The organism is Amphritea sp. GJ51-11 (assembly GCF_055808735.1).
The window spans coordinates 2,678,242-2,735,912 of sequence record NZ_CM147881.1; the positions used below are offsets into that span (position 1 = coordinate 2,678,242).

Here is a 57,671-nt window from a genome sequence, read left to right on the forward strand (position 1 = left end):
CCATCAGTATCCACAGTTGAGTATCGATTTAGAACTCCTAGATCGCCCTGTTGATTTGATTTCAGAGGGCTTCGATATTGAATTACAGGTAGGAGGCGAGCTGCCACAACAGATGATTGCCAAACGGCTTGCCACTAACCAACGGATCCTCTGCGCCTCCCCGGCCTATCTGCAATCACAGGGCACACCTACACAACTCGCTGAACTCAATCATCACCGCTGCATCGGCATCCGCGAACGCGATCAAACCGATGGTCTGTGGCACCTAAATAGCGGGACGAAACAAACAAGTATTCAATTAACTGCGCCACTCACCACCAATAACGGCAGCGTAGCAAAGCAGTGGTGCCTTGATGGACAGGGCATCATGTTGCGATCGATTTGGAATGTGCAACAGGAGATTAATGCCGGACAACTGGTCAGGGTTCTCCCCCAATACGCACAGCCCGCCGATGTTTACGCACTCTACCCCTCAAGACTAGAAACATCCGCCAAGCTAAAAGTAGTGGTGAGTAAGCTAGAACAAGCCTTGAATCAAAGCGCCGTAACCATTTAGCCGCCTCGAGCAACAGGAATTATGCTCCATAAAACAAGTCATGACCGTTCTCAAACGCATTCAATGACCGCTTAGAAACGCCTATAAAACAAGCGTTTGATTTTGCCGCAATAACCCCCCATAAAAAATCGAGACTTTGTTACATTACTTTACATAACTTTACATATGCGCCAATAACATTAGTCTCTCCTCATATAGCTGAGAGTGATACCATTATGCAGATTTATAAATACGACTAGGAGTGTCGAGCAATGAAGATGTTTGTTAAAGCAGTACTGTGCGCAAGCGTATTAGCGACAGCAGCTACACCGGCGGTAGCAGAAGATTTCGCGTTTAAAGACCAAATTGAAGCCCGTCAAGGCTACTTCCAAATGGTTAAATTCAATATGGGTGTGCTCGGCGAAATGGCTAAAGGCAAACGCGATTACGATGCCGACCTAGCTCAAGCAATCGCAAACAACCTGAAAAGTGCAGCATCAATGGATAACCAAATGATGTGGCCACAGGGTTCTGATATGGATGCGGAAGGACTGTCCGACAAAACCAAAGCGAAAGCCGCCATTTGGCAAGCAGACTCCGAAATCGGTGCTAAATTTAAGAATTTTGCCGACGCAACTGAAACCATGGCAGCCAATGCTGGACAAGGCCTTGACGCGCTTCGCAGTGCTATCGGTCCTTTAGGTAAATCATGCAAGTCTTGCCACACAGACTACCGCGCTAAATAAAACACCAACGGCAGCTTTATACCCCTGTTATAAAGCTGCCCCTACCCCTCTTCAACAGCATAAGGAGTATCGAATTGATGGTTAAAATTTGGGACATTCCAACTCGAATTTTTCACTGGGTACTTGTTGCGCTTTTCCTGTTTATGATTTACAGCGGCAGTTGGGATGACAGCCTGATGGAGTGGCACTTTTATAGTGGCTACCTTCTTTCTGGCTTGATTATGTTTCGTGTTTTTTGGGGACTGGTCGGGACCCGCTATGCTCGTTTCTGCTCGTTCATTACCTCGCCAGTGAAGGGCTTAAGCTACTTAAAAGCAATGATCAAAGGTGACCCTGAACACTTTTACGGACATAACCCCGCCGGGGGCATTATGGTCGTGATGTTGATTCTACTATTGATATTACAAGTCGCGTCAGGCTTGGTGACTTCGGATGAAATCCTATGGGAAGGACCATTTTACGCCAGCGTGAGTGATGAGCTCGCCAGCTTAGGGGCCGAAATTCATCATACGGTTCAATTAATACTGCAGTACCTCGTTGGCTTTCATATTCTTGGCGTACTCGCCCACAGTGTTCTGTTTAAAGAGAAACTGGTTGCCTCAATGGTGACAGGCTCGAAGAAGGATCTAGGTGGTGCGACACCAAGAGAACCAATCAATCCGATTGCATTAGTACTCTGCCTAGGTCTTAGTGCCGGTTGGGTTTATTACCTGTTTAGTTTGCCGATCTAACGATTAACACAACCTCCGCACACGATTAAAGGGGCAATTCCGATCAATTGACCATTACTTAACAGCCTTAAATAATGGTCGACTTTCCCCAAGTCTTTTACTAAATCTAAAGCACATACCAAAGCAGTGCCGGTAGCGAAACAAACCCCATAAAAGTTGACACAATAACCAATCCGGCAACCTCTTCTGGTCGCTGATCATATAGCTGTGCGAACAGATAACAGAACACCGCGGCGGGCATGGCACATTGGAGAATAATAACGCCAGCGGCAGGACCTGAAAGATCCAACCCCCAAACTATCGCCAATCCAACACAAAACCCCATCACCAACCGCAGAGCCGACAAACCAAAAGCCACCTTTAAACGCCCTATTTTTAAACTCGCTAACGATACCCCCAAGGTAAACAGCATCAAGGGCACCGTCAGATCTCCAATCAGTTTTGTGGTGTTAAACAACCAATCTGGCACCGTCAGATCACTCAATAAAAATACCGCAGCCAGCGCTGTCGCCGGAATAATAGGCATCTTCAACAGAGATTTAAGTGAAAAACTACCGGAGACAAATGCGACCCCTAAGGTCATCTGCACTACCACATAAACAGTAAAAAAAGCGACCGCTAAGGCTAACCCTTCCTCACCAAAAGCTAACATACACAGTGGCAAACCGATATTCCCCACATTCGGCCAGGTTAACGCCTGCAGAAATGCCCGTTGCGGTAGTTTAAAAATAGCGAGAACTGCGCCACCAATCAGCGCAAACGCCAGAATAGCAACCAAAGCCGCCAGCCCCATATTCCATAGATACGATGGCGCTAACTCCACCTTCGCCAAGGCATAAAAAACTAAACAGGGAGTCGCAAAATAGGTGACGATCGCGGTCACCAGCGAGGTATCAAAATCTTTTCCGCTTTTAGACCAACCGTAACCAATCCCAACACAGACAAAAATGGGCATCAAAATAGAAAAAATCACTAAAAACATACTAGCGCCTTCGGGTTGGATAGGTTATTAAATCGACATTCACCGTTGAAGGTGAGGTTGTCAGCCGATCATCTAATTTACCCTATAAAGCCAACGACTTCACAGTAGCACGTCATTTTTTCTTTATAATCAACAGGCTGACCTATCGGCTCCTACCTGTCGTCCACGACAGTTACCCCTAAGCAATAACTTATATAGATTAGAAACCATAACGTTAATAAACCGACAAAATGGAATTTAATCATGAAAAAGTATCTACTTTTCCTAGGCATCACAGCAATGGGGATTGCCAGCCCTACATTAGTGAATGCTCAAAGCGTCTCCTATACTTCAACGCAGAACTCAGGCCCACTCAGCATTACGAATAGCGAGTTCCCTCCCGGTGTTTATGATTATCCAACTCAGATAAGTGATCGCTGGCCTGCCACGTTTAACGAGACCAGCACTGATAGAATGTTTATGCACACCTTTAATATTAAGGTCGGCAAAGGATGCAGCGTATCGGCAGCATCCTTAAACATGAAAGTGACAGCACTGGGAAAATCGGAGGTACCGGTTAATGATAAATTAGGTTTTTTGAATAATGCCCAAGGTATTTTTAGCACTTCCATCTGGAATCAAAATGAAGCCCCCGGTACATCAAAAAATCTATCCTACAACTTAGCCTCCGTGCCGGGCGTGGGCTCTATTTTGAATACACTCAATGACGGCACCTTCAGCATATACCTACAAGATGATACTGCCGTGAATAGCGTAACGTTACGCACCACGGTTACCTGCCCTGATCCTAACCCCTACGGTGGCCCGGTCGATGTAAAAGGTGAGCATTTCCAATGTTACGACGTGAAACCTGCAGAAAAATCGAAGCCGGTTGAAATTACCATTCAGGACCAGTTTGGTCGCGATAAAGTGGTATTAGGACAACCCGTTATGCTGTGTAACCCGTCAGCTAAAATTCACGGTAAAAAAAGCTACCGCATACAAAATAAAGAGCGTCATCTGGTTTGCTATCACATCATCAAGCAGCGCTCGCCTAAAAGCCTGAAAGTACAGATTAACAACCAGTTCGAAGGTAATGGATTACAAACCGGAGAGCGTCAAATATTCTGTGCTCCATCATTGAAAAAGCACATCACGGATGCTCGTCCACAATCCCACGAAGCCGCGATGAAACCTATAAAGAAAACGCTGAATTAAACGCTAGGCTCGAGCTGAGCAGCTCTTTATTAACTTGATCCAGATAGCAAAAAACCTCGCAATTGCGAGGTTTTCTATGTTTGGTAGGACTAGGCAGATTCGAACTGCCGACCTCTACCATGTCAAGGTAGCGCTCTAACCAACTGAGCTATAGTCCTAAAGTGTTTGATCCCTGTTGGGAAACAACGCTGGCTATTATACGCAGCGATTAAACGGGTTCAAGCCTTAATTTGCATTTTTATGACGATTTTAAACAACCCACCGAAAAACAGGCAATGGATCAGCAAAGGAGCCGATATTAGACCAAAACAACCTGGCCATTACCAAGCACTACTCGCTGGGATTGATACTGCCAATGCTGCTGAATCCGCGCATCGGATAACACCTCAGCGGGACTATCAATTACGCTAACCTGTCCTTTATCCAATAAACAGCAATTATCGCAATAACGCAGTACTTGATTAAGATCGTGAAGGATGGCGATCACGCCAAAACCGTTCGCCCTAGCCAGCTGCTGAACCAATCCGAGTAGATTATGTTGTTGGCCTAAATCCTGTGCTGACGTTGGTTCATCAAGCAATAACAATGGTGCCCGGCTAGCCTGACTTAGCTGTAACAATACTCGGGCTAGCTGCACCCGCTGTCGCTCTCCGCCAGACAATGAAGGATAGGGCCGATCGGCAAAACGAGTGCAGTCAGTGAGTTGCATTTTCTCATCGATCAATCGGCTCGCTTGCCCTCGTGAGAGTGATAACGGGGTTAAACCTAACGCAACAACTTCTCTAGCACTGAAGGGAAACGCCAGCTGACTCGCTTGAGGAAGCACCGCTAAATGCTGAGCTAAGTCTCGCCGGTTCCAGTCGTTTAATGTTTTATCGTACAACCGAATAGAACCCAGGGTCTTAATATCACCGCTGATGGCTTTCAATAAGGTGGTTTTACCTGCACCGTTAGGCCCAAGCAAGCCGTACACCTCCCCCGCCACGACCTCTATAGAGACATCATCTAGCAGCCGTTTACCTTGAGGGGCGAAAGTCACGTTATCAAGTTGTAACATGCTCAACTCCAATTTTTTCGCTGCTGAACTAATAAAACCAAAAAGAACGGCGCGCCAAGTAATACCGTAACTAATCCCACGGGCAACTCGGCAGGTTGCACAACCACACGTGCCAAGAGATCGGAACACATCAACAACACGGCCCCCAGTAACGCAGACAGCGGCAGTAGATAGTGATGATTTGATCCGGTGGCCAAACGGACTAAGTGGGGAACAACCAAACCGATAAAACCGATAATGCCGGCACAAGATACCGCCACGCCGACACCCACCGCGGTGAGAATAATCATTTGCAGTTTGAGTTGTTCAACATCGATGCCTAGATGACGCGCTTCCGACTCACCGAGCAGTACAGCATTCAATGCTTGTGCGCGACGCTGAAATGCGATCATTAAGACCACCATCGTGGTGAAGGCTAACCATAAATTAGCGCTGCTCGCAGAGGTTAATGATCCCATCTGCCAAACGCTCAACTCCCGTAAACTGCTGTCATCAGCGAAGTAACTTAAAAAACCAATGGCCGCCCCAGCAAACGCCGATATCGCCACACCGGCTAATAGTAATACCAATACCGAGGTGCCATTTTTTGATTGCGCAAAACCATAGACAAGCAGCGTTGTGAGTAAGCCCCCTAAAAAAGCACTCACCGGTATCGTCCAGCTGCCCCAAGCAGACGGAAATAAAACAATGGCAACAATCGCTCCCACCGCCGCCCCAGACGATACTCCGATGATGCCTGGATCGGCCAAGGGGTTACGGAATAAACCCTGCACAACGGCGCCGCACTGGGCCAAGATAGCGCCCACAAAAATAGCCAATAACAAACGCGGTAGTCGCAGTTCTAACACCACCACTTCTTGATAATCGTGTAACTGGCTGAAATTTGCATCAAAAGCTTTGTCGACAACAATGAGTAAGCTATCAAGTACCGGCAGACTCATAGCACCGACCACCAGTGATAATAATCCACAAACCAGTAACAGACCGATCAATGCAAAAGTGTAAAGTGGGACCGACCGCGGCATCAATGATCACCCTGTTCAGCAAGCGCGCGGATTGTGGATAACTGCTGCGTTAAGCGGATCGCTTCATCGATGGCTGATACACTCAAGCCAACCACCAAGGAAGCGCCGTCAACGGCCACAATACGCTGCTGTTTTCCGGCGGGGGTATGCGCCAATACGGCATTAGCTGCAAGTAGGTTAGGCACCGCCGTGTCAGCGGTACGCCCCGCGACAATAATGATGCTCGGTTGCATCTCTAGCAAAGACTCAGCGGATATATTGCGATAGTTATCAAACCCAGCGACATTCTCGGCTTTCATTAGGTGAATAAACGCATCACCACTGGTGCCTCTACCCGCCAAATGTAACTTGGTTTCATCCATCGCCAGCAGAAAAGCGACCCGCTCCCCAGCTAAATGATGTTGTTCAATCTTAGCCAATTTATCGTTAACGCTGACGAGTAAGGCCTGCCCCTTATCTACTTGATTCAATGCCGTCGACAATTGCAGAATATTGTCCTCTAAATGCTGGCCCGTGTTAGCACTCTTCAATGGCACAAATTTAACGTTGGCCTGCTTGAGTGCCATCAACACATTCTCTGGGCCCGTATGTTCACTACCGATGACAACCGTTGGATTCAAACTCAATAAACCTTCAGCAGATAAGGTACGGTGATAGCCAATATTAGCTAGCTTGGGATAATCAGGCGGTAATTGACTGGTGACATCGACGGCTACCAACTGTTTATCGAGCCCGAGGGCGAACATCAATTCGGTCACGCCAGCATCCGTACTAATCACCCGCACCGGCTGCTCGGCATAAACCGATAAGGGGACGGCCGTTAGCAACATCAATTTAATGCAGATAAAAGTGACAAGTTTTACAGACTTGCGTCTAATCGATCGAAACAGTACTGAACTCATGGCTGTGCATCTTCCATTAAAATGTGGGTATTGGTTACCTGCTGCTCATTCAGCAGCGCCAGAAGTTTTAATAACGGCTCAACCTCCACATCGCGGGCGGCCGCTATCGATAACTCCGGTGTTGGGGCTGCGGCGATATTCAGCATCAGCGACGCCTTAAACTCTGGCCAGGTATCGAAACGTTCCTCACCGATGGCATAAGCTGGCGATGCATTGAATAAACTCACGACGATGGGCTTGGTTGTCGTTTCTTGTTGGCTGATCTCACGATCACTACTGGGTATATCCACCGGCAGGGAAAGCAGCCGAGCATTGGTGGTTAGCAGCAAAAATACCACCACAATAAAAATGATATCGATCAGCGATGTGAGTTCTAAGCTGCTGTGAAGCTGCGTTTTATGTTGCACGCGGATCATTTCAATCCACCGCGACCATCGCCCGTCATCTTGACGCCTTCAAGGCGAAGGTTGGCGACATTCAAACCCTGTTCGGTCATGCTAATCAGTTTATCCACCCATAGCTGAAAGCCATGCGCACCCAACACTGCCGGTATGGCGATAATTAAACCTGCCGCCGTGGTTTTCATCGCGATACCCAACCCCTCGGCCATCATTGAAGGGTCGATCGGACCTTGATGCCCACCTAAGGAATCAAACACTTGAATCAAGCCGATCACCGTCCCCAACAATCCCAGCAATGGCGCAATTAAAGCAATAATATGTAACAAACGAACACCATGATTGAGTGTCCGTTGACGACTCTGTAACCAGATCGCCGCAATTTCTGACCGCATGCTGCGTGGTTGATCTGCGTGTTGATCAAGCAATAACATGCCCGCAGCAGGCAAACTACGCTTGATACTGTGATAACAGAGCACCGCAACCCGTTCGAGTAGAATCAACAGCGTCAGCACAAAACAGATTAACAAGGGCACACCTAACGGCCCGAGATACTGCAGGGATAAGATAAAGATATTCATAATGTCCGTTTATAACCTTCAACAAAGATCAATTAAGTGAAAAAATAACCGGAATACGTACCCGTGAAGCAGTGCGAATGCCGTTTTCTTCATAGGGTTTAAATTGCCAACCAGAAACCGCTTTTAACGCAGAGGCATCTAACAGAGCTAAGCCAGAGCTCTGGGTTACTTCCAACTTCGATTTTTGACCTTTCTCATCCAGCCAAATATCAAGCCAAACAGTGCCTTCTTGGCCCCGTTTGCGGGCAACCGTGGGATAACGTGGAGGCTTAGGCTGTGCAGCAAAAACCGGTTCGGTAATAATCGTTTCATGGTTACCGGCTTGCCCTGCGTTGTGTTCTGTGGGGCTGAGATTGAAATTAGGATTGGCTTCGGTATTTGAATCCGCCGATGACACTGCGGGTCGGTTATTCACCGGCGCGGTTTTGGGCCGAGGCTCACCGCTAACAGCTAAGACAACAGGCTGCTTAGACGATAGCTCGACCGGTTTAGCTTGTGCTGCCTTTGCGGATGGTGGAGAAGCTTTAGTGACCGCCAGCGTTGCCTTCGTTGACGCTACAACCTTCGCCTCGGGCTGGGTGAATGCTGCTGCCGATTCGGACACAGAGCGCTGCGATGTCTTCGCTGGAACCACTTTCGCAGTAGGTTTCTGAACGGACTCAAGCGTCTCGGTACTACCATCAATCACCGTCTTTGCCGGAGTGCTGTTAACCTTCAGCGATGTGGCAAATGAAATCGCCACGGCTAGGTTACTGCTCTCAGCGGTATGCCCCGCCATAACATGAGGTTTACCGAGTGCCGCTACCGCCCAGTTTTGTAATAAAAACAGCCCCCCAAGAAATAATATACGCCAACTGAGTAAGCCTTTTTTTATAACGAACTGAGCCATCAATTCAAACCTTCGCCCTAGCGTTTGCCTAATAAAATTCTAAATTTGCCTTTCAAAATCAGTCCTTCGAGCAGCAAAGCATAATCATCTTAGAACACTTTCCACATAGATGTAAATACAAATCGTTATCATTTACATTCGCTTTCACGTCGAGTACCATGCTGTCAATCTCGATCAGCGAGCGATGAAAAAACACGGGATTAAGTGCGTACAAGGGTTCTCCGTTAGCAGCAATAACAAGGCTTGGTATGACCTTTTCACCTGAATCTTTCGATTAAATCGCTGGTTTTTTATTAACTCAATTCACATCAACTCAACAGGATGATTCATGAAACCTAATCCTTTAGCGGTGCTGATTAGCAGTATCATTGCGATGCCAGCGGTCGCAGCATCAACAGCTGAAAACCCGGTCTTTAATGTGGGCAAAGTCGTTGTTAATGCAACACGGATGGAGCAAGACGCTGACGACGTTTCACGCCAAGTCATCGTTATTGATAAAGAGAGTATCGACTCCATTCAGCCGCAATCGGTCGCTGAAGTATTAGCCAATGAACCCAATATTCTAATTGAAGGTGGTTCCCGTCCAGGTTATCAAAGCGTCAACATTCGCGGCCTCGGTGGTAATCAGGTATTACAAACGGTCGATGGCGTACGCCAAGATTTTGAATCTGGCCACCGCCCAAGCTACTTTTTAGATCCTGTACTACTGAAATCAGTGGAAGTAATTAAAGGGCCTGCGAGTAACCTCTGGGGTTCAGGTGCTTTGGGTGGTGTTGTGGCGCAATCCACCATTGATGCGGCGGATATTTTAGCGCCGGGGGATGATTTCGGAGGGCTAATTAAAAACGGCTTTAATTTTAATAACAACCAGAGCACCACCACGGCGGTGATCGCTGGCCGTACCGAGACCGTTGATTGGCTGTTGAGTGGTTACTATCGTGATTCTGATGATATTGAAATGGGTAATGGGGATGCGCTGGAAAACTCAGCATCTCAGGATCAAGGTGCTTTAGCAAAGCTAGACTGGCAGATCGATGAAGACCAATCGGTTGCCTTTAACCTTCGCCACGCAGCCGCTGAAGGAGGAGTCCCCTCGAATGGCACCTCTCAAGTCAATGGCAGCAGTGTTTTTCTGTTAGACAAAGATCAAGTCAATGATGGCGCCTCTATCGACTATAAAATTAACACCCAGTCTCCACTGGTTAATGCACAGATCATGGCCTATTGGGACAAGGTGGGCATTGATGAAACCCGAGTCAGTGATGATCGTGCAGACAGCACAGAGAAAACCACTTACGGCCTAAACATCAATAACCTGTCACAGCTTGACAAGATCACGCTGCTCTATGGGGTTGATGGTTCTCATAGTACTTTTTCGACTGAGCGTGGCGGAACTGACCGCCCCACACCACCTAAAGCCGATATTGATATGTGGGGCGCGTTTACCCAAGCGAATATCCCCCTATCATCCACTTGGTCGGTAGAACTGGGAGCTCGTTATGATGACTTCGCTGTCAATGCGAAAAATTTAGATGAAAGTCGTTCGGACAGTGCTTTATCGCCTTCTGCTGCGCTAATCTGGCAAACCACTGACAATTTACAACTGACCCTGCGCCATGACCGAGCCTTTAGAGCCCCAACGGCGGAAGAACTCTACAGTACCGGCACCCACTTCTGCATGGGACCGGGAATGTGTAACACCTTTCTGCCCAATCCTGATTTAGACGCAGAAAAAGCAGAAAACACCGAGTTAATTGCTAAATGGAACGTTAGCCCCGCATGGTCGATCACCACAGCATTATTTGAAAACCATGTCGATAACTTTATAGAACAAACCGTTTCCTTCTCGCCTTTCCCGGGTAATACCTATTGGGAAAACGTCGATGATGCCAAACTCTATGGCTTTGAAATCAGCGCCCACTATAGCCAAGACAACCTGAACTTAGCCCTTGGTTATGGTCAGACCCGAGGCAAAGATGAATCAACTGGCGATCCGCTCAATAATATCCCCGCCGATACTTGGACTGCAGATCTAAACCGCGCCTTCTTTAATCAACAGTTTAAAGCCGGTATCCGTCTGCTACATGCAGAAGAACAGACCTTATCTACCGGTGATAGCTACGATGATTACACCCTCACCGATCTATATGCGGCATGGGAGCCTGCAGCGATTAAGCACTTAACACTCAACCTAACGGTCAACAATGTGACTGATGAATACTACCGCCGGGCATGGGCTGAGCTCTATGAAGCCGGACGAGAAGTGTCTCTAGCCGCCACCTATAAGTTCTAATAATTACACCGCATTAACGGGCTACCTACCCTTCAAGTAGCCTTGTTAATGTCTGTTGGAGCAATGTCATTAATGAAAACTGAAAACAGCATCAGAGAGTGCCTTCCTGGGGATAAGGCCGAAGCGCTGCTTCGAGAACTCGCCAACTGGGGGCATACCACCACCATTATTTTGCATGGCGGTTGTGTATTTGAGTTTAAAGGCTGCTTTCCCGAAGGCAGTAATGGCCATGGTTACTACAACCTGAGCGGTCCGGTGCCGGGCCTGCATGGGCACATCAACCTAAGCGCCATCGATCATATTGATTTCCAAGATAAACCCCATCGAAGCCGAACCAGTTACGCCTTTAATTTTCAAGACAAAGACAACCACAATATCTTCAAAGTTTTTTTAGGACGACAGGCAGATGGCGAACTGATCGCCGAGCAAGTCACTCGTTTTAAAGCGATTAAACAACAGCTTAATTTAAACAAAGATTAGGAAACCCCATGAGCAAAGAATCACTACAAGCCCGTGTACAAGCCGAGGTTTTAACCTTTATCAACAGCCGCCAAAGTTTACAGCTGGCAACCATTGGCGACGATAACCAACCGTATGCGTCATATTCACCCTTCGCCATTGGGGATGACTGCCTGTATGTCTTGCTCAGCGAAATGGCGGTACATGCCAGCAACCTTCGAACCAATCCGAAGGCGGCAGTGATGATCATTCAAGATGAAGACAGTTCAAAAGAGTTATTTGCTCGGGTGCGCGTCAACTATTCGATAGACGCTGAATGGCTCGATTATGCCGATGAGCAATGGGCACGAGGCATTAATGCGCTAGCCGATCGGCATGGCGACAGAATCGATAAGTTAAGCCAACTGTCCGACTTTAAGCTGTTCAAACTGAAGCCAACCGGTGGCCGTTATGTCAAAGGTTTTGGCAGAGCCTACACTCTGGCAGGCAATGGGCTAACCGGCCATGAAGTGCAACATATCACCGGTGGACACGTCAAAAGAACAGCGGCATAAATCGACGCTCTAACGCCCCTAAAGCAAGCCAACAGAGGCTCGCTTTAGGGCGACTCTATCAGCACCGTCCAATCCCATCATCAAGTCACTACCCATGAGGACTAGCCAGCATTCATGACGCCCATCAAAGGGGCAGAATCACAGTAAAACAGCTGCCCTGTCCTAGCTCACTCACCACCTGAATATCACCGCCATGCTTCTGCACAATACCGTGACTAATGGACAACCCTAGCCCCGTACCTTGATCAACACTTTTAGTAGTAAAGAACGGATCAAACAGCTGACTAACGACCTCGGCCGGCATACCACAGCCTGTATCACGTATCTCAATCTGCACCTGCTCCTCAACACAGCGGGTTTTAATATAGATATCCCCCTGCCCCTCAATTGCGTGGGATGCGTTGACCAGCAAATTCATCACCACTTGATTTATCTGCGCCAAATTACAGTTAACGAGGGGCAGCTCGCCATAGTCTTCATGAACGCTGCAATGATATTTCAACTGATTACTCACCAGCTTAAGCGTGCTGGAAATCCCTTGATTAATATCCGCCGGTTTTACCTCATCACTGTCTAACCGTGAAAAGCTTTTTAAACCCGCTACGATCTCTTCAACGCGGGTAATGCCTTCGAGAGATTCATTCAACAGCATGGGCAAGTCCTCAATAAGATAAGCGATATCTTGCTCCTCTTTGAGCGCGGCGAGCCTAAGTGGCGTTGTGTATCCATCCTCGGATTCAATCAGTAGTTCAATGGATTCAGCATAGCGCAGCAGGTCATCTGTATATCGTTGTAACGAACCAAGATTGCTTTTTATATAGCTCACCGGGTTGTTTATTTCATGAGCGACGCCTGCAGCCATGGTGCCTAAGCCCGCCATTTTTTCAGCCTGAATCAATTTTTGCTGGGTGCTCTTGAGGGTTTCCAGCGTCTCTTCTAATTGCCTATTTTGCGCTTGTAGCTGCTCTGTCCGTTTGGCAACCCTTTGCTCCAACGACTGGTTCAAGGCCTGTAATTCCGCTTTATAGCATTGCTCTGATTCACTGGCTTTTTTAAGATTGCTGGCCATCAGGTTAAACGATCGTCCCACCACCGCAACCTCATCACGCCCACTCACCGGCACTTCAATATCAAAAACACCTTGGGCGACAGCTGTGGCAGCTTCTCTTAATTTTTGTAACTGGCCGGTCAAATACCCACCGAGTAAAAACGAGAACAGTGCCACCAGCAGCATTTCACCGGACGCTAATACCAAGCCCCAGGTATAAACTTGATCAATGGATTCATTAATCGAGCCGATACCAATACCCAACTCAACCGTGCCATACACATGCCCACCTTCGACAATCTGCGCGGTGGCATCAAAGACACCATCAGCAATCTCTCCGGCGCCATGATCGATAACAAACAGGTCGTTTAACTGGTGCGATGTATCACCGGCCTGCGCAAACAAAGTGCCATCAGCAGCTAAAACACGGGCATAAATCAGATCAGGGTTTTGCATCACTTCGTGGACAAACGACTCCAACAGAAGCAAGGTCAAACGACAGCACCGCATCTTTCGTTGTGGTGGCGAATAAAGTCGCGGTGGTCGTCGCCCGTTTATTCAGAGCCTCGTAGCTGGATTCACGGATAAATTCCATAATGGTCAGCAGCAAAACCAACAATAAAACCCCTTCAATCAATGCCACGCCAATAATGGTTTTTAAGCGGATAGACATATCAGTTAGCCTCGGCTTAGTCAGCCAGTAGATGGTCTAGCAAGGTAATATTGAGTGAGCGAACATCATCCCAATCGGCATTTTCTGCAGCCGTAAATTCATTAAAACGAATGCTGTTTAGCAATTTAATCCCCTGCGGATCATCCACCATACCCAACAAAGCCTCGCGAATACGCTGTTGCTGCTTGGTGCTGATACTCGGCGCGACGGCAACCGCATGGGGTGTATACCCCTCACTGGTCCAAAGTATTCTCAGCTGTTCCCGGATAGCAGGGGTGGTGTTATTAAAAGTACGCAGTACCCCGCCGCCGGCTTGAAAAAAACCCCGCGCCACCCCGAGGTAGACCGAATCATGGGATGATACATAGCTCGGTGAAAACTCAATATGGTCCTGCTTTAGTCGGCTCTGGGGGATCACACTGGCCGCAAAAGCAGCGGGTGATGGAAACGCCATTTTTGTACCGTTTAAATCCATAAGGCTGTTAATCAAGCTCTCTTTACGCACCACCACAATGCCTTTAATCCGCTTATCTTTCTGCCGTGCTATCGCCCGATAACCGGGCTTCTGATTAAACACCGTAAAATGGTAAGGGTTCATGTAGGCGATATCGTATAAACCTGCATCGAGGCGTCGCTCAAAGGTGGGGATATCTTTCGCGGTGGTAAAGCGAATCTGATAACCTGTTTTGGCACTTAAGTAATCGGTTATAGGTGTCCACAAATGGGCCAGTTTTTGTGCTGATTGCTGAGGGACAATACCAAAACTCAAGGTTTCAGCCGCTGCGCTCACGCTAGTTGTACAAAAAACACATATCGCCATCAATGTTGAAAATCGCATTACGCTCTCCCGATACCCTAAAGGTGTGTTTCTGCCTTTATTGGTCGATATAAATTTTTAGAATTTCAGCTAGGTTTATTTCCATATCAATAACCCGCTGTATGGTTAAATCATCTAACACCTGACCAGCACTCAACAACAGCACGCCCTGAGCCGAAAGTAGATCCCGACTCAGCGTCATACCCACCGCCATGTCAGAGCTACGAATAACCCGATCATGTAGGGCTTCCCCCTCTTGGCTCAGCGTTTCCAGCGCCACATTAAGCCGTTCAACATCTTCAGCGTTATAGCGCTCATGGGCATAACCTCGCATATAATCCAGCGCCGCCGCAGTACTCATCGCTTGCGCCTGATAGCGCCCATTAGTCAGCTCAACAAAATCATTAACAACACATAACAACTGAGCGGCCGGGGTAATATCATCTTCACTTAAACCATTGGGATAACCACTGCCATCTAAATACTCTTTATGCTGACGAATAATTTCCCCGGCACCATAAAGAGGTCTCACAAGGCTGATCGATGCATGGGCTAACAGCGGGTGCTGATGAAAGCGCCGTTGCTGTATCGGTGTCATATCGGTATAGGCCGGCTTTAACAGCTCATCATCAAAACTCAGCTTACCGAGGTTTCGCAACTGCCAGGCATAATACAGCTGCTTGAGGTCTTTCCTGTCTATCTGGGCTTGATTGACCACGGCTAAAAACAGCTTATTCAGCGACACCCCCTGCTCTGCATTCTGTCCTAAACGGCGTGCAATCAAGGCGGAAAACATTCTCACGGTCGAGCGATAGCTATTGATCAGTTGTTCATGATTTTTCTGTAACTGCAGTGTGCGCTGTTCAATGGTTTTTTCTAATGACTGATTAAGTTGTTCAAGCCGCGCCTGCTTATCCGCATTGTCACGCACTAAACGTTCGTTCATCCGCCGCAGGTTAGTCAGCTCAAAGCTTTTTTGAACCACGTTGATAACATCAGCATCATCCCAGGGCTTGGACATAAAACGGCTAATACGGCCATTATTAATCGCATCGATCGCCGCCTGCGTATCGGCATAACCGGTCATTACAACCCGCTCGGTAGCGGGCCACCGCTCAGCGACTTCGGCCAAAAACTGATCGCCACTGGTTTCCGGCATGCGCATATCACTGATCACTAAATCAATCGGGTGCTGTTCCAGCACCTCAATCCCCAACGCCGCCGATTCAGCCGTGTACAGCGTACACTTTAACGGTCGCATCAGCCGTTTGAGCGAGCTGAGCACTGCTGCTTCATCGTCCACCAGCAGTATTGTAAATTCTGAACAGTCCATGCTTATCCCTCCTCGGGCTCCTTTATGTCACACCTTAACAGCCGCGTGACCCGTTGATGATGACTCGCCTAAGTTACCTATCCCATCGCCATCTCATAATCGTAGCCCCGCAGCAGCGCGCTTGGATGCATCCGCACGGTATTCAACGCCGACCAGTGGCTGACACTCTAATAATTCGCGAAACCGCTCAGCAGAAACCGCTGGGCTATAAAAGAAACCTTGAATTTCGTCACATCCTAGCCCTCGAAGCAGTTCCATCTGCAACTCAGATTCAACCCCTTCAGCCACCACTTTCTTTCCGAGGTCACGGGACATCACGATAATATGTTTAATCAGTTCGAGACTCTCTTTTTGTGTCCCGAGACCGCTCACAAAGGAGCGATCAATTTTCAGAGTGTCGAATGGGATACGATGCAAATATTTTAGTGACGAGTAGCCGATGCCAAAATCATCAATCGCCAGCCGAACCCCCAGCTTCTTGAGTTCTTGTAACAATCCTATACTGTGGCCGATATCCTGCATCAAAAAAGTTTCTGTGATTTCTAGCTCGATCTGATCTGGGGCTAAACCTGACTGCTTGAGAATGTTTTCAACCTGAGAAATCAACGATACATCCTGGAACTGTCGGCCAGATAGGTTGATCGACATGACAAACGGCGGTAAACCTTCAGCCTGCCAGATGCGCCCTTGCGAACTCGCCGTGGCCATAACCCACTCACCGATCGGTTCGATTAAACCGGTTTCTTCGGCGATGGGAATAAACTGTGTTGGCGAGATTAAACCCTGTGTGCCATGCTGCCAACGCAGTAGGGCTTCAGCCCCCTCCACACATCCGGATATCAATGACACTTTGGGTTGGTAAACAACAAACAGCTCTTTGCGCTCTAATGCCCGATAAAGGTCACTGTGTAAGCCGATCGAATCAACATCAGGCCCATTTTTATCCACCTGATATCGTTGCGCGCGAAGCCGGCCTCCTCTTTTACAGTGGTTCGCCGATGCTTGCGCATTACGAATTAACTCAATGGCGCTATCACCATCCTCGGGAGAGGATGCATAGCCCACCCGAAACGACACATGGATCTCCTGATCATTAAAGGCAATCACGCCTTCAAAGGGTACTAGCAATTGAGTCGCTAAAGCCTCGATTTGCTCCGCTGAATAATGACCATTCAGAACCATGGCAAACTCGTCACCGCTCATGCGCCCCCACTGGCTGTCGGCGGGCTTATCTTCTAACAACATGGCGGCAATCTGCGCCAGCAAACAGTCGGCATCCTTAAACCCTAAACTGTCGTTAAAGCGTTTAAAACCGTTCACATCCAGATAGATCACCGTGATTGGATTATCGGTCTCCGCCAACTGATGCTGCAGATAACTCATAAGCTGTTCACGGGTTAATAGCTCACTCACCCCTAAAGCAGTAGTGGCGCGGTATTGTGCCGAGATCACCCAGCGATCTGTCGCTACCGGCTTAACCACCAAGCGTAATGACCGGCTATTCTCGATGTCGGCAAGCTCCAGCACCTCTTGTTGTTCGGTACAAAGATCCATTAGCTGTTGATACCCCAATAAAGGGCACACCAGATCGATCCGCCGACCCACAACGGATTCCTGTTCAGCGTCACACAGAACCACTGCAGCGGGATTAATCAGATGGATAGCACCATGGGCATCAATTTCAAATAGCGCTTCTTCACTTTCGATTAACAAACGTTGATAACTGGCTTTGCGCTGCCGCGCACGTAGCGCCGCAAAGGCTCCATCAAGAACCATCAGTAACTGCTGATCCTGCCAAGGTTTCTCCACGAAGCGATACACCGCCCCGCTGTTCAACGCTTCAACAACGGCGTTGAAATCGGCGTAGCCACTCATAATTAAACCAACGGTTTCGGGGTACTGTTGATGAATGATGGTTAATAATTGTGTGCCACTCATCGTCGGCATTTTATAATCGGAGAGAACCACTGAGATCGACGCTGTCTCCATCAACGCTAAAGCTTCGACACCATTATTTGCCGTTAATACCTCATAACCGTTACGGATTAACAGCCGTGTTAACGCATTGAGAATAGCGGATTCATCGTCGACGAGCAGGATTCTTCTTTTCATGTTTCCCCCTAATGCTCAGGTATCGTATTTACCTGAATAGCGTCGACAGACATCCACATATGAAACATTATGTGCAGCTTCGCTATAATCAATTGTGTTTCACGTTTGTGTTACTGAGCCCAACAGCCCTTCAACAGCATCCAATAGCTCTTTCTCAGTAAAGGGTTTGCTCAGTACTTGATCGGCCCCTAACTGCAGCGCTCGATCGAGGTTGTGCTGGTCGAGTGCTGAGACCACTAAAATTTTAAGTCCACTCAAATTTGGCTGTTGTCGGACAAACTCAAGCACCGCAAAACCATCAAGCCCTGGCATACTCAAATCCAAGGTCATCAATGCCGGCTTCTCCTGCATCAATAAGCTCCCTGCTTGAAAACCATCATGTGCAATAAGCGTTTCAAAACCCGCCGGCCTTAACGCCCGCCGGATAGCCCGAGTAATGGCCTCTTCATCATCGACAATCAATACACGACTATTAACAAAGCTCTGTAACTCTTCTGGCACCGGCATCCCATGACGGTCGAGAAAAGCAATAAAATCCTCAACCAGTACCCGATTGTTGCCACGCCCCGGCAATTTAAACCCTTTTAAATCGCCTTTCTCGATCCAACGAATTACGGTGCGTAGGTTTACATCGCACCATTGGGCTATATCTCCAGTACTTAATGTTTTCATTTTCTGACACCAATGCTCTTACAATTTAGGTCCTTTTAACTTGATGACATTTATAGCATAGTATACTTTTAATACAAAAGCGACATTTGTGACATTTGCACTGTTTGTACATTAGTCTAGGTATTAATATGAGTATTCCTATCGCATCGCTGCGCTCACTGAGTCAATATCGCTAGCAATAGCTTCTTACTGCTCTATAAAGCAAAATGATTTAAACCGGCACACCACCGAGAGGTCGCTAAAATGAAAGGGGTTATTTTTAATATTCTGGAAGAGCTGGTCATTGAAGAAGCCGGTATGCCGACGTGGAATGCCATTCTGGCGTCGCTACAGCTGAAAGGTATTTATACTGCCGGCCACAGCTATCCCGATGAAGAACTGATGGCACTGGTACAAGAGATTTCTATTCGCCTTGCCCTATCGATCCCAAAGGTCATTGGCCACTTTGGCGAATATCTATTTCGTCAATTGAATCAGCGCTATCCAGAATTTACGGCGCAACAACCGGACCTAAAACGGTTTCTGCTGAGCGTACATGACGTGATTCATGTCGAGGTGGATAAGCTTTATGAAAATCCAAGTTTGCCAACCTTTAGTTATCGCCAACCGGCCGACAACATCTTAGTGATGCAATATCGTTCGCCGCGAAAATTATGCATTCTCGCGGAAGGTCTAACCCGCGGAGCCGCGCAACACTACAACACAGAGATTCGCATGACTCATCCGGTGTGTATGCATCAACATGCAGACCATTGCGACTTAATCATCGAGTTTTTGTAATCGAAGGACATAGCATGAGTGAAGCCGAAGCTTACAAAGCCGCTTATCAACGCGAGAAGCAAGCCCGATTGGAAGCAGAACAACTACTTGAGGTAAAAACCCGCAACCTATTTCTTGCCAATCAGCAGTTGCGAGACCAAAATACCCTGCTGAAAAATCAACAAGCGCTGCTTATCCGTACCGAAAAACTGGCAACTTTAGGCACCCTTGCAGCCGGCGTTGCCCATGAGATCAACAACCCACTGGCCTTTGTGCTCAGTAATATGGACAGCCTAAAGCGCTATGTCGAAGCCTATAACGCATTGCTACAACTGGGCCGAAATTGGCTGACCGAGCAACAACTGACAGAGCAACAGGCGATACAATTACAAACACTCATCACGCAACAGGATCTCGACTTTATCTGTGAAGATGTCGCCGAACTGCTCAGCGATACCGATCAAGGTCTAATTCGCCTACGAGATATCGTCCAAGGATTACGTAACTTTTCCCATGGCGGCAACACGGAACGCACTCAGTACAACCTTAATGAAGGTCTCGACAGCACTCTGAAAATACTGCAAAGCGAGCTGAAAAATAATATTAAGGTTAATTGCCAGCTAGCCGACATTCCTGCCACTAAGTGCAATCCCGGAGAGCTCAACCAGGTCTTTCTAAACCTGATTATGAATGCCTGCCATGCACTATCCGAAACCCAGGATGCACAGATAGATATCACCACGGACACTAAAGACGATTGCATTGTGATTCACATAAAAGATAATGGCAGTGGTATACCCGAAACGGTCTTAAAATCTATTTTCGATCCGTTTTTTACCACTAAACCGGTCGGCCAAGGCACCGGTATGGGCTTATCCATCGCCTATGGCATTATTCAAGATCACAAGGGCAGTATTAATGTGACCAGCACCGAGGGCCAAGGCAGCTGTTTTGAAATTCACCTCCCCGTTGAAGCTTAAGCCATCGCTAAATAGATGACACCCGTAGTGACATTTGACGGCTCGCCGTAGCAGCCATTGCTAAAATTTCACCCTAGGTTATTACTGTATTTCGGTCATGACTGCCGCTATATTTCTTCTAATGAGTCATTTACAGAATATAAATCTCTTAAAGCAGTGCTAAGTTAAAAGCAACTACATAAAAAATAATCATAATAAAGATGTTACATCCCCTAAGAGGAGTGTTCTGTATGCTGATCGGTATCCCCAAAGAGATTAAAAATAACGAGTATCGGATAGGTATGACACCCGCCGGCGTGCGCGAGCTCGTCAGCCACGGTCATCAAGTGGTGGTGCAGCGTGATGGCGGCACGGCTATCGGTTTATTGAATGAACAATATACGGCAGCGGGAGCCACCTTGGTTGATACCGCCGCTGAGATATTCAAAAGCGCCGAGATGATCATTAAGGTAAAAGAGCCACAACCGGACGAATGTAAAATGTTGCGGCCGGGTCAACTGTTATTTACCTATCTTCACCTAGCACCCGATCCAGAACAAACCCGCTTACTGATAGCCTCCGATGCTATCGCCATCGCCTATGAAACCGTCACCGACTCACAAGGCGGCCTGCCGCTGCTAGCCCCCATGAGTGAAGTGGCTGGGCGCATGTCGATTCAAGCCGGCGCCCATGCGTTAGAAAAAGCGCAGGGCGGCATGGGTATTTTGCTCGGTGGCGTACCCGGTGTAGCACCCGCGAAAGTCACCGTTATTGGTGGTGGCGTTGTCGGTATTAACGCCGCCCGCATGGCGATGGGACTGGGAGCAGACGTGACCATTCTCGACCGATCGATCCCCCGTTTAAAAACCCTCGATGAGCAGTACGGCCCACAGCTAAAAACCCTCTATTCCAGCGTTGAAACCATCGACGCTGAAGTCAGCCATGCTGATCTGGTGATTGGGGCAGTCTTGATACCCGGCGCAGCAGCCCCCAAACTAGTCACTCGGGAGATGCTAAAAACCATGAAGAACGGTTCAGTTCTGGTGGATGTAGCGATTGATCAGGGCGGTTGCTTTGAAACATCCCATGCCACTACCCATGAGGAGCCGACCTATGAAATCGACGGCGTGATCCATTATTGCGTCGCCAATATGCCCGGGGGTGTCGCTCGCACCTCAACCTTTGCCCTGACTAACGCCACCCTGCCCTTTGCCCTCGCACTCGCTAACAAGGGTTATCAACAGGCGCTGCAGGATGATCCCCATCTCATGAATGGGCTGAATGTGCACCGTGGCAAAATCACCTGCAAAGCCGTTGCTCAAGCACTCGATTATGACTATCTAACTCCGACGGACGCAATCCGTTAACCTGCGATACAAAAAAAGGCCGCCCAATCTGGACGGCCTTCATTTAACCTCAGTGTTCAACTCGGATCTAAACCCCAAACACGCTCACCGAATGAGTAGCGTAGGAATAGACTCACAATCCACTATGCTTGAGTTTCTCCAACTGATCACGGTATTGTGCCGCTTTTTCAAACTCCAGATTTTTAGCCGCTTCATACATCTGATCTTCCAACCGACCCATCGCCTTGGCCAACTCTTTGGTGCTCAGTTTCTTAGGATCAATCTGATATTCTGCCACCGGCTCGGCGGCTTTACGACCGGTTTGCGTTTTACGGCCGGGAATCGCCGAAGCCCCTTCCATAATATCGGCTACGGATTTTTGAATGCCTACGGGGGTAATACCATGCTCTTTATTATAGGCAATCTGTTTGTTACGACGGCGCTCGGTTTCATCCATCGCCCGCTGCATTGAACCGGTTACCCGATCAGCATAGAGAATCGCCCGGCCATTGATATTTCGCGCCGCCCGACCAATGGTCTGAATCATTGAGGTTTCAGACCGCAGAAAGCCCTCTTTATCCGCATCCAGAATCGCCACCAGTGACACTTCAGGCATATCGATACCTTCACGCAGCAAGTTAATCCCCACCAACACATCAAACTCACCGATCCGGAGATCACGGATAATCTCAACCCGTTCCACCGTATCGATATCCGAGTGCAGATAACGCACCCGCACCCCATGTTCGTCCAGATATTCAGTGAGATCTTCAGCCATCCGCTTTGTTAACACGGTGACCACAATACGCTGATCCAAAGCCGCCACCTTATTGATCTCACCCAAGAGGTCATCGACCTGAGTCAGCGCTGGACGAATCTCAACGATAGGGTCAAGCAAGCCGGTGGGACGCACCACCTGCTCAACCACCTGGCCGGCGTTGGCCGCTTCATATTTACTGGGTGTAGCCGACACCATAATCATCTGCGGTGCCTGACGTTCCCATTCATCAAACTTCATTGGCCGGTTATCCAATGCCGACGGTAACCGGAAGCCATACTCCACCAAGGTTTCTTTACGGGAACGGTCACCCTTATACATTGCACCTAACTGCGGAATGGTGACATGAGACTCATCCATCACCAATAGGGCATCATCGGGTAGGTAGTCAAACAGGGTCGGCGGTGCATCGCCGGGATCTCGTCCTGAGAGATAACGAGAATAGTTTTCAATACCCGAGCAATACCCCAGTTCTTTGATCATCTCCACGTCATACATCACCCGCTGCTCAAGACGCTGTAGCTCGACCAACTTATCGTTTTCACGCAGCTGCTCTAAACGCGGATGCAATTCGGCAAGTATTTTGTCCACCGCGGCTAACAGGGTTTCCCTTGGGGTGACATAGTGGGATTTGGGATAGATGGTCGCCCGTGGCACACGACGCAACACCGCGCCAGTAAGAGGATCAAAATAGCTAAGGTTTTCTACTTCATCATCAAACAGTTCAATCCGGACCGCTTCTTTTTCCGACTCCGCCGGAAAGACATCAATCACATCTCCGCGCACCCGATAGGTACCTCGGTGTAGCTCGATATCGTTGCGGGTGTATTGCAGCTCAGCCAAGCGCCGCAAAATAGTGCGCTGATCCGCCTGATCGCCTCGGTCCAGATGCAACATCATGCCTAAATAGGATTTCGGATCACCCAAACCATAGATCGCCGAAACCGTGGCGACAATAATAGCGTCATCCCGCTCTAATAAAGCTTTAGTAGCCGACAAACGCATCTGTTCGATATGCTCATTGATTGAGGCATCCTTCTCAATAAAGGTGTCCGATGAGGGCACATACGCCTCAGGCTGATAATAATCGTAATACGAGACAAAATACTCGACCGCATTATTCGGGAAGAACTCGCGAAATTCACCATACAGCTGCGCCGCCAAGGTTTTGTTGTGCGCCATAATAATTGTCGGGCGCTGCAGCTCGGCAATCACATTGGCAATGGTAAAAGTCTTACCGGAACCGGTGACCCCCAGCAACGTCTGCGCGGCAAGACCGGCATGAATCCCATCAACTAAGCCTTTGATCGCAGCAGGCTGATCACCGGCGGGCTGAAACTTGGATTGTAACTGGAAGCGCTGTTTCATATCGGTTGTCTTCATAGATAGCGGGAAAAACTGAGCGGGACATTATACGCTTATGGAAAATTTTCTGCTGCCTGATCGTGCAATGAAAGAAAAAACAGCTGAAATACAACCGCTATGACACTTTATTGACATAAAGTTTACTTTTAACCCTTTTCCGCGACGAAAATGATTTTTCCGCCCAGCGGATTCCGGTATTATTTATCGGTTGGCTACACCGTGGCACACGACCACTTTTTTCAGAGGATATGGCTAGGACAATGCAACTTTCCAATCGCGTTAACAGCATCAAACCTTCTCCGACACTGGCAGTGACAAACCGTGCTGCTGAACTACGTGCAGCAGGTAAAAACATTATTGGCCTGGGCGCCGGCGAACCTGATTTCGACACCCCAGATCATATTAAGAACGCTGCGATTGAGGCGCTAAACAACGGCTTCACCAAATACACAGCGGTTGATGGCACGCCAGGACTGAAAAAAGCGATTATTGCAAAGTTCAAGCGGGATAACGGCTTTGACTATGAAGCCAATCAAATTTTGGTGTCATGTGGCGGTAAGCAGAGCTTCTTTAACCTATCGTTAGCACTGCTCAACCCAGGCGATGAAGTGATCATTCCTGCCCCCTATTGGGTTTCCTATCCCGATATGGTGTTAATGGCTGAAGGCGTGCCGGTTATTGTCACAACAACCCAGGAAGCCCGCTTCAAAATAACCCCGGCACAACTGGAAGCGGCGATCACTGACAAAACCCGCTTGCTGGTATTGAACAGTCCATCCAACCCAACCGGTGTTGCTTATACCGAAGCAGAACTAAAAGCATTGGCCGATGTATTGGCTAAGTACCCTGAGGTACTGGTCGCTACCGATGATATGTATGAGCATATTCTGTTCACAGAGACGCCTTTCATCAACATCCTCAATGTCGCGCCTGAGCTGTATGACCGTACCATCGTATTGAACGGTGTGTCTAAAGCCTACTCCATGACCGGATGGCGCATCGGCTATGCCGCCGGCCCGGCGAAACTAATCGGTGCGATGAAGAAGATTCAGTCGCAAAGCACCTCTAACCCAACCTCGATTTCTCAGGTCGCTGCGCAAGCAGCACTCGATGGCGATCAAGACTGCGTAAAAGAGATGGTTAAGGCATTTAAACAGCGTCATGATTTCGTTATTAAGAAACTGAATGAAATTGAAGGCGTTGACTGCATCCCTGCCGATGGAACCTTTTATGCGTTCCCTAGCTTTCAGCAGGTGATCGACAACAATGAGCAGTTCAAAAACGATATCGATCTAGCTGAATTCCTGCTACTCGAAGCCGGCGTCGCCTTAGTACCGGGCTCGGCCTTTGGTGCTCCGGGCAATATGCGCTTATCCTTTGCAACCTCATTGGATGTTCTCGAAGACGCACTTAACCGCATCAAAACAGCGCTAGAAAAATAATTCTAGCCCTTGATAAAAAGCCGGGCGAGTCCCGGCTTTTTCACGTCAAGACGTACTGAAATCATTTGAAAACTCGTGATTACTGTGCACCATTATTGATGATTTACATACCCTGACAATTTTTCTTAAAATCTTCATTTGCTTTTATGAGAGCGGGACTTATAATCCTTTTTTACCTTTTAAGACGACCGGTCTAATCAACATGAATCGACCCAAAAAAAATGAGCACAATCGGGAAAAGATTTTACAAACCGGGATGGAACTCTTTAGCCGCAAGGGCTACCACGGCACTGGACTGAAAGAGATTTTAAATGCCTGCCAAGTACCTAAAGGCTCTTTCTATAATTACTTTGAAAGTAAAGAGCAATTTGCCGTCGCGGTATTGGAATACCAACACCAGCAGGACGATGCTAAATGGGAACGCCGGGGCGCAATGGCCACCGGTGATATACGGGCACGGTTTCGTGCTGCCCTGCAGGTCTTTATCGAAGAGTATGAACAAGACCCGGACCGCTGCGGTAGCCTGCTCACTAATCTAATGGGCGAAGTTGGCAATGCCAGTGAGTCATTCCGGCAAATTATCGACTCTTCCTGTACACGGGTGATCGACTGTATTGAAAAAGATTGTCGAGAAGCCCAACTCGAAGGTAGTTTCCGTAACGATATGCCCGCCCGAGCACTCGCGCAACTGTTTTGGGACTGCTGGCAAGGGGCCTTACTTCGCACAAAAGTAGAAGCATCGACCCAACCCTTAAGCGACGCCGCTGATATGCTCTGCACACTCTTTGCACCACTTAATCCGACGACTAAGGATAAACCACATAATGAAAATTAATCGCCTTTTCGCCCCCTTACTCTTAGGTGTGGCGCTCAATATGACATCCTTAGCCCAAGCCGCTGGCTTACCGGCAGAAGTTGTCCATGTTAAAAGTGAACCGCTGGTTCATATGATTGAAGCGGTGGGTACACTCAACGCTAACGAGTCCATAATACTGCGCCCAGAACAAAGCGGTGCCGTCGAAAAGGTACTGTTCACCGAAGGCAGTGAGGTCAAAGCGGGTGATAAACTCATCGTGCTCGAATCGTCCCTCTATAAAGCTCAGCTACAAGAGAGCAAAGCCCGGGTTAATCTTAGCCGTATCGATTATCAACGTGCCGATAGCCTAGTCAAAAAACGGGTTGGCTCCCAGCAAGATAAAGACTCTTCGCTGGCTCAGTTACAGGTTGATCAAGCCCAACAAGCGGTGGCACAAACCAAACTGAATAAAATGACCATCAATGCCCCCTTTGATGGCGTTATCGGTCTGCGTAAATTTAGCCCTGGCGATTACGTCAATATTGGCCAAGACCTCGTTGAACTGACCGACATGAAAATCATGAAAGTCAATTTTAATGTGCCAGAAAATCAGCTCTCTAAAATCAAATCCGGGCAAGCGATAAGAGTGCTCGTTGATGCTCTGCCAGGCGAAAGCTTCGATGGTGTCATCTATGCGATCTCACCTAGCATCAATGATCGTAACCACAATATTGCCATTCGGGCGAAAGTTGAAAACCGCGATAACCTGCTGCGCCCCGGTCTCTTTGCCCGCATTCAGATTATTACCCATACCGATGCGAATGCGATCATGGTGCCTGAAGAGGCAATCATCCCGAAGAACAATGACTTTTTTGTCATGACCGTCACCGATGACAAGATCGACATGGCACAGGTAAAACTGGGTATTCGTCGTAACGGTGCGGTGAACATTATCTCTGGGCTTAGCGTTGATCAGGTCATCGTTACCGCCGGTCAGCTCAAACTCTTCCCGGGCTCACCGGTAACACCTATCTTTGTAGACGGCACTGGGGAACAACCTAGCCAGCCTGCTGCTGAACAACCAGGAGCCTAAGCATGATACTTACTGAAATTAGTATCAAACGGCCGGTACTGGCAACAGTCATGAGCCTGCTGATATTACTCATCGGGGCAGTGTCTTACGACCGCCTCACGGTGCGGGAATATCCGAAGATCGATGTTCCGGTGGTCACCGTTGAAACCAGTTATCCCGGTGCCAGTGCCTCGATTATTGAGACCCAAGTCACCCAGATCATCGAGGACTCACTTTCCGGTATTGAAGGCATCGACTATATCAGCTCGGTCAGCCGTTCGGAAAAGAGCCAGATTACCGTTACCTTTAAGCTCACCCGGGATCCGGATGATGCGGCCAGTGATGTGCGTGACCGTGTCGGCCGTGTCCGCGGTAACTTACCCGATGATGTAGAAGAACCCATCACCGCTAAAACCGAAGCGGATGCTCAGCCGGTATTCTGGCTGGCACTCTCCTCAGATAATCATTCGATGATGGAGATCTCAGAGATCGCCGACCGGATGGTGAAAGATCCGCTACAAACGGTCGATGGTGTGGCTAACGTGATGCTGTTTGGCGATCGTCGTTTTGCCATGCGTATCTGGCTCGACCCTTCTCGTATGGCCGCTTACCAGATTATTCCACAGGATATCGAAGCTGCGCTGAGCAGTCAGAACGTTGAGATTCCAGCTGGACGTATCGAAAGTAATCAGCGTGAATTCAGCGTGCTGTCACAGACAGACCTGAACTCTGTCGAGCAGTTTGAAAACATCATTATTCGTAATGAGAACAGCTACCCTGTACGCATTAAAGATGTCGCCCGGGTAGAGATCGCACCGGAAGATGAACGTAAAAAATCACGTTTCAAAGGTAAGTCAGCGGTGGCGCTAGGGGTTGTTAAACAATCCACCTCGAACCCGCTGGATGTGTCCAATGGTATTCAGGAACGTCTACCACAAATTAAGGCTGCACTACCTGAAGGTGTGAATGTTGAGATCGCTTACGACTCTTCCATCTTTATTTCAGAGTCGATTAAGTCGGTATTCCAAACCATTTTTGAAGCCAGTATCTTGGTTATCGCGGTGATCTTCTTCTTCCTGCGAAACCTGCGGGCCACGCTGATTCCGGTCGTAACTATTCCATTGTCATTGATTGGTGGCTTTGCCCTGATGCTGATGATGGGTTTCAGTATTAACACCCTCACCCTGCTCGCGATGGTATTGGCGATCGGCTTGGTAGTGGATGACGCCATCGTCATGCTGGAAAATATCTACCGTCACGTTGAAGAGGGCTTATCCCCCATTCAAGCGGCCTTCAAAGGTAGTAAAGAGATTGGCTTTGCGATTATCGCGACGACTCTCACACTGGTAGCGGTATTTGCCCCCGTCGCCTTTACACCGGGCCGCACCGGTAAGCTATTCACTGAGTTTGCACTTACACTAGCCGGCGCGGTATTGGTATCAGGCTTTATCGCCTTAACACTATCACCGATGATGTGTTCTCGCTTATTGCATCATGAAAAGCGCCATAGTGCAGTATTCAACATGATTGAGGGCTGGATCATCAGCTTAACCAACGGTTATCAGTCACTGCTGAAAAAAGTCCTACGCTCTCGTCTGTTAGCGGTGGTTATCATGGTCGGCAGCTTAGCCGGTGCAGGCTTCCTGTTCACTCAGCTACCGCAAGAGCTGGCTCCCGTCGAAGACCGGGGTACAATTCTGGCCATGTCGATCTCACCAGACGGCGCATCTGTTGACTATGTTGACCGTTATGCGAAACAGGTTGAAGGTGTATTGGCAAAACAAACCTCCGCTGACCGCTACTTCACCATTGTAGGCTTCCCAACAGATACCAACTCAATGTCATTCCTCGGTCTTAAACCTTGGAGCGAGAGGGCAGAGAAACAACAAAGCATCGTCGCCGAGCTAACACCGCAACTCTTTGGCGGCATCACCGGCACCATGTCATTTGCCATGAACCCACCCTCGCTGGGACAGAGCTTTATCTCCCGCCCGGTGGAATTCATTATCAAATCGAATACCGACTTTGCTGAGTTGAAAACCATCTCCGATCAGTTGATGGCGCGTATCCTTAAGAATCCTGGATTCATCCAACCGGATATTGACCTTAAGCTGAATAAACCGGAGCTGACACTCAACGTCAACCGGGATAAAGCCTCTGAAATGGGCTTGGATATCAACCTGATCGGTCGCAGTATCGAAACCTATATGGCTAGCCGTAATGTCACCCGCTTTAAAAAGGATGGTGATCAATACGATGTTATCCTTCAAGTAGAGCCCTCTCTGCGACGCAGTCCAAGCGACCTGAGCAACTTATATCTGCGTACTAATGACAATGATATGGTCCAGCTAAGCTCCGTGGTTGATATTAAAGAGAGCGTTGCGCCAACCGAACTTAACCACTTTGATAAGATGAAAGCGGTTAAATTCCAGGCAATTCTGGCACCGGGTTACAGCGTCGGTGAAGCACTCGACTTTATTGAACAGCAAATGGCCGAAATTAGTCCAGAAACCCTTTATGACTTCGGTGGACAATCCCGCGAATTCAAGAAATCGGGTAGCGGTCTGATGCTAACGGCAGCCTTAGCGTTGGTATTTACCTTCCTGGTATTGGCGGCGCAGTTTGAAAGCTTCCGAAATCCGATGATTATTATGCTGTCCGTACCACCCGCCCTGTTTGGTGGCCTATCAGCGCTATACATCACCGGCGGTAGTCTAAACATCTACAGCCAGATCGGTTTGATTACCCTGATTGGCCTTATCACCAAGCATGGTATTTTGATCGTCGAATTTGCTAACCAACTACAGGATCAGGGACGCGACCTCCAGGAGGCGATTATCGAATCAGCCACCATGCGTTTGCGCCCTATTCTCATGACCACCGGTGCCATGGTGCTGGGTACTATACCGCTGGCAATCGCCTTTGGTGCCGGCGCCGAAAGCCGACAACAAATTGGCTGGGTAATTGTGGGTGGTTTGACCTTTGGTACCCTGTTAACCTTATTTATAGTACCGACGGTTTACAGTTATTTAGGACGGCGTCTCTTCAAGCAAGTAGAGCCGGACATTAAACTTATGGAACAAGGATCAGAGCAGTGAAAGCCATTCAACATACGATTCTGGCGACAGCGATCAGCTGCGCCCTGATGACGCCATACGTCAGCGCTGGTGCACTGACCGATATCTATCAACAAGCGCTCGCTCAGGATCCGCAACTCAAAGCGGCTGAAGCAGCGGCTAAAGCCGGTGAAGAAGCCCTGCCCCAAGGGCGAGCAGGATTACTGCCAACGGTTGCGTTAACGGGTAACACCACCTGGGTGAACTACGACTCGACCGATTACAATAACCACGGCTATACCGTCAGCCTGAGCCAGCCGTTGTTTTCAGCGGCGGCATGGTTTACCTACAAGCAAGGCATTGCCCAATCAGAAGCCGCGTCTTTGCAGTTCGATCAGGCGCAACAAAGCCTGATTCTCAGAGTAGTTAACAGCTACCTAAGCGTATTGCGGGCACAGACCGCGCTGGAAACATCTCAAGCACAAGAGCGCGCGATTAAACGTCGTCTTGATCAAGTAAATGCACAGTTTGAAGTAGGCCTCATTGCCATTACCGATGTTCAAGAAGCTCAGGCATCTTATGACAACGCGAAGGTATCTCGCATCCTCGCCGAGGGTGATCTCGATAATAGTTTCCAATCACTTGAGCGACTTACCGGGCAACCGGTCGGTACGATCGACCCACTCGCCAAAGACTATCCGGTTGAAAACATCAGTCCAATAGACCCACAAGCTTGGATCGAAAAAGCCCAAGCGGGTAATTTGGCACTCAAAGTCGCCCAAGCCAATACCGAAGCGGCGCGACGTCAATCCCAAGCCGCCTCCAGCGGTCATTTACCAACCCTGTCGCTGACCGCCAGCCATGATAAAGACAATGGCTCTGCAACCTACCCCGATGATGACTGGGAAACCAATCAAATTGGGTTAACGCTGTCGATGCCAATCTTCTCTGGGGGCGCTACTAGCTCCAAGAGTCGTCAGGCGGAATATGGACTCACGCAGACACGTTTTAATCAAGACGACACCCTACGAGGTGTGATCCTTGAAACACGCAACCTGTTGCGCAACTTACAAACCAATGTCTTAAGCGTTGCCGCCCGTAAGCAGAGCATTCTGTCGAGTGAGACTGCCTTGAAAGCCACTGAAGAGGGCTTCAATGTGGGCACCCGGAACGTGGTCGATGTGCTGCAAGCCGAGCAACAGCTTTATTCTGCTCAGCGCGATTATGCCAATGCCCGGTTTGACTATATCCAAAACCTGTTCAGCTTTAAGCAACAGATTGGCACTCTCAGCCCGGATGATGTGATCGGTCTAGACCAGTGGATGAAAGCTAAAACAGAGTAAGCCTCATACAGACCTGAACCTTAGGCATACAAAAAAGGCGGATATCATCGATATCCGCCTTTTTCATGATCATCCGTCATCAGCTCAAGGCTTTAAGGCCAAACAGCCGTTTCCTTTGCCTCAATCGATGGCGCTATCTAATCCATAACAACGATTTCACTCAGACCATTTTTTTCCGCGTATTCACTTAACTTACCCGATTTTTTCATCTCTAGGAGAAACCCATCAATCTCTTTTAACCATTCTAACTCACCCTTCGGAACCGCATACGCATAATCGGTTTTAGCAAACGGCTCATCCGGTGACAGCAATACCGCCCACTTTGTCAGCGACACCATCCGCTTACCGTAGGGGTAGTCGCCCATAAAGACATCGGCGCGACCACTCAACACTTCCTGTTCGCGGGCCTTGAAACTATCAACAACCGCCACCTCTGCATGCTTAAAACGCGCTTTAACCACCGGCTCCATAAAGGTGCCCTTTTGCACCACAACCACAACCCCCTCTTGATCAATGCTGTCCCAGCTATTGAGATCAGGATTATCTTTAGTACCCACGGCATAGATACCACTGGCGAGGTAAGGCTTCGAAAATTCCATATGAGGTTTACGATCGTCTCGAACACCAATCGCATGCATACTAATATCGCAGGCATTGTTTTCCATGTTCTCAACCAATTTAGAAAAAGAACTTTCAACAAAGGTTAACTTAACCCCCAATCGATCGGCCAATGCATGCGCCATATCAATATCGATGCCCTCCAACTTTAAGGTGCGAGGGTTACGATAACTAATGGCAAAATAGTCCGGCCAGATACACACTTTAATCTCACCCGAAGCCATGATCCGCTGAGCCCGTTCACTGGCAATGCTAGCCGTAGATGACATCGTCATTAAACAGGCCATAAGAAACATAGAGATGCGATGCTTGTTAGTCATATACGTTACTTCCTGCGTGACTTTCTACTATCAATTGCGTTCTAATGTACAATATCTTATGTGAGCTAGGTCCTTCTTTATAGCGCTTCTTTGATTTAAGTTGTAAATCTATGCACAAAAATGATGTAAAAAGACCGCCATCCTTTTCAAAATGGCTCTACGGAGGACTTATTTGTGCGCTGAGCCTCATCTGCACAACCCTTTGGCTTAGTTTTCTACAAAGCATCGATGAAAGAAACGAAAGATCAGCCCTTTATGCCCGGATGATTGAAAGCACCATCACCCGAACATTTGAAGCGCTGGAAATCACTCTGATCTCACTCTCGGATGATCTACGCGACGGTGACCTCAGCCCTGAGCATATCAGTAGCATGCGCAACCGGGCACTGAAAACCCTGAAATTTGCCCCACAACTGCGGCAGATTACGGTGGTCAAAGGCCGCGATACCATCATCGATACACACAATAGCGCAAACAATAATATCAACCTGAATATTCTCGGGTTAAATAACCCCAACCGTAGCCCCTTTTCCTTAGGAATGGTGGTCGGCACACCACTCAAAGGGCGCTTCCTACCACTCGAGGGTTACTTTCCGGAAGAGGGCAATCGACGCAGTTTAATCCCCATCGGCTATGAAACCCGTACCGCCGATGGCGAACGATTACTCATTGTCGCCACCTTTAACCCCAGCTATTTCAAACGCTATATTAACGATCTCCACCTAGAACAATCTGACAGTGTTTATCTCACCGATTTTGACGGCAACGCACTGTTACAAAAAGGCTTATACGGTCCCAACCGAAAAAGTGTTCTCAGCCACCTCAAGGCTGCTTTAGAGGAAAACCGTGATGCAGCCGAGGTGCGTGATTCACTGATAGGCGTGCCTTTTTCAACCGTCACCATGGAGCTGTTATCCAAGTACCCACTTGCGGTCACCGTCATTACCAATCATAACCGCTCGATGACACTGTGGTTAAAACAGAAAAATGGCCTGATACTCATCCTGTTGATCGCCACCACTCTGCTCATTTTTGGCACATTCTTTGTTGTACGCCTGAGTAAAAAAGCGCTCAAGATGAAAGATGAAGTTCACCTGCTGTCTGAAGTCGTCGAACATAACCCAACCATTATTGCGATTACCGATCCTGATGGGCTAATTGAATATGTAAACGAAAGCTTCGAAACCATTACCGGCTATAACCGTAAAGATGTCATTGGCCAAAACCCTCGCATTCTCAAATCCGGTGATATGGCCGACCATGAGTATGAAACGATGTGGCAAACACTGGTAAACGGTGAAACCTGGAGAGGTGAGTTCCACAATAAGAGCAAAGATGGCACCCTCTATTGGGAAGATGCATCAATCAGCCCACTGATTAATGATGACGGTATCATCACCCATTTTATTGCTCTCAAACGGCCGATCACTGAAGAAAAAGAAGCCCAAGAAAAGCTTCGATTAGCCTCCGATGTCTTTAGCGCTGCCGCTGAAGCCATTATGGTCACCGATCAGGACACCCGTATTCAGATGGTTAACCCATCATTTGAACATATTACCGGTTATCAACAGTCAGAAGTGATTGGCAAAACCCCGGCAATGCTTAAATCAGGCAAACACACCGATAACTTTTATAAGACCGTTTACGAAGAACTCGAAGAGCAGCATTTCTGGGAAGGCGAAATTTGGAATCGGCGCAAAAACGGCGAGCTTTACCCTCAATGGGTTGTGATCTCATCCCGCTTCGATCCAGAAGGTAAGCTGGAGGGCTATGTCGCCCTCTTCAGCGATATCACTAAACGTAAACATAACGAAGCCATTATTATTCATCAGGCAAACTATGATGCGCTAACCGGGTTGCCCAACAGAAACCTGTTTGAAGACCGGCTCAATCAGGCAATCGCCTTTACCGAGCGCGCCCAAGCCAAGGCGGCACTGCTCTATATCGATCTCGACCGCTTTAAATATGTTAACGATACCTTCGGCCACTATATTGGTGATCTGTTACTACAGCAGGTCTCGGAACGGCTACAAGCCTGCATCCGCAAAAGCGATACCGTTGCCCGACTCGGTGGTGATGAGTTCGCCATCATTGTGCCCGAGCTGGAAAAAGTATCCACTATCGAGAAGATCGCCGATAAGGTGTTAAGCACCCTTGGCCATCCCTACATTTTGGACGGCAATGAAGCCTACATATCCTGCAGTATCGGTATCGCCATCTACCCTGACAATGGCGAAATCAGTGAAAAACTGGTCATCAATGCCGATAACGCCATGTATAAAGCGAAAGAGGCGGGCCGTAACACCCGTGAGTATTTCAATCAGGAGATGAATGAAGGCTCGCTCAAACGTAGTACTCTTGAGCAGAATATTTATAAAGCACTGGAACGAAACGAGTTCTTCCTCGTCTACCAACCCATCTGGTCCACCGACGGACAGCATATTGAATCGGTAGAAGCTTTGGTACGCTGGCTCCACCCCGAAAGAGGTACCGTCTATCCGCTGGAATTTATCCCATTAGCGGAAGAGTCCGCGCTGATCCACAGCCTAGGTGAGTGGATTATCCGAGAGGCATGCCAGTTTACTAAACAGCTGCGCATTGTCTTCGGTGCTCCCCCCATAAAAATCCCGAAAGTCAGTATTAATATTTCCAGCGCTCAGTTCATGAGAGGCAATGTCGCCGACATTCTCACCCGCGAGCTAGCAAACTTTGAGCTCGACGGCTCGGACATTGTGGTGGAAATCACCGAAAGCGCATTGATGATGGATCAAGCTAGAATCCATAGTCAACTCAATAGTATCGTCTCCCAAGGTATCGATATCGCCATCGATGACTTTGGCACCGGCTATTCATCCCTCAGCTATCTGAAAAAATACCCCGTCAAACGGTTAAAAATCGATAAGTCCTTTATTGATGACCTCGAAACCGATAAAGATGATCAGGCACTGGTATCAGGGATACTCTCTCTCGCCAGCTCGCTGTCATTAAAAACCATTGTTGAAGGTGTTGAAACCCAGGCTCAACTCGATATCTTAAGGCAGTATGGCTCGCCGATGATACAGGGCTACCTACTGGCAAAACCGATGGGTGAAGAGCAGTTGATGAACTTGTTGGAAGACCGTGCAAAAGGCCCCGCATAACGGGGCCTATAAATCTGTATTCAGGCTATAAACGTCAGCTTAAAAACTCACTGCGGGGGAAGAATCAGATCAACACCTTGGCTAATCCGAGGAACGAGAAAAAGCCAATGGCATCGGTAAAGGTGGTCAACACCACGCTGCCAGCCACCGCAGGATCAATAGCCAACCGCTGAAGAATCAGCGGAATAAAAATCCCCCCGATAACACCGGTAATCAACACAATCATCAGCGCTATACCAAACACCGCGCCAAGCATCGGATCGCCAAACCAATACAACGCAATCGCCGCCACCGCCAGCGCCCAGACAATACCATTAAGGAACACCACCGAGGCTTCATGGATAATTAACTGGGCAATATTGGTACGGCCAATCTGATTTAAGGCCAAACCTCGGGTAACGATCGTCAATGTTTGCGAGCCCGCCACGCCGCCCATACTCGCCACCACCGGCATCAACACCGCTAAGGCGATGAGCTGCTCGATGACCGCTTCAAATAAGCCAATCACCCAAGCCGCGACAAAGGCGGTTATCAGATTGATCCCCAACCAATAGCCACGCTTATACGCGCTACTTAAAATCGGCGAAAACATATCGGTGTGATTTTTCAAACCGGCAGAACTCAGCACTTTAGCATCGGCCTGCGCCTGAATCACATCGACCACATCATCGATGGTGATACGCCCGAGCAAACGGTAATTACCATCGACGACGGGGGCAGATAGCAGGTCGCAATCCTGGAATATACGCGCGACCTTCTCTTGGCTAGCATCAACCTGAATCGCCTGAAAACTATCATCGAGAATATCTGCGACCAAAGTGTCCGTGGGCAGCGAAACAATATCACTGAGGGGCAATACACCTAATAGCTTATTGTTTCGGTCAACCACCATTAAGCTATCAAGCTGCTCCGGCATCTCGCCTTCTTTATTTCGTAGCAGGCGCAAATAACGTAACACCGAAAGAATCGACACATCGGCCCTAACAGCGGTGGTATCGGTATCCATCAAACCACCTGCCGTATTATCAGGGTAATGCTTAACGCTGTTATAACGTCGCTTACGCAGCTCATCCATCGCGGCGATCATAGCGTTGATCACCGTACCGGGCAGATCCTCATCAATATCAGCCAATTCATCAGGCTGCAGTAGAAACAAGCTTTCTAATAGCTCATCGTGGGAAGTATTATCGATCAGATACTGACGGATATCGCCGTTAACACTCTTGAGCACACCGGCGCGCTTTTGGACATCCAGCACATCCCAAATCACACTACGTCTTTCAGGGGCGGACCCCTCTATCAATCGGGCCGTTTCACTAGCGCTCACCTCGGCCAGCAGATTATTGAGTGTAACCTCATCCTCTCGCTCGATCGCTGTGTGAATCTGATCAATACGTAGACTTGTCTGAGACATGCATAGCACTCCTGATATTAAACGAACTGAACGTCATGACTGCTCGATAGTTCCGCTATCGACACCGCTAACAACGGTATAACGTTCAGGCTGCTAACTTATCAGTTTCTGGCACCATCGAACATAGTATTAGTTCAGCCGTTGTGCCGAGTAGCTCGACAAGCAGATCGCCCGACCGTGATCATGTACTTCCACCAGCGCTTTATGCAGACTCTTAACCGCCGCATCATAATCACTTTCTTGAATCACAAACTGCATATCCACCTGACGCATCGACTGATGAATCGCCAATACACTGATATCACCCTCAGCGATGGCCGACACCGCTTTCGCCAAAATGCCCGGCACTTCCATATCACTGCCAATCGCCGACACGATAGCGACCTTTTTGTGATCTAACTCTGCATCGGAGAAACGCTCAGCTAGGGCGGCACGAATACGCTTAACCGTCTTCAAGTTAGTCGCCAAGTAGTGCGTGATGGTGTTAGCATTCACATCTTTCGAGACAATCTGCGCCCGAAAACGCTTAATCAACGCCAAGATCTCACGATCATAATCTTCAAGACTGCCCGCCATATCTTGATCAAATAGCTCCAGTGCGTACACACCACGACAACCGGCAATAATCTCGACCCGAGGCGTATCACTGACATAGTCACCGGTAATTAGGGTGCCCGTATGCTCTGGCTCGAAGGTATTTTTCACGCGTAACGGCACATTGTGCTGACGCAACCCTTTCGCCGCTTTCGGGTGGATCGCTTCCATACCCAGGTTGGCTAACTGATCAGCCACATCATAGTTGGTGCGACCAATAGGCACGGCGTTATCTTCACCCACGAGACGCGGATCAGCGCTGCTCAGATGGAACTCTTTATGAATAACGGCTTCCCGTGCCTCTGTCAGCACTGCCAGACGACTAAAGATCATCTCACTGTAGCCCCGATCAAAGGAGGACATCAGACCATCCTGACTATGGGCATAACCGGTGACGACCGGTAATTGCGTCTGCAGATCGATATGCTTAAAAGCAGAACAGATTCGATCATCGAGGGACATATGGCGATCAGTATCCCAGCCAGTCAAATCGATATAGCAGGCATTAACACCATCTCGCTTTAACAGCTCAACCATATTCCAAGCGCTGTGAGCTTCACCAATACTGGCAAGCATCTCCCGCACAGTAGTCAGGTGAGCATCCAGTGCGAAATGGCCATGCATACACAGGCTGTGCAGATCCGTCAGACACTTTTGCGCATCCTGTAATCGCTCATCAATAAAGTTATTGGCGCGAATCAGCGCATCACCTTTACCAAACAGCTGCAGGTTGTGGTCATACATTTCACATTTCAATTGCTCTAATGCCAGTAACCAACTGCGATCTTCGATGCTACTGGCAAACAAGCCGTAGACACCTGGCTGACCACTGCGCTTATGTTCCAGCAATTTGTCGGTGATACCACCGTAAGCGGAGACAACAAACACTCGCTGATAGAGACTGTCGGGATTAGAAGGTTTAAAAATAATATTATCGCGTACCGACACATAATCTGACATCGATGTGCCGCCGATTTTTTCTATAGTATGCATAACTCTCAGAATTTTAGATAAATAGAAGGTCACCCTAGCCTGCACCTCACCTTAAACGGGTAACGCAAGTTGCAGAGACCGGCTAGTTAGCCAATGGCACAATATGCTGACGGCTACAAATATATTCCGGCCGAGCCGGCTGATGGCAAAATGGTTCGCCCACCCGGTTAGTCAGCGCGTTATATACAAAAAACACATTAGAACGGGGTGCTGGCGTAATATTGCCATTGGAACCGTGCAGCACATTACAATCAAACACAATCACACTGCCCGGCTTACATTTCGCAGTAACGATGGAGCCGCGGCCGATCAGCTGCTTTAGCTGATCATCCGAGGGCACGCCATACTCCTGCTTTTTCAACGAGGCTTTGAAATGATCATCAGGTGTTTCACCGGCGCAGGCGGCAAACTGGCGATGGGATCCCGGCACCAACATCAGCGGACCATTGAAATCAAAGTTCTCGGTCAGCGTGATCGACATACTCAGCGCCCGCATCCGAGGCATCCCATCCTCAACATGCCAGGTTTCAAAATCAGAGTGCCAATAAAACTCTTTACCGCGAAATCCCGGCTTGTAGTTCAATCGAGACTGATGGATATACACCTCATCGTTAAGAATATAACGGGCTAGTTCAGCCAAACGAGGGTCAGCCGCCAACTTTTTAAACAAGGCGCTGCGCGCATGTATCCGAAAGATCGAGCGTACTTCACCGCTTCCGGGCTCAGTGATGGTTTCCCCTGAGGCTTTAGCACCGGTGGTTAAGCGCTCCATCTCCTGCTGAAACATCCGTATTTCAACATCCGAGAATAGATCATCAAGCACCACGAAGCCATCCTTAGCATAGGCGTCTATCTGTTCTCGATCGATTGGCGCCGGACGGTCATTTGGAGCATACACCGTAGGCTCATGCCGTGGGGTAAACTGATGCACTCCTTGGCGAGACGGGTAAAGATCCTCGAACGACTGCGAGGCTGACATACTCTCTCCTCCAGTTTTCATGCTGTAACAGTGTCAGCATCCAGTTCGTAGGCTCCTTCTGCGTTATGCACTTCTTTACCGTTGAGCGGCGGATTAAACACACAGGCCATTTTCATCTCTTCGAAAGCACGTAAAATATGCTTATCATGTTTATCCAGCACATACAGTGTGCCCGCTTTAATCGGATAGACTTTGCCATCGGCTAGAGTTTCAATCTCCCCTTCTCCTGAGACGCAATACACCGATTCCAGATGGTTCTGATAATGCATACCAAAATCAGCCCCTTTGTAGATGGTGGTAATATGAAATGAAAACCCCATATTGTCGTCTTTCAGCAGCATCCGCGTACTTTCCCAATTGCCATCCGGCGATACTATGCGGCGATTGCTCTGTTCTGCTGCAGCTAAATCACGAACGATCATATTATTCCCTTTTTATTCAATTATGGTAAGTGTGTTGCAGGCTTCAAGACCGGGCGCAACTCGCGCCCTCACACAGTGCTTTTCGCCAGCAACCAATGGCGCGTCTAATCCACGCCGAGTGCATCAATCCATCAAACCCGACTTAGCTTGCCAGCACGATAGGATCGAAATACTTTTTTTGCTTCGGTATACGGTCTTCTGTGGCGCATACTTCACGAATCGCGCTCTCAAGAATATCAATACCCGTTGCCAGGTTTTCCATGGTGATAATCAACGGGCAGAGCAATTTAACAACCTGATCATCGGCACCGCTGGTTTCAATCATCAAACCATTCTTGAACGCGATGGTGGTAATTTTGTCTGCCAGTTCACCGTTCACACAGCTAATGCCCTGAAACATACCGCGGCCACGGGTGGTAAAGTTGCCATTACCATACGCTTCAACAATGCTCTCCAGCCGCTGTGAAATATAACGGCCTTTCTCCTTCACCTCTTTTGAGAAAGTATCATCGGACCAATAACTGTTGATCGCCGCCGTCGCCGTGATGAAGGCAAAGTTGTTACCTCGGAATGTGCCGTTGTGCTCACCCGGCTTCCACAAATCCAGCTCTGGGCGGAACAAAACGACAGCGAACGGTAAACCATAGCCGCCCAACGATTTCGACAGCGTGACGATATCCGGTTTAATACCGGCCTCTTCAAAACTGAAGTAAGTACCGGTGCGACCACAGCCCGCCTGAATATCATCAACAATCAGCAGCACATCATGTTTTTTACAAACTTGGTCTAGGTTTCTTAACCATTCAAAACTAGCAGCGTTAATACCACCTTCACCCTGCACCGTTTCGACAATAACCGCCGCCGGCTTATCGATACCGCTACTGGAATCGCTCAATACTTTATCTAGATATACGGTGGTATCGATATCATCGCCAAGATAGCCGTCATAGGGCATCCGGCTCACACCACTTAAGCTGACGCCTGCGGCGCCCCGGTGATGAGAGTTGCCGGTTGCGGCCAGCGCACCCATCGTCACGCCATGGAAACCATTGGTGAAGCTGATAATGTTTTCACGGCCAGTCAGGTTACGTGCCAATTTCAGTGCCGCCTCTACCGCATTCGTTCCGGTTGGCCCGGTAAACTGCATGACATAATCTAAGTTGCGCGGCTTCAGAATTTTCTCGTTAAACGCTTCGAGAAATTCGCCTTTTGCTTTGGTATGCAGGTCTAAACCATGGGTGATACCATCGCTATGGATATATTCCAGCAACTTTTCTTTAAACAGCGGGTTGTTGTGACCGTAGTTCAGCGTACCGGCACCGGCGAGAAAATCGAGATAGCGATTGCCATCTTCATCATAGAGGAATTCGGCTTGCGCCTTGTTAAAAATACGCGGGAACGAACGAGCATAGGACTGAACTTCAGATTCAATCTGTTCAAAAATTTTCATAACAGTACTCTTAGTTATTTAAAACTTAATTAGTCAAAAAAGGAATTTATATCGCTATACGAAGGATTAGCGCGGTAGAGGGCCGATACGTGCCAAGAACTCGGAATCGTGCTTATCGTTGAAATGATCGCTGCGATCAAACATCAGAGAACGCTCAAGTGGCGCGCCACAATCATCTGCTAGTCGGTTAAAGAGCGCCCAAGAAGCACTATTATCAGCCGTAATGGTAGTCTCTAGGTGGGTGACAGAGACAGAGGTTTTACGTGCCAGCAGCGCCTGAAGCATATTACTTGCAAGGCCTATTCCACGGGCTTTTGGTGCGATAGCAACCTGCCAGATAAAGAGCACTGAAGGGTCTTTCGGTTGCTGATATCCACTCACGAAACCGACGACTTCACCCTTACTTTCAGCCAACACAGAGGTGTCTGAAAAATGGCTACATTGCAGCAGGTTACAGTAACAGGAGTTGCTATCTAATTCGGGTATATGACTAATGAGAGTATTAACGGAGTCGCCGTCGGCAGCCCCAGGTTTGCGTAAGATTACGCTTGCAATATCCATTGATCCTCAAATATTTAGAATTACTTTTATTTAGCTTTACAATTTATTTTTACATTATAAAACATACTGAAAACAGATAAACAACGCTATTTTTATGAAAAATACACCATAAGAAGCCAAAAAACACACTGATTTCGTAATATTTGCGCCAATATAACACAAACAAAACAAAAATATTAATTAGATATGCTAATTATATTTACTTTCACACTCATAATCCGCCTAAACCCATAGATTATAGGAGTGGATATCCGTAGAATAGCCAACCAAAATTGACATGAGATAAGCCATGGAAAACAGCCAGAAGGCACTGGTATTGCTGCGTCAGATTATCCGCTCGACCGATATGCAAGATAAAGAGATCAGCCGCGGCACCGGGGTGACACCACCACAGTTGATGGTCATGCAAACACTCCGTGAGAACACCCAGCTCACCAGCGGCGAACTCGCCAAAGAGATGGTGTTAACTCAGGCCACCATCACCAGCATTCTTGATCGTTTGGAAAAAAGAATTGGTTGCCCGCGAACGAGGCAAAGATGACAAACGTAAAGTATGGGTTAGCCTAACCGATAAAGGCACTGAACTCATGAAAGGTGCGCCGACCACACAGCAGGATATTTTTGTCAGAAATTTCGAGGATATGCAGAACTGGGAACAATCGATGGTGGTGGCAAGCCTCGAGCGGATCGCCTTTATGCTCAACGCACAACACCTAGATGCCGCGCCGCTACTGGATATCGGCGAGCTTGACCGTACCCAGCAGGAATATGCCAAAAAATGACGACACCCGGTCGGCGTCGTCCTATAAAATCAGTGAATAATCGGCTCGCCAGCATCACTCCCCGGCAACAATGGATGACCACTGCTATCGGTGCCTAACGCCCCCTGCTCTACCGCCAACTCAAGCAGCTGAGAAACCACCATCTGAGTGATATGCGCACTGATAATCATACCCGCCGGTGGATCGCCCTCAAACAAGACCTCATCGACCATGCCATCACCACGCAACCCCAGCAACAGAGGGTTCTCTTGTATTAATGGAGCAATATCATCTGGGGCAAACAGCGAGTATTCCGAAGCCACCTGCAGCGCCAAGTTATACGCATTATGTGGAGCACTACTCAACAACTGGGCATAGGCCGATTCGGCACGAGTCATCACACCGGTCAATAGACTCTCACCCGGTTTAACCAAATTTTCACGGGCAGTATCTGAAGTACTGTAATCCACTTCCGTTACCTCTGGCTCTGGCAACGATAACTCTTCAGCATCAAGCTGTAGGCGCCCATCATCACCTAACCCTAGCCAACCATTCTCTAGCGCTATATCAATCAACCCTTCCATCATCGCCGCCGCGATATTGGCGCTGATTATCATGCCAACACTGGGATTTTCACGCTCACTCTCACTGACCACCAACACCCCTCGACGGGCTGCCAGCAGCGTTGGATCTTCAGCTACGACACGCGCCAATTCATCAGCATTGAGATAGAGCCGCTCATGACAGATTTTTTCCGCCGTGGTATAGGGGTAACGCCCCCCCTGTCTCCATCAAATCAAGATAGTCAGCTCTTACCTGTGATATCAGCGTTGTTAATAACTGGCTCATATTTATCTCCATAATGCCGCAGCCCACAGCATCATTTAATATTAGTCGATCAACTCGCAAAGAAGCTAATCCTTCATCTATACTGAATTGGCTGCCCGCAAACAGGCCAGTAAACACTCTATTAAAGCGCCCCATATCTTGATATATAGGATATATACCCTAACCTAGCCCAATAATAACGGGAGCGATTTATATCAGCCTAATGTTTAACGCTTGTCAGCCGAAGCTATAAAAAGAGGCAGGACTCCTTACAACAGGCCCGGACTCCATACCTCTACGGATAAAAATAAGAAGAGGATGCATTATGTCTAGCTGGATACTCTGGAACAACGCGGCGGATGAAGATGACGAAGAAGGGAGCATCTACATACTATCGGATAACTAACACCACCGATTCAATGATAGATTAGCCCGATAGGGCTAATCTGATGACGCCGCTGATCAAAACAGCTGCGCAATGCCGACAAAGGCTGCAGCGCATAATCAATCGGGTCAACAGGCAAATCATACCAGTCCAGGGTTGAAACCCGGGTCATAAGATCGTATTCGCCGATCAAAGCATCCAGATAGATCATCACCGCTTCAATACGCGGCTCCATATCCAACGTGACTGGCAGGTCCTGCATATAAATATCCAGATGATAACGCCCAGATTCAACCCGAAAGCCAAACCAGAATTCATCTAATTGAAACTGCTCATCGCCAAAATTAACCGTCGCAGGCACGGGATCATAGCGATTATTAAACGCTACAAAACTGACACCACCGATATCCGGCGCCGCCCCCACCAAGGTCAGCACCGAGCTGATTGATTCAGGATAGCCATCACAGCCGAACACCATCTCAACATTACCTTCCCCCTCTTCACGCTCAAAATGAAAGGTTAGATTCGCATCGATGTTTCTGAGGCTTTTACTGTATTCCAGCAACAAGGATTCATTTTCAAACTGACTTTCCGATTCACTGATTAACAGCCGTTCGATTGTCTGCTCTACCTGCTGCCAGAAACTCTGAATTTTTTTACTTGCTTCAATCATGTACGCGGTACAACCACTCCGGTTTGACCCTGATACTTACCATCACGATCTTTATATGAGGTTTCACACACTTCATCCGCCCCTAAGAACAACATCTGAGCCACGCCTTCGTTGGCATAGATCCTAGCCGGCAGAGGCGTGGTATTAGAGAATTCAAGGGTCACATGACCTTCCCACTCAGGCTCTAACGGCGTGACATTGACAATAATACCGCAGCGGGCATAGGTGCTTTTACCCAGACAAATAGTCAATACATCCCGAGGAATCCGAAAATACTCAACCGTGCGCGCTAACGCAAAGGAGTTCGGCGGGATAATACAAACATCTGATTGGACATCAACAAAGCTCCCATCATCGAAATTTTTCGGATCGACAATAGAGGAGTTGATATTAGTGAAAATCTTAAATTCATCGGCACAACGAACATCATAACCATAACTAGACGTGCCATAAGAGATCAGTCGTTCATCACCGCGGCGACGTACCTGACCCGGCTCAAAAGGCTCGATCATGCGCTGTTCCAAAGACCTACGACGAATCCAGCTGTCAGATTTGATACCCATCTTTTCAGTTCCAGTTGTATGTTAATTGTGCGGCCGCACATAATATCGTTTTTGCTCAAAAAAAACCGCACTTTTACAAAAAAAATGCGGTTGGCCGGTAGCCTACACGCCATCTAATACGACGGCGTCAACTGCCTATATATTAGTCCTGATTGATCGAGATATTCGGCATCGCCTGTTGTGCACCACTGCGTGCCTTCAACGCCTCAACAACCTGACGCGCCGTCGCACGATAAATCTGAGACTCAGGGCCCTGAGGGTCTGCCACCAACGTGGGAACACCACCATCAACTGCTTCGCGAATCGACATTTTAAGCGGTAACTGTCCCAACAAGGGTGCATCATAAGTTCGCGACAACTCTTCACCGCCGCCGCTGCCAAAAATAGCTTCGGTATGGCCACACTGGCTACAGATATGCACACTCATATTTTCAACAATACCCAATACTGGGATATCAACCTTACGGAACATTTCTATCCCTTTACGAGCATCCAACAACGCAATATCTTGTGGTGTCGTGACGATCACTGCTCCGCTCACCGGCACTTTCTGTGACAGAGTCAGTTGAATATCACCCGTACCCGGTGGCATATCAACAAACAGATAATCCAGATCACTCCACTCGGTCTGCGTTAGCAACTGTTGCAAGGCACCGCTGGCCATCGGCCCACGCCAAACCATCGGCTGTGTCTCATCAATCAGAAACGCAATAGACATCACTTCCACACCGTGTGCGATCAACGGTTTCATCGCTTTTTCACCGACCGGTTCAGGCCGTGTGCCCGGCGGTACACCTAACATCGTCCCCATACTCGGACCGTAAATATCCGCATCCAGCACACCGACACGATAACCTTCAGCCGCCATCGCCAGCGCCAAATTAACCGTTGTAGTCGACTTACCAACACCGCCTTTACCGGATGCAACCGCCACTATATTTTTTACATTCTGCATTAGAAATACCCCAAACAGCGGTCGTACCGATTACCGCTCAATAATAACCAACCAATTTAGTAGGAATTATGCCTTAAAGTAGCCCATAACTCCAATGATGCTAGAAGTTCTCGTTGATGGTAGAAAGCGATTTTATCCCTTGCAATGATGAAGGTCACACCATGTGGATGCAGACAATTACTCATAACATCGAAGCGGGGTTTTACCACCATTACGATGCCGATAGCTTCCGGGGAAAGCCAGCGAGGGCGCTGTAGCACAGCCAAAACGATTCACATTAAACCACGCTGTCATTATGGGTAGTAAACAGCTGATTTATCATGAATTTAGCCATCAGCAACAGATTTGTCATTGATTAATGACTATAGTTAAAGCCATCACCAACCAGTTGTTGGTCGGGCATGTGTTGAGGCGACACCTATAAAATGAGAAAACCGTAGATGAAGTCTGTTCCATTACGCTGGTTGATCGTCACCCCGTTCGTCGTGCTTGCATTGATATCGGGTATAACGATGTACTTTGTATCCACCGTCACTATTTCAAATATTGCCACCAGCGTCGGCGCCCAATATATCAAAGAGGTCGAAAACCGAATTTATGATCGCGTTCAAGACTTCATGGCACCGTTAAGCGATATTGTCGAGCTTAACCTCAGCGCCTTTTCTCACCGCCCAGAACTGCTTGATGACCTACCCCAGATTGCCGATCGGTTTTACGAACAAGCCACGCCTTACAATCAGATGACCTTTATCTCCACGGCAACCGCCGATGGCCGCTACCTTGCCTCGGCACAAGACCCGACCATCAGCGGCAAGCACAATATCGCCGCCAACTTCATTAACAAACCGCTGACAATGGAAGGTTTTGAGTACGATCCAGTCAACTTTATTGGCCCGAAGATACTGTCCGATGCTACCTTTAGTTACGACCCACGGGGAAGACCTTTTTATAAGGACGCCATAAAAGAAAATAAAATGACCTGGAGTGATATTCATTCTTATTATGGTTATCCAACCCTCGGCATCGGCTTATCTGCGCCCATATATGATCAGCAGGGCACCCTTTTAGGGGTAACAGCGACAAGCATCGCGTTAATTGAACTCGATAAATACCTTGAATCGCTCGAACTAGTCGAAGGGGCTTACCTCTTTTTAGCCGAAGAGGATGGTGCGTTAATCGCCACCTCAGAACAGGGCGAGTTGTATCGCAAAGCAGATGGAGTTACCCACCGTGTTAACCTCAACAATCATCCGAACACAACCTTACAGTTGGCGAGCCAAACCTTAACCCCAGGCACTCACAAATTCAGCGATAACGGACAGGAATATTTATATTTCGTCCGCTCGATTTCGCTCAAGTATGGTAAAAACTGGCTCATCGGGATTCTCATCCCTAGCGCTTATCATAAGAGTTTATTAACGGACTACACTCAAAGTACGATTATCATTACCTTGGCACTGTTTATCTGCATAGGCTTACTCGGCTCACTGATCGCTTGGTATATCGGCAAACCGATACAGGTGCTCAATCAAGCCGCTAACAGCAAGAATATAAAAAGTATTCAGCTGTTACCTCATCCTCTGAGTCACGTGAGTGAGATCAACTCCCTCAGCCAAGGACTCAGTTCAATGGCCGATACCCTTTCCGACATCATGCAAAACCTAGAGAAAAAAGTGGCGGAAAGAACATCTGTTTTACAGGACGAAAATGATTCTCTACTCGAGAACTCGCTAACCGATGAATTAACACAGCTATACAACAGACGAGGGTTTAACCAGATATTGGAACTCGCCTTGAACAAAGCTCAACAATCCCACCAGCAAATCACCTTTGTCTTATGTGATATTGACCACTTTAAGCGCATTAACGATGAGTTTGGCCACACCGCCGGTGATATTGCCTTAGTGGCCGTTGCCACAAACCTAAGAAATAACACACGAGCATCTGTCGATATTGTTGCCCGCTACGGCGGTGAAGAGTTCATCATGGTATTCATTAATACCGATGTTACTCAGGTCATGAGCCGGCTCAGCAGTATCCAAGAGAACTTCAAGACCCACCCAGTAATTAAGAACCAGCACATCACTATGAGCTTTGGCGTAGTGCATATAGATGCAGGTTCATCGTTGTCTGCAGATGATCTGATTGAACAAGCCGACAGAAAACTTTATCAAGCCAAAAATAGTGGTCGGAACAAGATAGTCAGCTGATAGTTAGCCCTTGCCTACTCGCTAATAACGCCTGCCGCCGCCAAACTTAACTAGGCCCAAAGCCTCAGCAGAAGGTTTTTTATTAACCCATAGCGCGCCGCTAAAGGCCGGTGTTTTTTATAGATAAGATACACCGTTTCATTGACGGGTGATGCCAGCGCTGCCAATTGAATTTGCTCGGGATAAGGAAAAGCCTTTACCGAAGACCGAGGCAAAACCGAAAAACCTAACCCCTGCGACACCGGCAGCAAAATCTGACTGAGCTGATTAATATAGCCCGATGTCGCGATCTTTTCGATGCCTTGATATAACTCAGGAAAGTTCGCCTGCAACACTTGTGTGGCGTAATGCTGCCCGTCGGGATGATCAATAAACCCCAACTGCAGCAATGTCTCCCAATTAGCATCACCCCCTACAGGCAGCACTAAGCAAAGCGCGTCCTCACCCAGCACCTGCTGCTCTAATGTGGGTTCAGCAATTAATTGCGTCACAATGCCAATATCTGAACGATTTTTTTGAATACGTTCAATAATGGCCGTATTAGGTGCCGCCTCAATATTCACAGTAATGGCCGGATATTGCTTTTGTAACTCAAGTAACTGAGGGTAAAGCTGCATGGCCATAGAACCCGAACAAGCGACCTTGCACGCCCCTCGATACTGGTCATCATTAGCCAGTGCACTCACTAATTCAGCCTCGGCATCCGCTTGCTGTAAGCCAAACTGATACAAGCGCTCACCCGCCGGCGTTAGCTCAAATGTTTTGCCATAACGATTCAACAATGGCTTATCCAGCGCGGTTTCAAGTTTTTTAATATGCTGGCTCACCCCTGGTTGAGTCATATGCAACATTTGTGCGGTGCGGGTGAAATGCTTAGTTTGAACCAGACTCATGAAGGTACGTAGAAAAACGGGATTAATCATAATATAAAGTTATTAAAATAATCATAAATGATAATTTTATATTAATCGCATGGTTTTATACACTCTTTCTATACCCACTCTCCCCCCAAGCCACATCAACCGCGTTGGAGCGAATACCATGCAAGATTCACCTACTAACACACCTAACGCCTACCCGCGTACTTTTTCCCATATAGGTATTTCAGTCCCTGACCTAGAGGCGGCTGTCAAATTCTATACCGAGGTACTCGGCTGGTATCTCATTATGGAACCGACACTGATCGTCGAAGATGACAGTCCCATTGGTGAGATGTGCACCGATGTCTTTGGAGCCAACTGGGAATCATTCAGAATTGCCCACCTATCAACCGGTGATCGCATCGGGGTTGAGCTGTTCCAATTTAAAAACCAGCAAAACCCTGAAGATAATTTTGAATACTGGAAAACCGGCGTATTTCACTTCTGCGTGCAAGACCCTGACGTTGAAGGCCTAGCAGACAAAATTGTCGCCGCCGGTGGCAAAAAACGCATGGCAAAACCACGTTATTACTACCCCGGTGAAAAGCCTTACCGGATGATCTATATGGAAGACCCGTTCGGCAATATTCTAGAAATTTACAGCCATAGTTACGAACTGCACTATGCCTCAGGTGCCTACAACTAATCCCTAACCCAAACATCCTTACGACAACAGCGGCAGCGATAACGCTGACTCAGTTCATCGCTGCCGCTTTGCTTCAATAATGACTGTCAATTTATCACCAGAAAATAGTGTTTAACCCCCAACGCGATTAGATAAAGGATCTAATATTCACCCGCCGTTATACAGCTGTATTTTGACATACCGCTAGCGCTATAAACCTCACCCTATATCACGATAACGCTGATCTGTAGACAACCTGACCGCCTACCTAACGTGGCACTCTCCCGTGTATTGAAAAAGTAATTCATGTGAACGGTGAAGTACTAGTAGCGGTGAACGATTCGCTTGCTTGATGCTAACCATTGAACCCCAGCCCCAACCACTGAAATAACAGCTGTGCATCGCTACTATTTTCTCGATAACACCACTCGAAAAATGGCATACTAATCCGTGCCCACATCAGCCAATATTTAGCTTATTAACGCATCCAGACTTGCTGTACTAGCAGCACTATCGCTAACAATAAGACTTTTGAACCAAAAAGAATTCATTATGACGACCTACTTTATCCAAGCCGCTATCTATCTCTTAGTTGCAGTCATCTGTGTGCCACTCGCCAAAAGACTGGGGTTAGGTTCGGTGCTCGGTTACCTCATCGCTGGTGTCATCATCGGCCCCATTACCGGATTAGTCGGCGACGAAACAACCACTATTCAGCATTTCGCTGAGTTTGGTGTCGTAATGATGCTCTTTGTTGTGGGCCTAGAGCTTTCACCGAAAGCATTATGGAATATGAAAAATCGGCTCATTAGTTTGGGCGGTTTACAAATTAGTTTAACCACCCTCGCGATCACTCTATTGGGGATGGCGTTAGAGTTTCCATGGCAACCCTCACTAGTGGTTGGGCTGATATTCTCGTTGTCATCAACCGCCATTGTAATGCAGAGCTTTGCGGAGAAATCACTCAACAAGACAGATGGTGGCCGGGCCGCATTCTCTATCCTGCTATCTCAAGATATCGCCGTTATCCCGATGCTAGCGGTCATTCCTCTCTTAGCGATCCCGGCCTATTTTGGTATGCCAGAGGTTGCCTCATCAGCCTCAGAGCACGACAGTATTTCATTGGTTGAGCAGCTATCCGGTTGGCAATATGCCGGCGTTATCGCCTTTGCAATCACCCTAATTATTGTCCTCGGCCATTATATTTCGAAACCCTTATTTACCTGGGTCGCCAATACCGGGCTACGTGAAATATATACCGCCACCGCATTATTACTGGTTATCGCCATTGCCGCTTTAATGAGTTTGGTTGGTCTGTCACCTGCCCTAGGGACATTTTTAGCCGGGGTCGTGTTAGCTAATAGCGAGTTTCGCCACGAGCTGGAGAGTAATATCCAACCCTTTAAAGGTTTATTGCTGGGGTTGTTTTTCATCACCGTGGGAGCGGGTATTAGCTTCGCCGTTATTGCGGAGAACTTTTGGCTTATCAGCAGCTTAACCCTTGGCGTTATCATCATAAAAGCCGCGGTATTATTGTGCTTAGCGATTATTTTCAGTATTAGAAAAGCAGATGGTTGGTTACTAACGTTAAGCTTGGCACAAGCGGGTGAATTTGGCTTTGTCGTACTCAGTGTGTCATCACAGAGTCAGGCACTCCCTAACGAATGGATCGCCATTCTATCGCCGGTGATCACCCTTTCTATGTTTTTAACCCCGCTACTATTCATCTTATATGACAGGGTTATTACTCCTAAGTATCTAATCAGTCAGCAATCGAAAGAAGCCGATAGTATCGATAAAAAAGGCCAAGTCATCATTGCAGGCATTGGCCGCTTCGGTCAGGTAATCAATCGTTTATTAACGGCCAATGGCTTTGAAACCACGGTTATTGACCAATCGACCACGGTTATTGATCGAGTGAAAAAAATCGGCATGCATGCCTACTATGGTGATGCCACCGACTCTGCACTGCTATACACCGCAGGGCTCGATGAAGCGTCGCTGTTCGTCATAGCCATCGATGACAAAGAGCGTGTTTTACCATTGGTTAAACATGTGAAACAGTTTCACCCAAACCTACCGATCATTGCACGCGCTTACGATCGTGGTCATGCCTATGCCCTCGAAGAGGCCGGCGCAGATCATGTCTTTATTGAATCCTATTTTACAGCCTTAGAAATGAGCAAAACATCATTACAGGTATTAGGCTTTTCACAGAGTACCGCCGAAAAAGCGAAATCAGTGTATTACCAGACCGAGCAGCAACATCATAAAGACCTGCTAAAAGCGTCCATTGATGCCAAGAAAGAAAGCCATCTGGTTAATAACTATATCGAACTGTTTATCTCACTCGAAAAAGAGATGCAAGCGGCCATGAAAGAGCAACTTAAGGATAAGTGAAATCTGTTCAGGCCCGTCAATTGAACCTGATAGGCCACGTCGATAACAGACGCTATCAAACCATAGACGGGGAGTGACAATCTTATGCGCTAATGATGACCAACAATCGCCACTGAAGATCCCCTGTCACTTTAATAGCATACCATTCACCAAAATCCTTTACCGCCCTTCATGCTAGAGTCCCCATTTTTAGGGGACAAACTCACGACCTCAATCCACGTAGTCTATTCGTATCAAGCACAGGTTGATAACGACAATAAGACCCCGCAAACATGCGAAGAGGATTAAGTGATGCAGTATCATCTCAATGGTTTTAAACCCGGCAACCACCAAATTCCCGATGCCGCACGAGAACCCGCCAGCCTAGCACCGATAGTCGATCTACCTAGCGAGGTGGATGTATTAATTGTCGGCTGTGGCCCTGCAGGGTTAGCGTTAGCACGGCAGCTGGCCGCTTTCGGTGATATCAAAACCTGCATCGTTGAACAGAAACCGGGCCCAATGCTGTTTGGCCAAGCCGATGGAATATCCTGCCGAACGATGGAGATTATGGAAGCCTTTAATAGCAGCGAGATGCTGGTTAAAGAAGCTTACCAACTCCATAAAAATGCCTTCTGGGAACCCGACAACGAACAACCCAACCACATAAAGCGTACCCACAAAGTCGCCGATGCCCGGCTTGGGCTCTCTGAGTTCACCCATAGCGTTGTTAACCAGGCTCGGCTTCATGACATCTTACTGGAAGGTATGGCGCAATCAGTAACTCATCTCGTGCCCCACTACAACCGCCAACTACTAACGCTCGAAGTCGATTCTGAGCTAACCCAAGACCTTAATGCTTATCCGATTACGGCCAGCTTTGAACGCGTTGACGCCCAGCCTGCCAAGGTCGAAACCATCAGGGCACGCTATGTAGTCGGCTGTGATGGTGCAAGAAGCGCTGTGCGCAAAAATCTGTCGATTGTATTGGAAGGTGATTCCGCCAATAAGGCATGGGGAGTGATGGATGTTTTATTAGTCACCGACTTCCCCGACATCCGGGTGAAGAGCTTTATACAATCGAAAGACAATGGCGCGGTGATGCTGATCCCCCGAGAAGGGGGTTATCTCGTCAGACTCTATGTCGAGCTCGACCTATTGGACAAAGATCAAAGAGCCTCCAATCTAGAACTCAACGTTGATGATATTATCGCCAAGGCGCAACTGATCATGAGCCCTTATCAAGTGGATGTGAAAGAGGTTGCTTGGTGGTCGATCTACGAGGTTGGCCAACGGGTCGCGGACCGGTTTGATAATACCCCGGCAGGTAACCCAGAAGGACTGATTCCCCGTGCCTTTGTTGCCGGTGATGCCTGTCATACCCACAGTCCAAAAGGGGGATGGGGTTTAAATACCTCCCTGCCCGACACCTTTAATCTTGGCTGGAAACTGGCAGCGGTATTGCGTGGCCAAAGTGATGCAAAACTACTGCAGACTTATTCATCAGAGCGCCGGAAAATCGCTCAACAGCTGATTGAAGCAGATCAGCAGATGTCAGCGCTGGTAGCAACCCGCCCAAGCGCGCAGAAAGATACCCAAGTGAAAACCAATACCGCTGATATCGAGAAATTTATAGCCCGCCAGAATGGTTTTATTGCCGGCACCTCAATCCAATATAATCCTTCATTTATCTGCAGCGGCACTGAACATCAACACCTCGCAACAGGATTTACGATTGGTCAGCGCTTCCATTCCGCCGAAGCTATACGACTAGCCGACGGTCGCCCACAGCACTTAGGTCATCTCAATAAAGCCGATGGTCGCTGGCGTACCTTTATCTTTGGCAATCAACAAAACCCTACCGATAGAGCATCAGACGTCTATCAGTTGGTACAGTTCCTCGAGTCTTCGGTCACCTCGCCGGTTAAAAAATACACCCAAGATAATGCCGATATCGACGCAGTCATTGATGTCTATGGCGTGTTTCAACAACAAGACCTGTTAATTGAAAACCTACCAGATTATCTCTGGCCTACCAAAGGAAAATACGGACTCAGAGATTATGAAAAGGTCTTTCATGCCAAACAAGACAGCGATATTTTTTCTCAACGAGGTATCGACCGCACCAGTGGTTGCATGGTTGTAGTGCGACCCGACCAGCATATTGCGACGATATTACCCCTCAATGCGACTGAAGAGTTGAGTGCATTTTTTGCTGAATTTATGCTGGCATAAAGCAATTTAACCTGACCAAAGCCAAGAAAGATGACAGCGCCTCTAAAAAGAACTCTTTTCGGAGGCGCGATAAACCATCAAGCTTGCATCAGTTGCTCGGCCATTAGACGTGCAGCGGGATAATCCGTTTTACCGCTGCCCAACAGCGGCACCTGATCAACCCGAAAGACCTTGGTCGGCAGCATCAACGGTGCAACCTGACTAACCAAGACTCGGCGGAAAGTGTCAACCTCGATATCCGCATCCACTAACAACACCACCTGCTCGCCTTTACGCTCATCCGGCATATTAATCGCCACCAGCCCCGCATCATCTTGCTCAAGGTGCTTGCGAATCTCAAGTTCGACCGCCCCCAGGCTGACCATCTCGCCACCGAGTTTGGCAAAGCGAGAATAGCGATCAACAATGGTCAAAAAACCATCCTCATCGAGGTGACCCTTATCTCCGCTCTTATACCAGCGCAGCCCGTCCAACTCGACAATAACCTCTGCGGTTTTGGTTGGGTTATTAAGGTAGCCCTGCATAATCTGAGTGCCACCGATCAGAATCAGACCATCCTCACCGGTCGGTAACTCCGCCAACGTCTCGGGATCAACAATCCTAAAAGTCGACCCCGGTAACGCCAAGCCTACCGTCCCGGGACGGGTACCCACCTGTAAAAACCAGCCATCGACAGAAAGGTGATCCGGCAAATTAACACTGGCCACCGGGGTTGTCTCCGTCGAACCATAGCCCTCAACCACCGGCACCCGAAAACGGGTTTCAAAGGCTTGCTGCACCGCAGGATCAAGCCGCTCCGCACCAGCAACCGCCACGCGAATAGACTGGAACATCAACGGATGAAGCTTTTTAGTATGGGTATAGAGCCGTAAAAACGTCGAAGTAGCACAGATCATCGTCGCCCGGTATTTAGCCACCCCTTTACCGATATTGTAACCATCGGTTGGATCCGGGTGACACACCACCGGTATCCCTTCAATCAATGGCATAAAGGTAGTGACTGTCAGACCAAAAGCGTGGAACAGCGGCAATGTCGCCATAATGCAGTCATCATCACGCACATTCAGCACATCGGCAATCTGACGCAGATTAGCCAAAATATTCCGATGACTCAGCATAACACCCTTCGGCGCGCCCTCACTGCCGGACGAAAACATAATCGCGGCGGTATCTTCAACTCGACGCCCGGCACCTAACCAACCCTGTAGAAAAGAGGTAGGAAGAAAGCTCAGCAACCCCATGGTTAGCAGTGCTTCAGTTTTGCCAATCGCCTCTTTAACCTCTTCCATGTAGATTACCCGACGCCCAGCAAACAGCGGTTCAGGATCGATACCACGGGCCTTCAGCTTAGCAACAAACTTATGTGCCGTCAGAATAGTACTAACCTCAGCCTGCTCCAAGGCAGCCAGTTGAGCCGCCTCACTGGCGGTAAAGTTCAGGTTAACCAGTGTCCGTCCGGCAAATAACCCGGCGAGGTTAGCAATGGCACCGGCACTCGAGGTCGGCAGTAATAATCCCAACCGCTGCCCCGGTGTCTTTTTGAGACGTCGACTAAACAGCACCACGGCGGTTAACAAACGTCGATAGCTGAGTGGTTCACCCTGCACATCGGTAATGGCCATATCAGACAACTGCGACTTAGCCGTCTGAATAAAGCTCTGGGGTATCGGTTTCAGGGTCTGGGTATAACGCTCCCATGTATGAATCGATAGTTCTGTGACTTTCTTTTTAACCTCTGAAGCATTACTGCTAACCGGCATCGGCTGACCGTAAGCAACGATCACATCACGCTTCAATCCACCACGGCGAATGGTTTTCATCTTATCGGTAGAGCGAGAAAAGCGACTGCCCCATAAGCCCCGAAGATAAAACGGTACAATGACCCCGTTTGCCCCTTCACAAGCGTGCTCAAAACCCCGCTTAAACTCACCGATCTGACCGGTATAACTGATCGCCCCCTCAGGGAAGAGGCAGACCACATGCCCCGCACTAATCAGGTCTCTGACACTGTTCAATGCTTCGCGGCTTTTGCCCTTAGAGATAGGCACCACTTTATACATCGATAAAAACCATTTCAGATACCAGCGCTCATAGATTGAACGCTCCATCACAAAATGAATATGGCGTGGGCAAGCCATCTGAATCATCGCCCAATCCAACCAACTAATGTGATTGCCCAATAAGAGTACCCCTTGGCCAGAACGGGGCAGGTTCTCAAACCCTAATACCTGCAGGTTATATTTACGCTTAATCAACCCGGCCACCAGCACCCGCACCAATGCTTGCGGTAGCATCCGAATCGCGCAGAGCGCACCGATCACAGCAATAAAGGCCAGCAACCAAAGCAGCCACAAACCATCGATGCCCGCCCAGGCAAATAACACGGTTAAACCGAGAAAACCGAGCATGGCGATATTTTGAATGAAGTTACTGCCCGCTAATACTTTACCGGTTTCTTTTTGACCCGCATTAAATTGAATCAGTGATTGCAGCGGGACATTCAGCAGTGCGCCGCTCAGGCCGATCAGGAAAAAAATACCGCCCTGAGAATAGACCGATGCCGCTTGCGGCAACAACACCAAGCCAGTGGCAATACCTACCGCGCCCAAAGGAATCAGACCAATATTGATATAGTGAGGTGACCAACGACCCGCCAGCACGGAGCCAGCCATAATACCGACGCCGGCTAACGCCATCGTGCCCTGAATCACAAAGGTGTTATGAAT

Annotated in this window: 49 protein-coding genes and 1 tRNA gene (2 of these 50 only partly in view); 22 read left to right on the plus strand and 28 right to left on the minus strand. The window is 48.3% G+C overall.

Going from position 1 to position 57,671, the window contains the following annotated elements; all coding sequences use genetic code 11:
- The 3 genes from AC0L4K_RS12110 to AC0L4K_RS12120 all read left to right on the plus strand — a co-directional run.
- Positions 1 to 556, plus strand: the 3' portion of a protein-coding gene (locus AC0L4K_RS12110; protein ID WP_473266346.1) for a LysR substrate-binding domain-containing protein. The gene continues 353 nt to the left of window position 1, outside the view; only the last 556 of its 909 coding nucleotides appear in the window; its start codon lies beyond the left edge, outside the window; its stop codon occupies positions 554 to 556.
- A gap of 251 nt (positions 557 to 807) precedes the next feature.
- The gene (locus AC0L4K_RS12115) at positions 808 to 1,281 is read left to right on the plus strand and encodes a c-type cytochrome (protein WP_417221944.1); all 474 of its coding nucleotides are present in this window, start codon (positions 808 to 810) and stop codon (positions 1,279 to 1,281) included.
- 77 nt (positions 1,282 to 1,358) lie between these two features.
- Positions 1,359 to 2,012 carry a cytochrome b/b6 domain-containing protein gene (locus AC0L4K_RS12120; RefSeq protein WP_473269222.1) on the plus strand — a complete coding sequence of 218 codons (654 nt, stop codon included), beginning with the start codon at positions 1,359 to 1,361 and terminating at the stop codon, positions 2,010 to 2,012.
- 106 nt (positions 2,013 to 2,118) lie between these two features.
- On the opposite strand, the gene AC0L4K_RS12125 is transcribed toward AC0L4K_RS12120, so the two are convergent.
- On the minus strand, positions 2,119 to 2,994 hold the full coding sequence (locus AC0L4K_RS12125; RefSeq protein WP_473266347.1) for an AEC family transporter: 876 nt from the start codon (positions 2,992 to 2,994) through the stop codon (positions 2,119 to 2,121).
- A 243-nt stretch (positions 2,995 to 3,237) separates the two neighbouring features.
- On the opposite strand from AC0L4K_RS12125, the gene AC0L4K_RS12130 reads away from it, so the two are divergent.
- On the plus strand, positions 3,238 to 4,191 hold the full coding sequence (locus AC0L4K_RS12130; RefSeq protein WP_473266349.1) for a DUF7450 family protein: 954 nt from the start codon (positions 3,238 to 3,240) through the stop codon (positions 4,189 to 4,191).
- Positions 4,192 to 4,272: 81 nt separating this feature from the next.
- Here AC0L4K_RS12130 and AC0L4K_RS12135 read toward each other — a convergent pair.
- From AC0L4K_RS12135 to AC0L4K_RS12165, 7 genes are all read right to left on the minus strand, one after another.
- A tRNA-Val gene (locus tag AC0L4K_RS12135) sits at positions 4,273 to 4,349 on the minus strand.
- A 140-nt stretch (positions 4,350 to 4,489) separates the two neighbouring features.
- Positions 4,490 to 5,248, minus strand: a complete 759-nt coding sequence (locus AC0L4K_RS12140) for a heme ABC transporter ATP-binding protein (protein WP_473266351.1) — start codon at positions 5,246 to 5,248, stop codon at positions 4,490 to 4,492.
- 2 nt (positions 5,249 to 5,250) lie between these two features.
- Positions 5,251 to 6,273: a FecCD family ABC transporter permease gene (locus AC0L4K_RS12145; RefSeq protein ID WP_473266352.1), complete on the minus strand. Its 1,023-nt coding sequence runs from the start codon at positions 6,271 to 6,273 to the stop codon at positions 5,251 to 5,253.
- On the minus strand, positions 6,273 to 7,175 hold the full coding sequence (locus AC0L4K_RS12150; protein WP_473266354.1) for a heme/hemin ABC transporter substrate-binding protein: 903 nt from the start codon (positions 7,173 to 7,175) through the stop codon (positions 6,273 to 6,275). Before AC0L4K_RS12150 ends, AC0L4K_RS12145 begins: the two co-directional genes overlap by 1 nt.
- Entirely contained in the window at positions 7,172 to 7,591 is a 420-nt protein-coding gene (locus tag AC0L4K_RS12155; protein WP_473266355.1) for an ExbD/TolR family protein, read from the minus strand. Before AC0L4K_RS12155 ends, AC0L4K_RS12150 begins: the two co-directional genes overlap by 4 nt.
- On the minus strand, positions 7,588 to 8,154 hold the full coding sequence (locus tag AC0L4K_RS12160; protein WP_473266357.1) for a MotA/TolQ/ExbB proton channel family protein: 567 nt from the start codon (positions 8,152 to 8,154) through the stop codon (positions 7,588 to 7,590). Before AC0L4K_RS12160 ends, AC0L4K_RS12155 begins: the two co-directional genes overlap by 4 nt.
- Positions 8,155 to 8,182: 28 nt before the next feature.
- Positions 8,183 to 9,043, minus strand: a complete 861-nt coding sequence (locus tag AC0L4K_RS12165; protein ID WP_417221930.1) for an energy transducer TonB — start codon at positions 9,041 to 9,043, stop codon at positions 8,183 to 8,185.
- Positions 9,044 to 9,371: 328 nt separating this feature from the next.
- On the opposite strand from AC0L4K_RS12165, the gene AC0L4K_RS12170 reads away from it, so the two are divergent.
- The 3 genes from AC0L4K_RS12170 to AC0L4K_RS12180 all read left to right on the plus strand — a co-directional run bounded on the left by AC0L4K_RS12170 (position 9,372) and on the right by AC0L4K_RS12180 (position 12,349).
- Complete coding sequence (locus AC0L4K_RS12170) at positions 9,372 to 11,336, plus strand: TonB-dependent hemoglobin/transferrin/lactoferrin family receptor (protein ID WP_417221929.1); 1,965 nt, start codon at positions 9,372 to 9,374, stop codon at positions 11,334 to 11,336.
- 72 nt (positions 11,337 to 11,408) lie between these two features.
- Positions 11,409 to 11,816 (plus strand): heme utilization cystosolic carrier protein HutX, encoded by a 408-nt coding sequence (gene hutX / locus AC0L4K_RS12175; RefSeq protein ID WP_473266358.1) that lies wholly within the window; start codon positions 11,409 to 11,411, stop codon positions 11,814 to 11,816.
- Between the two features lie 8 nt (positions 11,817 to 11,824).
- A complete protein-coding gene (locus AC0L4K_RS12180; protein ID WP_417221926.1) occupies positions 11,825 to 12,349 on the plus strand; it encodes a HugZ family pyridoxamine 5'-phosphate oxidase in 525 nt (174 codons plus the stop codon).
- A gap of 124 nt (positions 12,350 to 12,473) precedes the next feature.
- Here AC0L4K_RS12180 and AC0L4K_RS12185 read toward each other — a convergent pair whose 3' ends face one another.
- The 6 genes from AC0L4K_RS12185 to AC0L4K_RS12210 all read right to left on the minus strand — a co-directional run bounded on the left by AC0L4K_RS12185 (position 12,474) and on the right by AC0L4K_RS12210 (position 19,004).
- Positions 12,474 to 13,892 (minus strand): sensor histidine kinase, encoded by a 1,419-nt coding sequence (locus tag AC0L4K_RS12185; RefSeq protein WP_473266360.1) that lies wholly within the window; start codon positions 13,890 to 13,892, stop codon positions 12,474 to 12,476.
- Positions 13,840 to 14,070, minus strand: coding sequence for a hypothetical protein (locus AC0L4K_RS12190; protein ID WP_473266362.1), 231 nt, complete (start codon positions 14,068 to 14,070; stop codon positions 13,840 to 13,842). Before AC0L4K_RS12190 ends, AC0L4K_RS12185 begins: the two co-directional genes overlap by 53 nt.
- A 16-nt stretch (positions 14,071 to 14,086) precedes the next feature.
- Positions 14,087 to 14,908 carry a phosphate/phosphite/phosphonate ABC transporter substrate-binding protein gene (locus tag AC0L4K_RS12195; RefSeq protein WP_473266364.1) on the minus strand — a complete coding sequence of 274 codons (822 nt, stop codon included), beginning with the start codon at positions 14,906 to 14,908 and terminating at the stop codon, positions 14,087 to 14,089.
- Positions 14,909 to 14,945: 37 nt separating this feature from the next.
- Positions 14,946 to 16,220, minus strand: coding sequence for a response regulator c-di-GMP phosphodiesterase, NosR family (gene nosR, locus AC0L4K_RS12200; protein ID WP_473266365.1), 1,275 nt, complete (start codon positions 16,218 to 16,220; stop codon positions 14,946 to 14,948).
- Positions 16,221 to 16,313: 93 nt separating this feature from the next.
- Positions 16,314 to 18,332: an EAL domain-containing response regulator gene (locus AC0L4K_RS12205; protein WP_417221920.1), complete on the minus strand. Its 2,019-nt coding sequence runs from the start codon at positions 18,330 to 18,332 to the stop codon at positions 16,314 to 16,316.
- Between the two features lie 99 nt (positions 18,333 to 18,431).
- Positions 18,432 to 19,004: a response regulator gene (locus AC0L4K_RS12210; protein WP_417221918.1), complete on the minus strand. Its 573-nt coding sequence runs from the start codon at positions 19,002 to 19,004 to the stop codon at positions 18,432 to 18,434.
- Positions 19,005 to 19,247: 243 nt separating this feature from the next.
- On the opposite strand from AC0L4K_RS12210, the gene AC0L4K_RS12215 reads away from it, so the two are divergent.
- The 3 genes from AC0L4K_RS12215 (at position 19,248) to ald (ending at position 22,089) form a co-directional block, all read left to right on the plus strand.
- Positions 19,248 to 19,784, plus strand: coding sequence for a heme NO-binding domain-containing protein (locus tag AC0L4K_RS12215; RefSeq protein WP_417221916.1), 537 nt, complete (start codon positions 19,248 to 19,250; stop codon positions 19,782 to 19,784).
- 14 nt (positions 19,785 to 19,798) lie between these two features.
- Positions 19,799 to 20,743 carry a sensor histidine kinase gene (locus AC0L4K_RS12220; protein WP_417221914.1) on the plus strand — a complete coding sequence of 315 codons (945 nt, stop codon included), beginning with the start codon at positions 19,799 to 19,801 and terminating at the stop codon, positions 20,741 to 20,743.
- A 230-nt stretch (positions 20,744 to 20,973) separates the two neighbouring features.
- A complete protein-coding gene (gene ald / locus AC0L4K_RS12225; protein WP_473266366.1) occupies positions 20,974 to 22,089 on the plus strand; it encodes an alanine dehydrogenase in 1,116 nt (371 codons plus the stop codon).
- Positions 22,090 to 22,201: 112 nt separating this feature from the next.
- Here the strand turns inward: ald and uvrB are convergent, their stop codons facing one another.
- A complete protein-coding gene (uvrB, locus tag AC0L4K_RS12230; protein WP_417221911.1) occupies positions 22,202 to 24,214 on the minus strand; it encodes an excinuclease ABC subunit UvrB in 2,013 nt (670 codons plus the stop codon).
- Between the two features lie 257 nt (positions 24,215 to 24,471).
- Between uvrB and AC0L4K_RS12235 the strand changes: the two genes are divergently transcribed.
- The 5 genes from AC0L4K_RS12235 (at position 24,472) to AC0L4K_RS12255 (ending at position 31,920) form a co-directional block, all read left to right on the plus strand.
- Positions 24,472 to 25,653: a pyridoxal phosphate-dependent aminotransferase gene (locus AC0L4K_RS12235; protein WP_417221909.1), complete on the plus strand. Its 1,182-nt coding sequence runs from the start codon at positions 24,472 to 24,474 to the stop codon at positions 25,651 to 25,653.
- Between the two features lie 202 nt (positions 25,654 to 25,855).
- Positions 25,856 to 26,488 (plus strand): TetR/AcrR family transcriptional regulator, encoded by a 633-nt coding sequence (locus AC0L4K_RS12240; protein WP_473266368.1) that lies wholly within the window; start codon positions 25,856 to 25,858, stop codon positions 26,486 to 26,488.
- On the plus strand, positions 26,478 to 27,542 hold the full coding sequence (locus tag AC0L4K_RS12245) for an efflux RND transporter periplasmic adaptor subunit (protein WP_473266370.1): 1,065 nt from the start codon (positions 26,478 to 26,480) through the stop codon (positions 27,540 to 27,542). Before AC0L4K_RS12240 ends, AC0L4K_RS12245 begins: the two co-directional genes overlap by 11 nt.
- Positions 27,543 to 27,544: 2 nt before the next feature.
- Positions 27,545 to 30,619, plus strand: a complete 3,075-nt coding sequence (locus tag AC0L4K_RS12250) for an efflux RND transporter permease subunit (RefSeq protein WP_417221903.1) — start codon at positions 27,545 to 27,547, stop codon at positions 30,617 to 30,619.
- A complete protein-coding gene (locus AC0L4K_RS12255; protein WP_417221901.1) occupies positions 30,616 to 31,920 on the plus strand; it encodes a TolC family outer membrane protein in 1,305 nt (434 codons plus the stop codon). Before AC0L4K_RS12250 ends, AC0L4K_RS12255 begins: the two co-directional genes overlap by 4 nt.
- 137 nt (positions 31,921 to 32,057) lie before the next feature.
- On the opposite strand, the gene AC0L4K_RS12260 is transcribed toward AC0L4K_RS12255, so the two are convergent.
- Positions 32,058 to 32,858, minus strand: a complete 801-nt coding sequence (locus AC0L4K_RS12260) for a substrate-binding periplasmic protein (RefSeq protein ID WP_473266372.1) — start codon at positions 32,856 to 32,858, stop codon at positions 32,058 to 32,060.
- 110 nt (positions 32,859 to 32,968) lie between these two features.
- On the opposite strand from AC0L4K_RS12260, the gene AC0L4K_RS12265 reads away from it, so the two are divergent.
- On the plus strand, positions 32,969 to 35,998 hold the full coding sequence (locus tag AC0L4K_RS12265; RefSeq protein WP_473266374.1) for a bifunctional diguanylate cyclase/phosphodiesterase: 3,030 nt from the start codon (positions 32,969 to 32,971) through the stop codon (positions 35,996 to 35,998).
- A 64-nt stretch (positions 35,999 to 36,062) separates the two neighbouring features.
- On the opposite strand, the gene mgtE is transcribed toward AC0L4K_RS12265, so the two are convergent.
- The 6 genes from mgtE to ectA all read right to left on the minus strand — a co-directional run bounded on the left by mgtE (position 36,063) and on the right by ectA (position 42,411).
- Positions 36,063 to 37,412, minus strand: a complete 1,350-nt coding sequence (gene mgtE, locus AC0L4K_RS12270; protein WP_417221896.1) for a magnesium transporter — start codon at positions 37,410 to 37,412, stop codon at positions 36,063 to 36,065.
- Positions 37,413 to 37,541: 129 nt separating this feature from the next.
- On the minus strand, positions 37,542 to 38,999 hold the full coding sequence (locus AC0L4K_RS12275; protein ID WP_417221894.1) for an aspartate kinase: 1,458 nt from the start codon (positions 38,997 to 38,999) through the stop codon (positions 37,542 to 37,544).
- 82 nt (positions 39,000 to 39,081) lie between these two features.
- Entirely contained in the window at positions 39,082 to 39,978 is an 897-nt protein-coding gene (gene thpD, locus AC0L4K_RS12280) for an ectoine hydroxylase (RefSeq protein ID WP_473266376.1), read from the minus strand.
- 17 nt (positions 39,979 to 39,995) lie between these two features.
- Positions 39,996 to 40,400, minus strand: a complete 405-nt coding sequence (locus tag AC0L4K_RS12285) for an ectoine synthase (RefSeq protein ID WP_417221892.1) — start codon at positions 40,398 to 40,400, stop codon at positions 39,996 to 39,998.
- Positions 40,401 to 40,542: 142 nt separating this feature from the next.
- Positions 40,543 to 41,850 (minus strand): diaminobutyrate--2-oxoglutarate transaminase, encoded by a 1,308-nt coding sequence (gene ectB / locus AC0L4K_RS12290; protein WP_417221891.1) that lies wholly within the window; start codon positions 41,848 to 41,850, stop codon positions 40,543 to 40,545.
- A gap of 66 nt (positions 41,851 to 41,916) precedes the next feature.
- Positions 41,917 to 42,411, minus strand: coding sequence for a diaminobutyrate acetyltransferase (gene ectA, locus AC0L4K_RS12295; RefSeq protein ID WP_417221890.1), 495 nt, complete (start codon positions 42,409 to 42,411; stop codon positions 41,917 to 41,919).
- A gap of 289 nt (positions 42,412 to 42,700) precedes the next feature.
- On the opposite strand from ectA, the gene AC0L4K_RS12300 reads away from it, so the two are divergent.
- Positions 42,701 to 42,952: a MarR family transcriptional regulator gene (locus AC0L4K_RS12300; RefSeq protein ID WP_473266378.1), complete on the plus strand. Its 252-nt coding sequence runs from the start codon at positions 42,701 to 42,703 to the stop codon at positions 42,950 to 42,952.
- Positions 42,924 to 43,193 carry a hypothetical protein gene (locus AC0L4K_RS12305; RefSeq protein WP_473266380.1) on the plus strand — a complete coding sequence of 90 codons (270 nt, stop codon included), beginning with the start codon at positions 42,924 to 42,926 and terminating at the stop codon, positions 43,191 to 43,193. The genes AC0L4K_RS12300 and AC0L4K_RS12305 overlap by 29 nt, the downstream gene beginning before the upstream one ends.
- Before the next feature lie 29 nt (positions 43,194 to 43,222).
- On the opposite strand, the gene AC0L4K_RS12310 is transcribed toward AC0L4K_RS12305, so the two are convergent.
- The 4 genes from AC0L4K_RS12310 to apbC all read right to left on the minus strand — a co-directional run bounded on the left by AC0L4K_RS12310 (position 43,223) and on the right by apbC (position 46,576).
- A complete protein-coding gene (locus AC0L4K_RS12310; RefSeq protein WP_473266381.1) occupies positions 43,223 to 43,885 on the minus strand; it encodes a hypothetical protein in 663 nt (220 codons plus the stop codon).
- A gap of 531 nt (positions 43,886 to 44,416) precedes the next feature.
- Positions 44,417 to 45,058: a hypothetical protein gene (locus AC0L4K_RS12315; protein WP_417221885.1), complete on the minus strand. Its 642-nt coding sequence runs from the start codon at positions 45,056 to 45,058 to the stop codon at positions 44,417 to 44,419.
- Complete coding sequence (gene dcd, locus AC0L4K_RS12320) at positions 45,055 to 45,621, minus strand: dCTP deaminase (RefSeq protein WP_417221884.1); 567 nt, start codon at positions 45,619 to 45,621, stop codon at positions 45,055 to 45,057. The genes AC0L4K_RS12315 and dcd overlap by 4 nt, the downstream gene beginning before the upstream one ends.
- A 142-nt stretch (positions 45,622 to 45,763) precedes the next feature.
- On the minus strand, positions 45,764 to 46,576 hold the full coding sequence (apbC, locus tag AC0L4K_RS12325; RefSeq protein WP_473266382.1) for an iron-sulfur cluster carrier protein ApbC: 813 nt from the start codon (positions 46,574 to 46,576) through the stop codon (positions 45,764 to 45,766).
- Between the two features lie 440 nt (positions 46,577 to 47,016).
- Here apbC and AC0L4K_RS12330 point away from each other — a divergent pair, with 440 nt between their 5' ends.
- Complete coding sequence (locus tag AC0L4K_RS12330) at positions 47,017 to 48,786, plus strand: diguanylate cyclase (RefSeq protein WP_473266384.1); 1,770 nt, start codon at positions 47,017 to 47,019, stop codon at positions 48,784 to 48,786.
- Between the two features lie 50 nt (positions 48,787 to 48,836).
- Here AC0L4K_RS12330 and AC0L4K_RS12335 read toward each other — a convergent pair whose 3' ends face one another.
- On the minus strand, positions 48,837 to 49,679 hold the full coding sequence (locus tag AC0L4K_RS12335; RefSeq protein WP_473266385.1) for a LysR family transcriptional regulator: 843 nt from the start codon (positions 49,677 to 49,679) through the stop codon (positions 48,837 to 48,839).
- A 148-nt stretch (positions 49,680 to 49,827) separates the two neighbouring features.
- On the opposite strand from AC0L4K_RS12335, the gene AC0L4K_RS12340 reads away from it, so the two are divergent.
- From AC0L4K_RS12340 to AC0L4K_RS12350, 3 genes are all read left to right on the plus strand, one after another.
- Positions 49,828 to 50,352, plus strand: a complete 525-nt coding sequence (locus AC0L4K_RS12340; RefSeq protein WP_417221880.1) for a lactoylglutathione lyase family protein — start codon at positions 49,828 to 49,830, stop codon at positions 50,350 to 50,352.
- Positions 50,353 to 50,883: 531 nt separating this feature from the next.
- Positions 50,884 to 52,731 carry a monovalent cation:proton antiporter-2 (CPA2) family protein gene (locus AC0L4K_RS12345; RefSeq protein WP_473266387.1) on the plus strand — a complete coding sequence of 616 codons (1,848 nt, stop codon included), beginning with the start codon at positions 50,884 to 50,886 and terminating at the stop codon, positions 52,729 to 52,731.
- A gap of 291 nt (positions 52,732 to 53,022) precedes the next feature.
- Complete coding sequence (locus AC0L4K_RS12350; protein WP_473266389.1) at positions 53,023 to 54,945, plus strand: FAD-dependent monooxygenase; 1,923 nt, start codon at positions 53,023 to 53,025, stop codon at positions 54,943 to 54,945.
- A gap of 77 nt (positions 54,946 to 55,022) precedes the next feature.
- On the opposite strand, the gene AC0L4K_RS12355 is transcribed toward AC0L4K_RS12350, so the two are convergent.
- Positions 55,023 to 57,671, minus strand: partial view of an acyl-[ACP]--phospholipid O-acyltransferase gene (locus tag AC0L4K_RS12355; protein ID WP_473266391.1) — the 3' portion only. 804 nt of this gene lie beyond the right edge of the window; only the last 2,649 of its 3,453 coding nucleotides appear in the window; its start codon lies off the right edge, out of view; it ends in the stop codon at positions 55,023 to 55,025.

Coding starts and splice junctions, on each gene's coding strand:
- AC0L4K_RS12220 (WP_417221914.1), top strand. CDS start 19,799: ATGAGTGAAGCCGAAGCTTACAAAGCCGCTTATCAACGCGAGAAGCAA.
- AC0L4K_RS12145 (WP_473266352.1), bottom strand. CDS start 6,273: ATGCCGCGGTCGGTCCCACTTTACACTTTTGCATTGATCGGTCTGTTA.
- uvrB (WP_417221911.1), bottom strand. CDS start 24,214: ATGAAACAGCGCTTCCAGTTACAATCCAAGTTTCAGCCCGCCGGTGAT.
- AC0L4K_RS12115 (WP_417221944.1), top strand. CDS start 808: ATGAAGATGTTTGTTAAAGCAGTACTGTGCGCAAGCGTATTAGCGACA.
- nosR (WP_473266365.1), bottom strand. CDS start 16,220: ATGGACTGTTCAGAATTTACAATACTGCTGGTGGACGATGAAGCAGCA.
- apbC (WP_473266382.1), bottom strand. CDS start 46,576: ATGCAGAATGTAAAAAATATAGTGGCGGTTGCATCCGGTAAAGGCGGT.
- AC0L4K_RS12250 (WP_417221903.1), top strand. CDS start 27,545: ATGATACTTACTGAAATTAGTATCAAACGGCCGGTACTGGCAACAGTC.
- AC0L4K_RS12235 (WP_417221909.1), top strand. CDS start 24,472: ATGCAACTTTCCAATCGCGTTAACAGCATCAAACCTTCTCCGACACTG.
- AC0L4K_RS12300 (WP_473266378.1), top strand. CDS start 42,701: ATGGAAAACAGCCAGAAGGCACTGGTATTGCTGCGTCAGATTATCCGC.
- AC0L4K_RS12205 (WP_417221920.1), bottom strand. CDS start 18,332: ATGAAAAGAAGAATCCTGCTCGTCGACGATGAATCCGCTATTCTCAAT.
- AC0L4K_RS12350 (WP_473266389.1), top strand. CDS start 53,023: ATGCAGTATCATCTCAATGGTTTTAAACCCGGCAACCACCAAATTCCC.
- AC0L4K_RS12210 (WP_417221918.1), bottom strand. CDS start 19,004: ATGAAAACATTAAGTACTGGAGATATAGCCCAATGGTGCGATGTAAAC.
- AC0L4K_RS12215 (WP_417221916.1), top strand. CDS start 19,248: ATGAAAGGGGTTATTTTTAATATTCTGGAAGAGCTGGTCATTGAAGAA.
- AC0L4K_RS12125 (WP_473266347.1), bottom strand. CDS start 2,994: ATGTTTTTAGTGATTTTTTCTATTTTGATGCCCATTTTTGTCTGTGTT.
- AC0L4K_RS12275 (WP_417221894.1), bottom strand. CDS start 38,999: ATGCATACTATAGAAAAAATCGGCGGCACATCGATGTCAGATTATGTG.
- hutX (WP_473266358.1), top strand. CDS start 11,409: ATGAAAACTGAAAACAGCATCAGAGAGTGCCTTCCTGGGGATAAGGCC.
- thpD (WP_473266376.1), bottom strand. CDS start 39,978: ATGTCAGCCTCGCAGTCGTTCGAGGATCTTTACCCGTCTCGCCAAGGA.
- AC0L4K_RS12315 (WP_417221885.1), bottom strand. CDS start 45,058: ATGATTGAAGCAAGTAAAAAAATTCAGAGTTTCTGGCAGCAGGTAGAG.
- AC0L4K_RS12260 (WP_473266372.1), bottom strand. CDS start 32,858: ATGACTAACAAGCATCGCATCTCTATGTTTCTTATGGCCTGTTTAATG.
- ald (WP_473266366.1), top strand. CDS start 20,974: ATGCTGATCGGTATCCCCAAAGAGATTAAAAATAACGAGTATCGGATA.
- AC0L4K_RS12245 (WP_473266370.1), top strand. CDS start 26,478: ATGAAAATTAATCGCCTTTTCGCCCCCTTACTCTTAGGTGTGGCGCTC.
- ectA (WP_417221890.1), bottom strand. CDS start 42,411: ATGGATATTGCAAGCGTAATCTTACGCAAACCTGGGGCTGCCGACGGC.
- AC0L4K_RS12170 (WP_417221929.1), top strand. CDS start 9,372: ATGAAACCTAATCCTTTAGCGGTGCTGATTAGCAGTATCATTGCGATG.
- AC0L4K_RS12120 (WP_473269222.1), top strand. CDS start 1,359: ATGGTTAAAATTTGGGACATTCCAACTCGAATTTTTCACTGGGTACTT.
- AC0L4K_RS12195 (WP_473266364.1), bottom strand. CDS start 14,908: ATGCGATTTTCAACATTGATGGCGATATGTGTTTTTTGTACAACTAGC.
- AC0L4K_RS12285 (WP_417221892.1), bottom strand. CDS start 40,400: ATGATCGTTCGTGATTTAGCTGCAGCAGAACAGAGCAATCGCCGCATA.
- AC0L4K_RS12180 (WP_417221926.1), top strand. CDS start 11,825: ATGAGCAAAGAATCACTACAAGCCCGTGTACAAGCCGAGGTTTTAACC.
- mgtE (WP_417221896.1), bottom strand. CDS start 37,412: ATGTCTCAGACAAGTCTACGTATTGATCAGATTCACACAGCGATCGAG.
- AC0L4K_RS12335 (WP_473266385.1), bottom strand. CDS start 49,679: ATGAGTCTGGTTCAAACTAAGCATTTCACCCGCACCGCACAAATGTTG.
- AC0L4K_RS12160 (WP_473266357.1), bottom strand. CDS start 8,154: ATGAATATCTTTATCTTATCCCTGCAGTATCTCGGGCCGTTAGGTGTG.
- AC0L4K_RS12140 (WP_473266351.1), bottom strand. CDS start 5,248: ATGTTACAACTTGATAACGTGACTTTCGCCCCTCAAGGTAAACGGCTG.
- AC0L4K_RS12265 (WP_473266374.1), top strand. CDS start 32,969: ATGCACAAAAATGATGTAAAAAGACCGCCATCCTTTTCAAAATGGCTC.
- dcd (WP_417221884.1), bottom strand. CDS start 45,621: ATGGGTATCAAATCTGACAGCTGGATTCGTCGTAGGTCTTTGGAACAG.
- AC0L4K_RS12345 (WP_473266387.1), top strand. CDS start 50,884: ATGACGACCTACTTTATCCAAGCCGCTATCTATCTCTTAGTTGCAGTC.
- AC0L4K_RS12130 (WP_473266349.1), top strand. CDS start 3,238: ATGAAAAAGTATCTACTTTTCCTAGGCATCACAGCAATGGGGATTGCC.
- AC0L4K_RS12340 (WP_417221880.1), top strand. CDS start 49,828: ATGCAAGATTCACCTACTAACACACCTAACGCCTACCCGCGTACTTTT.
- AC0L4K_RS12240 (WP_473266368.1), top strand. CDS start 25,856: ATGAATCGACCCAAAAAAAATGAGCACAATCGGGAAAAGATTTTACAA.
- AC0L4K_RS12190 (WP_473266362.1), bottom strand. CDS start 14,070: ATGTCTATCCGCTTAAAAACCATTATTGGCGTGGCATTGATTGAAGGG.
- AC0L4K_RS12330 (WP_473266384.1), top strand. CDS start 47,017: ATGAAGTCTGTTCCATTACGCTGGTTGATCGTCACCCCGTTCGTCGTG.
- AC0L4K_RS12150 (WP_473266354.1), bottom strand. CDS start 7,175: ATGAGTTCAGTACTGTTTCGATCGATTAGACGCAAGTCTGTAAAACTT.
- AC0L4K_RS12155 (WP_473266355.1), bottom strand. CDS start 7,591: ATGATCCGCGTGCAACATAAAACGCAGCTTCACAGCAGCTTAGAACTC.
- ectB (WP_417221891.1), bottom strand. CDS start 41,850: ATGAAAATTTTTGAACAGATTGAATCTGAAGTTCAGTCCTATGCTCGT.
- AC0L4K_RS12165 (WP_417221930.1), bottom strand. CDS start 9,043: ATGGCTCAGTTCGTTATAAAAAAAGGCTTACTCAGTTGGCGTATATTA.